The 55,848-nt window shown below is 63.9% G+C and carries 54 protein-coding genes and 1 pseudogene (2 of these 55 only partly in view); 31 read left to right on the forward strand and 24 right to left on the reverse strand.

Annotated elements, in window-relative coordinates; translation table 11 throughout:
• The 4 genes from LJY18_RS14505 to LJY18_RS14520 form a co-directional block, all read right to left on the reverse strand.
• Positions 1-1,122, reverse strand: the 5' portion of a protein-coding gene (locus tag LJY18_RS14505; RefSeq protein ID WP_238042530.1) for a DEAD/DEAH box helicase. It extends 855 nt beyond the left edge of the window; only the first 1,122 of its 1,977 coding nucleotides appear in the window; the start codon lies at positions 1,120-1,122; its stop codon lies beyond the left edge, outside the window.
• Between the two features lie 316 nt (positions 1,123-1,438).
• Positions 1,439-1,936 (reverse strand): hypothetical protein, encoded by a 498-nt coding sequence (locus LJY18_RS14510; protein WP_238042531.1) that lies wholly within the window; start codon positions 1,934-1,936, stop codon positions 1,439-1,441.
• Positions 1,937-2,081: 145 nt separating this feature from the next.
• The gene (locus LJY18_RS14515; protein WP_238042532.1) at positions 2,082-2,738 is read right to left on the reverse strand and encodes a DsbA family oxidoreductase; all 657 of its coding nucleotides are present in this window, start codon (positions 2,736-2,738) and stop codon (positions 2,082-2,084) included.
• A gap of 318 nt (positions 2,739-3,056) precedes the next feature.
• The gene (locus LJY18_RS14520; RefSeq protein WP_238042533.1) at positions 3,057-3,557 is read right to left on the reverse strand and encodes a lactoylglutathione lyase family protein; all 501 of its coding nucleotides are present in this window, start codon (positions 3,555-3,557) and stop codon (positions 3,057-3,059) included.
• A gap of 96 nt (positions 3,558-3,653) precedes the next feature.
• Between LJY18_RS14520 and LJY18_RS14525 the strand changes: the two genes are divergently transcribed.
• The 3 genes from LJY18_RS14525 (at position 3,654) to LJY18_RS14535 (ending at position 6,721) form a co-directional block, all read left to right on the forward strand.
• Entirely contained in the window at positions 3,654-4,529 is an 876-nt protein-coding gene (locus LJY18_RS14525; RefSeq protein WP_238042534.1) for a LysR family transcriptional regulator, read from the forward strand.
• A 394-nt stretch (positions 4,530-4,923) separates the two neighbouring features.
• Positions 4,924-6,012 carry an AmmeMemoRadiSam system radical SAM enzyme gene (gene amrS / locus LJY18_RS14530; protein ID WP_238042535.1) on the forward strand — a complete coding sequence of 363 codons (1,089 nt, stop codon included), beginning with the start codon at positions 4,924-4,926 and terminating at the stop codon, positions 6,010-6,012.
• 229 nt (positions 6,013-6,241) lie between these two features.
• Positions 6,242-6,721, forward strand: a complete 480-nt coding sequence (locus LJY18_RS14535; RefSeq protein WP_238042536.1) for a VOC family protein — start codon at positions 6,242-6,244, stop codon at positions 6,719-6,721.
• A gap of 95 nt (positions 6,722-6,816) precedes the next feature.
• Here the strand turns inward: LJY18_RS14535 and LJY18_RS14540 are convergent.
• Positions 6,817-7,144 (reverse strand): annotated as a pseudogene (locus LJY18_RS14540) (FKBP-type peptidyl-prolyl cis-trans isomerase).
• A 51-nt stretch (positions 7,145-7,195) separates the two neighbouring features.
• Positions 7,196-7,708 (reverse strand): MarR family winged helix-turn-helix transcriptional regulator, encoded by a 513-nt coding sequence (locus LJY18_RS14545; RefSeq protein WP_238042537.1) that lies wholly within the window; start codon positions 7,706-7,708, stop codon positions 7,196-7,198.
• A gap of 82 nt (positions 7,709-7,790) precedes the next feature.
• On the opposite strand from LJY18_RS14545, the gene LJY18_RS14550 reads away from it, so the two are divergent.
• Positions 7,791-8,756: an EamA family transporter gene (locus LJY18_RS14550; protein ID WP_238042538.1), complete on the forward strand. Its 966-nt coding sequence runs from the start codon at positions 7,791-7,793 to the stop codon at positions 8,754-8,756.
• A gap of 5 nt (positions 8,757-8,761) precedes the next feature.
• Complete coding sequence (locus tag LJY18_RS14555) at positions 8,762-9,778, forward strand: DUF4917 family protein (RefSeq protein WP_238042539.1); 1,017 nt, start codon at positions 8,762-8,764, stop codon at positions 9,776-9,778.
• 122 nt (positions 9,779-9,900) lie between these two features.
• On the opposite strand, the gene LJY18_RS14560 is transcribed toward LJY18_RS14555, so the two are convergent.
• On the reverse strand, positions 9,901-12,039 hold the full coding sequence (locus LJY18_RS14560; RefSeq protein WP_238042540.1) for a NosR/NirI family protein: 2,139 nt from the start codon (positions 12,037-12,039) through the stop codon (positions 9,901-9,903).
• A gap of 200 nt (positions 12,040-12,239) precedes the next feature.
• On the opposite strand from LJY18_RS14560, the gene LJY18_RS14565 reads away from it, so the two are divergent.
• Positions 12,240-12,452 (forward strand): DUF3079 domain-containing protein, encoded by a 213-nt coding sequence (locus tag LJY18_RS14565; protein ID WP_238042541.1) that lies wholly within the window; start codon positions 12,240-12,242, stop codon positions 12,450-12,452.
• 230 nt (positions 12,453-12,682) lie between these two features.
• Entirely contained in the window at positions 12,683-13,921 is a 1,239-nt protein-coding gene (locus LJY18_RS14570; RefSeq protein ID WP_238042542.1) for a TIGR03862 family flavoprotein, read from the forward strand.
• Positions 13,922-13,982: 61 nt separating this feature from the next.
• Here the strand turns inward: LJY18_RS14570 and LJY18_RS14575 are convergent, their stop codons facing one another.
• On the reverse strand, positions 13,983-15,320 hold the full coding sequence (locus LJY18_RS14575; protein ID WP_238042543.1) for a DEAD/DEAH box helicase: 1,338 nt from the start codon (positions 15,318-15,320) through the stop codon (positions 13,983-13,985).
• 167 nt (positions 15,321-15,487) lie between these two features.
• Between LJY18_RS14575 and LJY18_RS14580 the strand changes: the two genes are divergently transcribed.
• The 3 genes from LJY18_RS14580 to LJY18_RS14590 are packed head-to-tail and all read left to right on the forward strand — an operon-like array spanning position 15,488 to position 17,465.
• Positions 15,488-16,090 (forward strand): LemA family protein, encoded by a 603-nt coding sequence (locus LJY18_RS14580; RefSeq protein ID WP_238042544.1) that lies wholly within the window; start codon positions 15,488-15,490, stop codon positions 16,088-16,090.
• On the forward strand, positions 16,090-16,821 hold the full coding sequence (locus LJY18_RS14585; protein ID WP_442964494.1) for a TPM domain-containing protein: 732 nt from the start codon (positions 16,090-16,092) through the stop codon (positions 16,819-16,821). The genes LJY18_RS14580 and LJY18_RS14585 overlap by 1 nt, the downstream gene beginning before the upstream one ends.
• 26 nt (positions 16,822-16,847) lie before the next feature.
• Positions 16,848-17,465: a TPM domain-containing protein gene (locus LJY18_RS14590; protein WP_238042545.1), complete on the forward strand. Its 618-nt coding sequence runs from the start codon at positions 16,848-16,850 to the stop codon at positions 17,463-17,465.
• Between the two features lie 92 nt (positions 17,466-17,557).
• Here the strand turns inward: LJY18_RS14590 and LJY18_RS14595 are convergent, their stop codons facing one another.
• The 3 genes from LJY18_RS14595 to LJY18_RS14605 all read right to left on the reverse strand — a co-directional run bounded on the left by LJY18_RS14595 (position 17,558) and on the right by LJY18_RS14605 (position 20,104).
• Positions 17,558-18,886 carry a mechanosensitive ion channel family protein gene (locus LJY18_RS14595; RefSeq protein ID WP_238042546.1) on the reverse strand — a complete coding sequence of 443 codons (1,329 nt, stop codon included), beginning with the start codon at positions 18,884-18,886 and terminating at the stop codon, positions 17,558-17,560.
• 99 nt (positions 18,887-18,985) lie between these two features.
• Positions 18,986-19,603 carry a 3'-5' exonuclease gene (locus LJY18_RS14600; RefSeq protein WP_238042547.1) on the reverse strand — a complete coding sequence of 206 codons (618 nt, stop codon included), beginning with the start codon at positions 19,601-19,603 and terminating at the stop codon, positions 18,986-18,988.
• 21 nt (positions 19,604-19,624) lie between these two features.
• Positions 19,625-20,104: an NYN domain-containing protein gene (locus LJY18_RS14605; RefSeq protein ID WP_238042548.1), complete on the reverse strand. Its 480-nt coding sequence runs from the start codon at positions 20,102-20,104 to the stop codon at positions 19,625-19,627.
• Positions 20,105-20,256: 152 nt separating this feature from the next.
• Between LJY18_RS14605 and LJY18_RS14610 the strand changes: the two genes are divergently transcribed.
• The gene (locus tag LJY18_RS14610; RefSeq protein WP_238042549.1) at positions 20,257-20,916 is read left to right on the forward strand and encodes a YciC family protein; all 660 of its coding nucleotides are present in this window, start codon (positions 20,257-20,259) and stop codon (positions 20,914-20,916) included.
• Between the two features lie 266 nt (positions 20,917-21,182).
• Here LJY18_RS14610 and LJY18_RS14615 read toward each other — a convergent pair whose 3' ends face one another.
• The 3 genes from LJY18_RS14615 to hrpB all read right to left on the reverse strand — a co-directional run bounded on the left by LJY18_RS14615 (position 21,183) and on the right by hrpB (position 25,158).
• A complete protein-coding gene (locus LJY18_RS14615; protein WP_238042550.1) occupies positions 21,183-22,028 on the reverse strand; it encodes an SDR family oxidoreductase in 846 nt (281 codons plus the stop codon).
• A gap of 33 nt (positions 22,029-22,061) precedes the next feature.
• Positions 22,062-22,301: a CDGSH iron-sulfur domain-containing protein gene (locus tag LJY18_RS14620; protein ID WP_238042551.1), complete on the reverse strand. Its 240-nt coding sequence runs from the start codon at positions 22,299-22,301 to the stop codon at positions 22,062-22,064.
• Between the two features lie 295 nt (positions 22,302-22,596).
• Positions 22,597-25,158 carry an ATP-dependent helicase HrpB gene (hrpB, locus tag LJY18_RS14625; protein WP_238042552.1) on the reverse strand — a complete coding sequence of 854 codons (2,562 nt, stop codon included), beginning with the start codon at positions 25,156-25,158 and terminating at the stop codon, positions 22,597-22,599.
• Between the two features lie 140 nt (positions 25,159-25,298).
• Between hrpB and LJY18_RS14630 the strand changes: the two genes are divergently transcribed.
• From LJY18_RS14630 to LJY18_RS14645, 4 genes are all read left to right on the forward strand, one after another.
• Complete coding sequence (locus LJY18_RS14630; protein WP_238042553.1) at positions 25,299-25,718, forward strand: polyribonucleotide nucleotidyltransferase; 420 nt, start codon at positions 25,299-25,301, stop codon at positions 25,716-25,718.
• A gap of 107 nt (positions 25,719-25,825) precedes the next feature.
• Complete coding sequence (locus tag LJY18_RS14635) at positions 25,826-26,680, forward strand: cation diffusion facilitator family transporter (protein WP_238042695.1); 855 nt, start codon at positions 25,826-25,828, stop codon at positions 26,678-26,680.
• A 562-nt stretch (positions 26,681-27,242) separates the two neighbouring features.
• Complete coding sequence (locus LJY18_RS14640; protein ID WP_238042554.1) at positions 27,243-27,722, forward strand: Lrp/AsnC family transcriptional regulator; 480 nt, start codon at positions 27,243-27,245, stop codon at positions 27,720-27,722.
• A gap of 102 nt (positions 27,723-27,824) precedes the next feature.
• The gene (locus tag LJY18_RS14645) at positions 27,825-28,028 is read left to right on the forward strand and encodes a DUF2788 domain-containing protein (RefSeq protein ID WP_238042555.1); all 204 of its coding nucleotides are present in this window, start codon (positions 27,825-27,827) and stop codon (positions 28,026-28,028) included.
• A 160-nt stretch (positions 28,029-28,188) separates the two neighbouring features.
• Here LJY18_RS14645 and LJY18_RS14650 read toward each other — a convergent pair whose 3' ends face one another.
• Positions 28,189-28,755: a pseudouridine synthase gene (locus LJY18_RS14650; protein WP_238042696.1), complete on the reverse strand. Its 567-nt coding sequence runs from the start codon at positions 28,753-28,755 to the stop codon at positions 28,189-28,191.
• A 204-nt stretch (positions 28,756-28,959) separates the two neighbouring features.
• On the opposite strand from LJY18_RS14650, the gene ahr reads away from it, so the two are divergent.
• Positions 28,960-29,994, forward strand: a complete 1,035-nt coding sequence (gene ahr / locus LJY18_RS14655) for an NADPH-dependent aldehyde reductase Ahr (protein WP_238042556.1) — start codon at positions 28,960-28,962, stop codon at positions 29,992-29,994.
• A 66-nt stretch (positions 29,995-30,060) separates the two neighbouring features.
• Here the strand turns inward: ahr and amn are convergent, their stop codons facing one another.
• From amn to LJY18_RS14680, 5 genes are all read right to left on the reverse strand, one after another.
• Positions 30,061-31,536 (reverse strand): AMP nucleosidase, encoded by a 1,476-nt coding sequence (gene amn, locus LJY18_RS14660; protein WP_238042557.1) that lies wholly within the window; start codon positions 31,534-31,536, stop codon positions 30,061-30,063.
• 72 nt (positions 31,537-31,608) lie between these two features.
• Positions 31,609-31,935 carry a DUF3703 domain-containing protein gene (locus tag LJY18_RS14665; RefSeq protein ID WP_238042558.1) on the reverse strand — a complete coding sequence of 109 codons (327 nt, stop codon included), beginning with the start codon at positions 31,933-31,935 and terminating at the stop codon, positions 31,609-31,611.
• An 85-nt stretch (positions 31,936-32,020) separates the two neighbouring features.
• Positions 32,021-33,658 carry an acyl-CoA dehydrogenase family protein gene (locus LJY18_RS14670; RefSeq protein ID WP_238042559.1) on the reverse strand — a complete coding sequence of 546 codons (1,638 nt, stop codon included), beginning with the start codon at positions 33,656-33,658 and terminating at the stop codon, positions 32,021-32,023.
• A complete protein-coding gene (locus LJY18_RS14675; RefSeq protein ID WP_238042560.1) occupies positions 33,655-34,296 on the reverse strand; it encodes a TetR/AcrR family transcriptional regulator in 642 nt (213 codons plus the stop codon). The genes LJY18_RS14670 and LJY18_RS14675 overlap by 4 nt, the downstream gene beginning before the upstream one ends.
• A 196-nt stretch (positions 34,297-34,492) precedes the next feature.
• Positions 34,493-36,874: a hybrid sensor histidine kinase/response regulator gene (locus tag LJY18_RS14680; RefSeq protein ID WP_238042561.1), complete on the reverse strand. Its 2,382-nt coding sequence runs from the start codon at positions 36,872-36,874 to the stop codon at positions 34,493-34,495.
• Between the two features lie 347 nt (positions 36,875-37,221).
• On the opposite strand from LJY18_RS14680, the gene LJY18_RS14685 reads away from it, so the two are divergent.
• The 5 genes from LJY18_RS14685 to LJY18_RS14705 all read left to right on the forward strand — a co-directional run bounded on the left by LJY18_RS14685 (position 37,222) and on the right by LJY18_RS14705 (position 41,299).
• Positions 37,222-38,016, forward strand: a complete 795-nt coding sequence (locus LJY18_RS14685; protein WP_238042562.1) for a hydroxymethylpyrimidine/phosphomethylpyrimidine kinase — start codon at positions 37,222-37,224, stop codon at positions 38,014-38,016.
• Positions 38,017-38,029: 13 nt separating this feature from the next.
• Entirely contained in the window at positions 38,030-38,659 is a 630-nt protein-coding gene (gene thiE / locus LJY18_RS14690) for a thiamine phosphate synthase (protein WP_238042563.1), read from the forward strand.
• A 54-nt stretch (positions 38,660-38,713) separates the two neighbouring features.
• Positions 38,714-40,003: a glutamate-1-semialdehyde 2,1-aminomutase gene (gene hemL / locus LJY18_RS14695; RefSeq protein ID WP_238042564.1), complete on the forward strand. Its 1,290-nt coding sequence runs from the start codon at positions 38,714-38,716 to the stop codon at positions 40,001-40,003.
• On the forward strand, positions 40,003-40,659 hold the full coding sequence (locus LJY18_RS14700; RefSeq protein WP_238042565.1) for a hypothetical protein: 657 nt from the start codon (positions 40,003-40,005) through the stop codon (positions 40,657-40,659). Before hemL ends, LJY18_RS14700 begins: the two co-directional genes overlap by 1 nt.
• A 91-nt stretch (positions 40,660-40,750) precedes the next feature.
• Positions 40,751-41,299 carry a tetratricopeptide repeat protein gene (locus LJY18_RS14705; RefSeq protein WP_238042566.1) on the forward strand — a complete coding sequence of 183 codons (549 nt, stop codon included), beginning with the start codon at positions 40,751-40,753 and terminating at the stop codon, positions 41,297-41,299.
• 124 nt (positions 41,300-41,423) lie between these two features.
• Here the strand turns inward: LJY18_RS14705 and LJY18_RS14710 are convergent, their stop codons facing one another.
• Together LJY18_RS14710 and LJY18_RS14715 are read right to left on the reverse strand one after the other, a co-directional pair.
• On the reverse strand, positions 41,424-41,747 hold the full coding sequence (locus LJY18_RS14710) for a DUF1820 family protein (protein WP_238042567.1): 324 nt from the start codon (positions 41,745-41,747) through the stop codon (positions 41,424-41,426).
• Between the two features lie 135 nt (positions 41,748-41,882).
• Positions 41,883-42,464: a thioredoxin family protein gene (locus tag LJY18_RS14715; protein ID WP_238042568.1), complete on the reverse strand. Its 582-nt coding sequence runs from the start codon at positions 42,462-42,464 to the stop codon at positions 41,883-41,885.
• 236 nt (positions 42,465-42,700) lie between these two features.
• Here LJY18_RS14715 and miaB point away from each other — a divergent pair, with 236 nt between their 5' ends.
• From miaB to lnt, 5 genes are all read left to right on the forward strand, one after another.
• Positions 42,701-44,032: a tRNA (N6-isopentenyl adenosine(37)-C2)-methylthiotransferase MiaB gene (gene miaB, locus LJY18_RS14720; RefSeq protein ID WP_238042569.1), complete on the forward strand. Its 1,332-nt coding sequence runs from the start codon at positions 42,701-42,703 to the stop codon at positions 44,030-44,032.
• Between the two features lie 200 nt (positions 44,033-44,232).
• Entirely contained in the window at positions 44,233-45,237 is a 1,005-nt protein-coding gene (locus LJY18_RS14725; protein WP_238042570.1) for a PhoH family protein, read from the forward strand.
• On the forward strand, positions 45,230-45,688 hold the full coding sequence (gene ybeY / locus LJY18_RS14730; protein WP_238042571.1) for an rRNA maturation RNase YbeY: 459 nt from the start codon (positions 45,230-45,232) through the stop codon (positions 45,686-45,688). Before LJY18_RS14725 ends, ybeY begins: the two co-directional genes overlap by 8 nt.
• A 39-nt stretch (positions 45,689-45,727) precedes the next feature.
• Positions 45,728-46,567: an HlyC/CorC family transporter gene (locus tag LJY18_RS14735; protein WP_238042572.1), complete on the forward strand. Its 840-nt coding sequence runs from the start codon at positions 45,728-45,730 to the stop codon at positions 46,565-46,567.
• 142 nt (positions 46,568-46,709) lie between these two features.
• Complete coding sequence (gene lnt, locus LJY18_RS14740) at positions 46,710-48,230, forward strand: apolipoprotein N-acyltransferase (RefSeq protein ID WP_238042573.1); 1,521 nt, start codon at positions 46,710-46,712, stop codon at positions 48,228-48,230.
• A gap of 162 nt (positions 48,231-48,392) precedes the next feature.
• Here the strand turns inward: lnt and LJY18_RS14745 are convergent, their stop codons facing one another.
• On the reverse strand, positions 48,393-49,160 hold the full coding sequence (locus LJY18_RS14745) for a YdcF family protein (RefSeq protein ID WP_238042574.1): 768 nt from the start codon (positions 49,158-49,160) through the stop codon (positions 48,393-48,395).
• A 26-nt stretch (positions 49,161-49,186) separates the two neighbouring features.
• Positions 49,187-49,639, reverse strand: a complete 453-nt coding sequence (locus LJY18_RS14750; protein WP_238042575.1) for a hypothetical protein — start codon at positions 49,637-49,639, stop codon at positions 49,187-49,189.
• 200 nt (positions 49,640-49,839) lie between these two features.
• Between LJY18_RS14750 and leuS the strand changes: the two genes are divergently transcribed.
• The 5 genes from leuS to LJY18_RS14775 all read left to right on the forward strand — a co-directional run.
• On the forward strand, positions 49,840-52,446 hold the full coding sequence (leuS, locus tag LJY18_RS14755; RefSeq protein ID WP_238042576.1) for a leucine--tRNA ligase: 2,607 nt from the start codon (positions 49,840-49,842) through the stop codon (positions 52,444-52,446).
• A gap of 84 nt (positions 52,447-52,530) precedes the next feature.
• Positions 52,531-53,142: an LPS-assembly lipoprotein LptE gene (locus tag LJY18_RS14760; protein WP_238042577.1), complete on the forward strand. Its 612-nt coding sequence runs from the start codon at positions 52,531-52,533 to the stop codon at positions 53,140-53,142.
• 42 nt (positions 53,143-53,184) lie between these two features.
• A complete protein-coding gene (gene holA, locus LJY18_RS14765; protein WP_238042578.1) occupies positions 53,185-54,231 on the forward strand; it encodes a DNA polymerase III subunit delta in 1,047 nt (348 codons plus the stop codon).
• Positions 54,232-54,657: 426 nt separating this feature from the next.
• Positions 54,658-54,816, forward strand: a complete 159-nt coding sequence (gene arfA / locus LJY18_RS14770) for an alternative ribosome rescue factor ArfA (protein ID WP_079204644.1) — start codon at positions 54,658-54,660, stop codon at positions 54,814-54,816.
• A gap of 73 nt (positions 54,817-54,889) precedes the next feature.
• Positions 54,890-55,848, forward strand: the 5' portion of a protein-coding gene (locus LJY18_RS14775; protein WP_238042579.1) for a lytic murein transglycosylase. Its footprint extends 334 nt past the window's final position; the window shows 959 of its 1,293 coding nt (coding positions 1-959); the start codon lies at positions 54,890-54,892; its stop codon lies beyond the right edge, outside the window.

Here is a 55,848-nt window from a genome sequence, read left to right on the forward strand (position 1 = left end):
AGCGCCAGCCAGACGTTCGCCGAGCGCCTGGAAGGCGCCATCGAAGGTCATCAAGCCCTGCTCCTGCAGGCAGCCCGCGAAGGTCTTGCAGAACAACACCAGGGCCTCGACAAAACTGCGCTCGCGAGCGGAGCAGGACAGCGCCTGGATATCTATCTGCTCGGGGCGGATGCCGATGCTCTGGATAAAGCCGGCCTGCACATAGAAGGCCTCGAACAGCGGCAACGCGGTGAACTCCCCCGCCAGCTTGAAGCCATCCATCGGCGCCTTGGCCACCCGTGGCCGCTTGCCGTCGCCGCTGTCAGCCGGCGGTGCCGGCAACCCCAGCAGGCTGTGCACGCGCTCGCGAAACACCGGTTCCTCGGCGTAGCACTGCTGGTAGGCCTGCTTGAGCAGGCGCTGCTGGGCCGGACGCAGGCGCGCAGCCGTCAGCGGGTTATCCAGTTCACGGGGCGCGCCGGGCGCATCATCCAGCTGCTCGAACCAACGCGGATTGCTCAACGCCTGCTTGGCCAGCACGCCCATGGCCGAATGGAAGGTGCGCACGCACTGGCGGGCCTGGGCGGCGTCGAATGGGTACTGCCAGAAGCCCAGCACCCGGAGCAGCTGCGCGCGCAGCTCGGCGCAGGAGGCATTGGTGAAGGAAATCACGGTCAAGCGATCCGGCTCGATGCCCAGATGACAGAGCATGAACACCACCCGCAGCACCAGGGTGGTGGACTTGCCCGACCCCGCCCCGGCGAAGATGCGGGTGAGCGGATGGCGACCGAGGATCATCGCCCATTGCTCGTCCGAAGGCGCACTGATCACCCCTGCCGCTGCCGCCTGGGCGACCCGCTCGCGCATGGCCTCGACCTGCGCCGCATCGACCGCCAGCAACGCCGGCCCGTAAATAGCCGTGCTCGCCGGCGGGCCGGGTTTGCCACGCGGCCTGGCCGGCTTCTTCCCAGCGCCCGCCTTGCCCTTGCCCGTCGCCGCCCCGGCCTTCTTCGTCCGGGAACGCGGCTTCTTCTGTGACACCCCCGCCTCGCGCTCGGCGCGCAGATAGGCCGTGGTGCGCGGGAAATAACGCGCCAAGGCGCCGGAGAGAAGCAACTTGTAACGCCCGACAGCAGTCAGCATTCGACGATTACCACCCTGGGCATGATGTAGATGACTGAATGATAAGTGTTTTTCGCCGGGGACTGACAACCACTGGGACAACGGCGCGAACAAGAGGGGCCAGCCTGCCAGCGCGGCAAGGCGAATTTTATCGGAGGTTTTGGCGAGGCCGTCGAGGCTCAGGGGTGGCGCGACTGAGCGGCAGAGCAGGACCAGTCGCAGGCAGTTGCCCTCGACTGATGCGGGTCGGCTGGGGGCCTTGGTGATCGGCAGCTACCGACCACACGCGGGCCGTCCGCCCTATAAATCAATCCGCCCCCTTTCCTTCTCTGCCTGTTTAAGCGCGGGCGCCCGGGGTGCCGCGAGCGTTCTTCTTCTGCAGGATCATCGAGGCTTCGTTGTAGGCATTCTGGAAGGCGTCGCCGCCGATCCAGACCACTGCCGCGTCTTCGTCTTCATCGTGGAAGATCCCCCGATAGGTGATCAGCAGGCCCATCATGAAGTCGGTCGCCGCGTCTTCCGCTTCCTCAGCAACCACCAGCTCCAACACCGGGTATTGCAGGAACACCACGCACATCGCCAGCAGGCTGATGCCTTCGCCGACTTTCATCGCCTGGAACAGGTCGTCGAAATGCGCCGGGTCGAAACCGTTCTCTTCGATGTCTTTGAAGTCGAAGGTGCTCAGGTCGATTTCGACATCATCGAACGGCTCGTTGATCAGCGGATTGGCCAGCACCGGATGTACGACCTTGGCTTTGGAGGTGCCCGAGCGGCTCTGCTTGGCCTTGGCTTTGGCCCGCTGGGCGCGTTTTTTCTGTTTATCTGGAGAGGCCATGGAGGCGAGTTCCTTGTCCGGCGCAGCCATATTCATGGCCCGGGATAATCGTGCGCACATTGTATGCAGTCTTGGCCGGGTTCGTTGGCCAAAGGGATCAGATTTATTTTTCCTGATCAGTACAGGTCCAAGTTGCGCTGAATACTCAGTCTTCTGACGCAGCCAGTTGCTCCAGGATACGTGCGTAGTTCTCGAGCCCTTGCGCGCCGGTCACAAGGTGGCGGTGGTTGAAGATCACCGCTGGGACACCGCTGATACCTTTGCTTAACCAGGCTTTCTCAGCAGTACGCACCTCGCTGGCGAAGCGCTGATCCTCAAGAATGGCCAGCGCTTCTGCGCGTTCCAGCCCGATCTCAGCGGCCACATCGGCCAGTACGTTATTGTCCGACAGGTTCCTGCGATGGGTGAAGTGAGCGACAAAGAGGGCCTGTTTCAAGTCGTGCATGCGCGCTTGCGGATCAGCCCAATGCAGCAGCTGATGGACGTTGAATGTGTTGTGCATGCGCATGTCATCGGCAAAGCGGAAGTCGAACCCTACGTTTGCGCCGGCTTCTGTTATCCGCAGCCGGTTCTCTTGCGACTGCTCCTTTGAAGCCCCGTATTTCTCCGTCAGGTGCTCGCGCAGGTTCTGGCCCTCGGGCGGCATGTCGGGGTTCAGCTCAAACGGATGCCAATGCAGTTCATAGTCTGTGCCGCTGACTTCCAGCGCTTTTGCCAGTTGCCGGTAACCAATGACGCACCACGGGCAAACGACATCAGAAACGATGTCGATATGTAGTTTTTTTGAGTTGGCAGTGGTCATAGTCGCCCCTTGGCGTGCATGCAATGGGTTGCAGAATATCCCGTAGGATGGCGTTGAGCGCAGCCATACCCATCATCGGCAGCCAGGCCGAACAGAAATACAGCCAGTATTGAATGGCTGTTTCGGCTTAAGCCCGTAGTCAATAATGCGCGCCGGCCAAAGGGGACAAATTTATTTTTCCTGCATTAAACGCCCACTTTCGGCCAGGAGCGGCCATCCACAGGGCAATGACCGGCAGAGTCGATCGTGATCGTCCTACTCGAATCATTGTTAATGATCAGGTGGCGCAGAGCTCTCACGGCGCTATAGCTATCCCATTTACTGGTAAGCGCCGGCAGCGTAGGTAAGTTCGTAGCTGTGGCTATATATCTCCAGGATGTTGCCGAAGGGGTCTTCCATATAGACCATGCGGAACGGTTTCTCGCCGGGAAAGTACTCGCGTACCGGCATGCGCTGCTTGCCGCCGGCGGCGACGATCTTGGCCGCCAGGCCTTCGACGTCAGGGTCCTGTACGCAGAAGTGGAATATGCCGGTCTTCCAGTATTCGAAGTTGTTTTCCGGTTTTACCGCATTGCGGAATTGAAAGACTTCCACGCCAATGCGGTCGCCGGTGGACATGTGAGCGATTCGAAACGAGCCCCAGCCTGCGCCAAATACGTCGGTACACATGACACCGATGGCTGAGTCGTCCTCGCTGATGGTGGTCGCCGGCATGATCAGGTACCACCCCATAACCTCGGTGTAGAACTTCACGGCGGCGTCGAGATCGGTGACCGACAGGCCTATGTGGGAAAAGCTGCGTGGGTAGACGGAAGACATGACCAATACCTCGTGTTGAGTTGATAGTGGTCAGTCTAGAAGTGCCAGTCCATAATAAAAATAACGACAATGTTATAGTTTCAATAAGAGCTACTTATGCTTAATCCGCAATGGCTACGTACTTTTACGACCCTCGCCGAGCAGGGCAATTTCACGCGTAGCGCCGAGCGATTGGACTTGACCCAAGCGGCGGTGAGTCAGCATGTGCAGCGACTGGAGGAGCGTTTAGGCCCGCTTTTGATACGTCGCCCGCGCCAGCTCGAACTCACACCTGCCGGGCGTTCTTTGCTCGAATACTGCGCAGAGGTCAATGCAGCCGACCAACGCTTGCAGCGGCGTCTGTCAGAGCGCGACGCGGAGCGCGGTGAGATAGGGTTGATCTGCCCTGGCAGCATAGGTTTGGCCCTCTACCCACTGCTGCTGGAGTTACAGCATGCCCACCCAGGCCTGAGCATTCGACAGCGTTTCGCGCCGGATCGTGAAGTACTCGATGCCGTGCTGGACAACCGCTTTGAACTTGGACTGGTGACGCTCAAACCGGACGATCCGCGTTTGAGTGTGAGTCGTTTCGCAGAGGAACCACTGGAACTGGTAGTACCGGCCGGTGAGAGCGTTAAGTGCTGGGCTGATCTTGAACGCCTTGGTTTCATTGATCACCCAGATGGCCAGGCCATGGCCGGTCGACTGCTTAGTCGCTATTACCCCGGCGCGCCTGGGGTATGCAGCCTCCCTAGCCATGGTTTCACCAACCAAATCAGTCTGATCCTTGAACCTGTGGCTCGCGGCTTAGGGTTTACCGTATTACCGCGCTATGCACGCTTGGCTTTTTCACAGTCTGAATCCATTGAGGTCATTGAAGGAGAGCGACCGGTTGTAGATACCCTTTGGCTTTTGCATCGCGCTGAATGGCCACTATCTGCCCGAGCTGATTTGTTTATCCGGCGAGTTAAGGCGCATTTTTTGGTCCGCTGACCGGTAGTGCAAGGCCCCAAAAAGCAATCAAACATTACTAATAGCTTTAAGAGTGGTTCTGCTCACTGTTATTGGCTGTGTCTGCTTTTGGCCGATTTCTGCCGGTTCCCACCGGCAGCTTTGGGTCGAGTGCCGTCGGTCATCGGAGACCATACCTTGCCCCAAAAACGGCGCCTCACACGCCACAATATCCAGGCCGGATCCTGCACGGGCCCGCCAGCAATGGCATAGTGAAAGCATGCCGGCGTGCCCGCTCCGCCATCCTGCCGCCAGTGCGGGAGCGCCCGCCCTGACCGGCAGGCTTGTTCGCGCAGCCGGAGCGCGCCTGCCCACTGCTGGCATACCGCTAACCGTCTGACGCGCGACACCGTCGGCACGCGGTAGGAGGCATACGATGAATGACCTGTCCGCACATCACCCGGGGCGCTGGTGGCACAGCTTGACCGATGGCCGAATCCAGTGCGACCTCTGCCCTCGTGACTGCAAGCTGCGCGACGGGCAGCGTGGCGCCTGCTTCGTGCGCATGCGCGAAGGCAAGCAGGTGGTGCTGACCACCTACGGCCGCTCTTCCGGCTTCTGCATCGACCCCATCGAGAAGAAGCCGCTCAACCACTTCCTCCCCGGATCGGCGGTGCTGTCCTTCGGTACTGCAGGCTGCAATCTCGCCTGCAAATTTTGCCAGAACTGGGATATCAGCAAATCGCGGGACATGGATCGCCTGATGGATCAGGCCAGCCCGCAGCAGATTGCCCTGGCGGCGGAGAGCTCGGGCTGTGCCAGCGTGGCCTTCACCTACAATGACCCGGTGATTTTCGCCGAATACGCCATCGATACGGCCATCGCTTGCCGTGCGCGCGGCATTCGGACGGTGGCGGTGACCTCCGGCTACATACACGCCGAGCCGCGCCGCGAATTCTTCGCGGTGATGGACGCGGCGAATGTCGACCTCAAGGCCTTCACCGATGACTTCTATTTCAAACTCACCGGCGCGCATCTGCAGCCGGTGCTGGATTCCTTGGTCTACCTGCATCACGAGACCGGCGTCTGGACGGAAATCACCACCCTGCTGATTCCGGACTACAACGATTCGAATTGGGAGATCGAGGCCCTGTGCGCCTGGGTACTCAAGGAGCTGGGGCCGGATGTGCCGCTGCACTTCACCGCCTTCCACCCCGACTTCAAGATGCTCGAAACCCCGCGCACCCCGCCCGCAACGCTCAGGCGCGCCCGGCAGATAGCCCTGGCGCAGGGGCTGCACTATGTCTACACGGGCAATGTGCACGATGCCGAGGGCGGCACGACCTTCTGTCCAGGCTGCGGCGCGCCTTTGATCGAGCGGGACTGGCACCGCATCCTCCACTACCGGGTGACTGCCGAGGGGCGCTGTCCGCAGTGCCTCACCACCATCGCCGGGCGCTTCGACCAGCATGCCGGCGACTTCGGCCAGCGCCGGATTCCGCTGCGGCTGAACCCTAACCCCTGAGCAGATGAGCGTCCTATCGATGGGTGGCAGCGACGCTGCGCCGTAGACAGTTCGGCGAACGCTATTGGCCAGTTGCTGCCCCTGACAATCGTCCTTCCCGGATCTGTCCCCGTCGTGGCCACCGTGAAAGCGCGCCCCCCCAGGGTACGCAAGTTGCCGAAACCTAGTCCGGCTACCAGCGCTGCTAAAATTCACGTATCAGTCCCAATCGCAATCTTGGAAAAGCAAGATGATCAGCAAGAGCCTGGTCTGTCTCTGGTACGACGGCGCTGCGCTGGACGCTGCGAAGTTCTATGCCGATACCTTCCCGGACAGCGCTGTAGGATCTGTCCATCGCGCGCCTGGCGACTATCCGGCGGGCAGGCAGGGCGATGTCTTGATGGTCGAGTTCAGGGTGGCGGGCATCCCTTGTCTCGGGTTGAACGGTGGCCCGGCGTTCAAGCACAACGAGACATTCTCGTTCCAGATTGCGACCGACGACCAATCCGAAACGGACCGCTTGTGGAACGCGATTGTCGGAAACGACGGCGAGGAAAGTGCATGCGGCTGGTGCAAGGACAAATGGGGGGTGTCGTGGCAGATCACACCCCGCGCTCTGACTGCCGCGATAACCGGCCCTGATCGAGCGGCGGCCAAGCGCGCGTTCGACGCCATGCTGGAAATGACCAAGATCGACATCGCGGCGATCGAGGCGGCGCTGAAGCGTTAACCCTAATTTGCTACCCATTGGGCCAAGATGGGAAAGGGGACAGCTTTATTTTCTCTGCGCCAATGATCGCTCCCGGCCGAATTCAGCCCCACTAATCAATCATCCTGCGTCAGCACTTTCAGCAGCTCGATCTCGGAGATCAGGTTGGAGTGTGGCGTGATATGGGCACCGAACTGGCGTTTGCCATAACCCAGGCACGAAGGCACGAACAGTTTGCGCTTGCCGCAGAGCTTCATGCCCATCAAGCCCTGGGCCCCCAGCCCTTGATCACCCGGCAAGTGCCGATTACCCACTGGAAGGCTTTGCCGCGAGCACCGGAGGAGTCTAACTTGCGGCCATCTTCGAGAAATCCGTTGTACGGGGTGGTGATCAGTACTTGTCGTCACCCTGCTGAATCTCTTCGATCACTAATTCGTTGCACACCCCCACCTCGTCTGGTCGCCTGGCCTGCTCGCAGCCGGATTTGCAGGGAAATCACTCGGCAGCCGGTTCCAGAACCGCCAGCAGTTCGGATAGGCGCGCATCCAGTTGCGCCAGCTCTGTGGCGGCAATCGGAGCCAGCAGCCGCGCCTCATTAGCAACATGAGCGGTCACCGCGCGGTCGATCAGCTCCAGTCCGGCCGGGGTCAGCTGCACCAGCATACTGCGAGCATCGCTGGGGTTTGCCAGGCGGCTGACCAGGCCAGATGCCTCAAGCTGCTGCAACTGCCGGGTCATGGTGCCGGAGGTAACCATCAGGGTCGAGAACAGGGTAGTCGGGGCCAGACGAAAGGGCTCGCCGGAACGGCGCAAGGTGGCCAGCACATCGAATTCCCAGAGGGTCAGACCAAAGCTTCTGAACAGCTTGTCCAGCTCGCGTCGCAGCAGCGCCGAGCAGCGCCCAAGCCTGCCGATCACACCCATCGGGCTGACATCCAGATCAGGTCGCTCACGGTGCCATTGCTGAAGAATTCCATCGACCGCATCCATCTGGCGCTGGATTGCCATTGGCTCACCTCTAAAAATTTATCTTGAACTCAAGACAAGTTGTTATTAGCCTCGCATTTTATCTTGAATGCGAGACAAATGCATGGACCGCTCCCTCTCACGCACCACTTGGCTGAATGTGCTGATCACCGCCTTGGCACCAGCCATCTGGGGCTCGACCTATATTGTCACCACTGAAATTCTGCCACCTGACCGGCCCTTTATCGCCGCGCTGCTGCGCGCCCTGCCGGCCGGCCTGTTGTTAGTGTTGTACAGCCGCTATTGGCCCAAGCGCAGCGAATGGTCGCGCTTGCTGGTGCTGGCGGGGTTGAATATCGGCTTCTTCCAGGCGCTGCTGTTTGTCGCCGCGTACCGTTTGCCAGGCGGGCTGGCGGCGGTGGTCGGGGCCATTCAACCGCTGCTGGTAATGGGCCTGGCGTGGTCGATGGATCGCCAGCGGCCGGCGTCTCTGGCAGTCGCCGCCAGCGTGTTCGGAATCGCCGGGATGGCCACCCTGCTGCTAGCGCCGGGGGCCAGTTGGGACCCGATTGGCATTGCCGCCGCCTTTGTCGGCACTGCCTGCATGGCCAGCGGCACCTACCTGACGCGGCGCTGGCGACCGACTGTGCCGCTGCTGGCCTTTACCGGCTGGCAGTTGCTGATTGGCGGTTTGTTGCTGCTGCCGGTGGCCTGGATGATCGACCCGCCGCTGCCGCAGCTAAGCCCTGTGCAGTGGCTGGGCTACGCCTACCTGTCGCTGTTCGGCGCACTGCTGGCCTATGTGCTGTGGTTTCGCGGCATAGCCCGTCTGGCACCGGTGGCGGTGTCCTCACTGGGGTTGCTCAGCCCGCTGGTAGCGGTGCTGCTGGGCTGGGCATTGTTGGGGCAGAGCATCACCGGTGTAGCGCTGCTGGGCCTGGTTGCGGTGCTGGGCAGCATCCTGGCGGTGCAATGGGCCGCGGCGCCAGCCCAGTCGAACAGCGCAGCAACCGCGCAGGCCACGCCGGCAGTTGCTGCGCCCCATGTTAAAGTCGCGCCTTGTGCAATTTTGGCCCAAGGCGACACATAACGATTATGGAACTCCCGGCATTTACTGGCGAACTGGAAGACTGGAGCACCCTGAACAGCAGCATCGGTTTTCCCGAGCTGCTGATCGGCAACGGTGCGAGCCGGGCGGTATGGAGCAAGTTCGCCTACTTCTCACTGTTCGAGGAAGCCCAGACCACCCGCAACCGTCCCCTTAGCGCGACCGAGCTCAGTGTGTTCCGGGCCCTGGATACCAGCAACTTCGAGCAGGTGCTCAGCGCCCTGAAGAACAGCATCCGGGTCAATGCCGCGCTGACCATCAACTCGTCGTCGCCGCGCCATCGCTACTTCGCCATCAAGGAAGCACTGATCCACGCCGTGCGCTCGGTGCATATCCCCTGGAGCCTGATGCACGCCAGCGGCCTGGAGCGGATCAACCGCGTGCTCGGCCAATACCAGACGGTCTATTCCGGCAATTACGACCTGCTCAACTACTGGGCCATCATGCAGACCCCGCAGGCGTTTGAAGACCTGTTCCGCGGCGCGGACTCGACCTTCGCCCCCGACAACTGCCAGCGCCAGGGCAAGGCCACGCGCATGCTCTACCTGCACGGAGGCATGCACCTGGTGAAAAACATCGATGGCAGCACACGCATCCTCAACTCGTCGGAAAGCACCCTGCTGGCCAGTTTCGCCATCAACCGGCTGGGCGATATCCCGCTGTTCGTCAACGAAGGCAGCAGCGCGGACAAGCTCAAGGCCATCCGCAGTTCCGACTACCTGTCGTTCTGCTACAGCCAACTGGCGCAACCCAAGGACAGGTTGTGCATCTTCGGTCACAGCCTGGCGGCGCAGGATCAGCACCTGATCCAGGCCTTGCAGCAGGCCGGGCTGCAGACCCTGGCCATCTCGATCTACCCGCACAACCCGCTGTTTATCGCCCAGCAGAAGCAGCACTACACCAGCCTGTTCGCCGAGCAGCAGGTTGAACTGCGCTTCTTCGATGCGCTAAGCCACCCGTTGGGTGATCCCGAGCTGCGCATCGCCGCCCCGCCAGCGCCCTAACGACTGCTGTCTGACCGCCCCTACCGGGCTCAACCCAGCCGGCGCACGGCGCTGGCTGAGGTCACCATCGGGACACCCCTTGGCCGCTCCTGGGTCAAGACCCGCAGCCCAGCCGCCCTGCCCTAGCCGACCCGTTCCGGCTGCCAGTCGCTGACGATGATCCCTGCTCGGCCTTGCTGCCTGCCGGCTCTTGCCGCCTGCTTGCGCGCGCTGATGCTGGCCACGCATTGGTCGTCGTTGTTGAGGATCACGATGCATTCCAGGCACTGGATGCACTCGTCGTAGTCGATGCGGCCATCACGCTCGATGGCGCCGATTTCGCAGTGGTTCTTGCAGTGCTGGCAGGGCTGGCCACAGGCGTCGATGCGCTTGAGCCAGGCGAACAGGTGGAACTTGCCGAGCAGGGCCAGGCCGGCGCCGAGCGGGCAGACGTAACGGCAATAGAACTTGTGCACGAACAGACCCAGGCCGAGCAGGATCACGGCGTAGAGCACGAACGGCCAGCTGCGCACGAAGAACAGGGTGATGGAGGTCTTGAAGGGTTCCACTTCGGCCAGGCGTTCGGCCAGGCTCAGGGAGTAGAAGGCCGCGAACAGCAGGCCGAGCAAGATCACATATTTGAGCTTTTGCAGGCGCTGGTGGCGGCGCTCGGATATTTTCCACTGCCTGATGCGCAGGCGCTTGGCCACCCAGCCGAGCATTTCCTGCAGGGCGCCGAAGGGGCAGAGCCAGCCGCAGAACAGGCCGCGGCCCCAGATGAACAGGCTGACGAAGGTGAAGCTCCAGAGGATGAAGATCAGCGGGTCCATCAGGAACACGCGGATATCGAAGTCGTGCCCCAGGGTCAGCAGCAGGGTGAAGATGTTCACCACCGACAGCTGGCCCTGGGCGAAGATCCCGATAAACCCCAGGGTGAACAGCAGGAAACCGCCACGGAACAGGTGAAAGCCGCGGCTGTGTGCGCTGATGCGCTGCTGGAAGATGAACACGCCGCTCAGCAGGATCAGCGAGCCCACCAGCACTGCGATCTGCCACCCGCGCTGCTGCCACATGCGCAGCCAGATGGGCGTCGGCTCGGCCTGGACGACAGCCTGCTGAATGTCGAACAGGCGCTGGTCGAGCTGGAACGCTCGGCTGAAGTGGCTGTTGCTCTGCACCAGATGATTGCGCCGCAGGCCGACGTTCAGTTGCAGGGCGGCGGGCTGCGCCGGGTTGAAAGCGGCGTGGGTCTTGATGCGGAAGATATGCGCGTCGACCTCCTGCAGCGGCGTGGCGAGCGTCGCCAGCACCTCGCCATTGTTGAAGTTCATGTCGTACAACTCGATGGCCTGGCCGTGTTGCATCAGTACCAGGCGGCCGGTTGCGGTGGCCGGGGTGAAATCGGCCGGGACATGCCGATACAGGCCGCTGGAGATGACCAGCAGCGCCTGTTCGCCGGGCAGCAATTGCTCGTTGAGCTGCTGCCAGCCGGCCTCGCCGAGCAGGTTGCGGCCAATGCTCGGGGCGTTGAGGTAGGCGAAATGCAGCTCGCTGAAGGGCGCCCTGTCGTCCTCCTGCTCGAACTCGGAGTAATCGCTCAACGCATGCCCCAGCGCCGCTTCGACCTCCTCGCGGCCCAGCGTCCAGCGCTGCACGTAGGCGCTGTCCAGCAGACGCTGCCAGTCCATCGGCGCATAGAGATCGCGTTTCGCCGTGGCCAGCGGCCCGCTGGCAAAGCCTTCGAGCAGTTGCCGGGCAACGCTCATGGCGGCCTGCAGTACGGTTTCATTGAGGATCACCACCGACACCGTGGCCTTGCTGACGCCGTCGAACTGGGTGGTCGACTCGCCGTCCGCGCTATCCGAGCGGCGTCCGCCGACGATGATCGGCCGGCTGATGGGCTGCTGCCGGTACTGCTCGACGAAGTCCAGCAGCGGCTGCATCCCCAGGCCATAGAGAAACACCGGCTCGTGGTGTTCGAGCACCCGCACCCCGGCCAGTACGCCCCGCAGATCCATGCCGATGAGCAGGCGGATGGGCTTGCCGGAGAAGCCCTGGAGGTTCGAGTAGTCGCTGGATTCGAAGGCGTAGCCGAGCAGTTCGTCGAGCTGGTAGACGCTGTAGACCGGCGGGGCCTCCTGCTTGGGCTCGATCCGCGTGGCCTTCGGGAACAGCTGCTGGATCTCCTCTTGCAGCGCCTCGGCGGCCAGCGGCTGGCTGAACAGCGCGCACACCAGCACCAGCACCCGCAGGCAGGCAAAGCGGCTGAAGCAGGATGGCATGGCGCGCCTCGTCGGTAGTGTCCCTGCAGCCATGCTATCCGGCGTGCAGCCGAGCACCATGCGACTTGCCGGCAGGTCAGGCGCTACTTCAGTCGTAGAAATGGCCAGGTCGCGACGCTTGGGCTTCTTGCGCCTGATCAAGCGTTTATTGGCCCGAGCGGAGTAGCCTTGGAACGACTGCCGCGCTAGACGGAGCAAACATGGCCAAGAAATTTCCGTTACAGCCCCCCCACCCCGAGCGCATCTGCTGGGGTTGCGACCGCTATTGCCCGGCCAGCTCGCTGGATTGCGGCAACGGTTCCGAGCGCACCATGCACCCGGCCGAGATGCTCGGCGAGGACTGGTACCTGTTCGGCGACTGGGGCATCGAGCCGCCAAACGAGGTCAAGCAGCCGAAAGATGAAGCGCTCTGAGCAGTCAGCGCAGCGACAACCCGCCAGCCGTTGTACCGCAGCGGTGAAACCAATGGTGCACTGCCTGCGGTGAGTGACACCCTAAGGAGTGTGGGTTGCTGAAGCGGCCCAATGATTGCCATCGGCAGTGCATCTCGCCGCTCGACGATTTGCGTCGGCCTGCGGCAAGCCGAAAACGCCGGCCCTCGGGTAGAATGCCCCCTTCCCCGCCACGACCAATGCCCCCGCCCATGACTGATTCGGCCCAGCACCCCGCCTCTAGCGTCGCCATCATCGGCGGCGGCCCCGCCGGCTTGATGGCCGCCGAAGTGCTGGCGCGGGCCGGGGTCAGGGTCGAGCTGTTCGATGCCATGCCCTCGGTCGGGCGCAAGTTCCTGCTGGCCGGGGTGGGCGGGATGAATATCACCCACTCCGAAGCCAAGGAGCCATTCCTCTCGCGCTACGCCGAGCGCCGCGCGGACATCGCCCGGCTGCTCGCCGAGTTCGATGCCGAGGCCCTGTGCAGCTGGATTCATGGCCTGGGAATCGACACCTTCGTCGGCACGTCCGGGCGGGTGTTTCCCACCGACATGAAGGCCGCGCCGCTGCTGCGTGCCTGGCTCAAGCGCCTGCGCGAACTGGGGGTGCAGATGCATACCCGCCATCGCTGGCTGGGCTGGCACCCTGACGGCGCCCTGCGCATCGCCGCGCCTGCCGGCGAAACCACGGTGCAGGCCGACGCGACCCTGCTGGCCCTCGGTGGCGGCAGCTGGGCGCGACTGGGTTCCGACGGCGCCTGGGTGCCACTGCTGCAGGCGCGCGGGGTCGAGATCAGGCCGCTGCAGGCGAGCAACTGCGGTTTCGAGGTGGCGGGCTGGAGCCCGTTGCTGCGCGACAAGTTCGCCGGCGCGCCGCTGAAGAACGTCAGCTTGCGCCTGGACGACGAAACGCCGCGCCCGGGCGAGTTCGTCCTCACCGCAGGCGGCGTCGAAGGCAGCCTGGTGTATGCCCTGTCGGCACGCATCCGTGAGCGCATCAACAGCCAGGGCACGGCCACGGTCTATCTCGACCTGCTGCCGCAGCGGCCGCTGGCCACGCTGCAAATGGCATTGGCCAAGCCACGCGGCTCGCACTCGATGGCCAAGCACCTGCACCGCCAGGTCGGCATCGACGGGGTCAAGGCTGCGCTGTTGCGCGAGCTGGCGCCGACCGACTGCTTCGCCGACCCGGCCCGCTTGGCCGCCGCGCTCAAGGCGCTGCCACTGACCCTGGTCAGGCCACGGCCACTGGACGAGGCGATCAGCACGGCCGGCGGCGTGGCCTTCGAGGCGCTGGACCCGCGGTTGATGCTCAAGCAACTGCCCGGGGTGTTCTGCGCCGGCGAGATGCTCGACTGGGAAGCGCCGACCGGCGGCTACCTGCTCACCGCCTGCTTCGCCAGCGGCCGGGCGGCGGGGTTGGGCATGCTGGAGTGGTTACAAAGCAAATGATAGCCGACGGACCGTAGGACGGTCCGGGCCGTAGGGCGGGACGGCGCGTTCCTCGTCGGCCCTAGGCTTTTCTGCCGCCCTTGGCCGGCTTGCCGCCGAAGCTCGGCACCTTGCGCACGGCCTTGACCGCAGGCGCGGCAGACTCGTCGCTTTCCAGCCAGCGGCCAAGGCTGGCGGATTTGCCGCCGCCGACCACTTTGGGTTTTTTCGGCTTCTTGGCTTTCTTCACCACCTGGCCGCCGGGCAGGGTCTGCGGCACGCGGTGGTCGGGAATGAAACCCGGCTCGTCGATGCGTTGCAGTACCTGCTGGGTCAGGGTCTCGATGGCCGCCAGCAGCTCCACCTCGTCGGCGCAGACCAGCGACACCGCTTGGCCCGTGGCGCCGGCACGACCGGTGCGGCCGATGCGGTGCACGTAGTCTTCGGCGACGGTCGGCAGGTCGAAGTTGACCACCAGCGGCATGTCGTCGATATCCAGGCCGCGGGCCGCCACGTCGGTGGCCACCAGCACCTTGACCTCGCCATCCTTGAAGCGTTGCAGGGCGCGCTGGCGGGTGGCCTGCGGCTTGTCGCCGTGAATCGCATCGGCGCTGATGCCATGGCGCTGCAATTCCCCTTCCAGCTCATCGACGCCCTTGCGGGTCTTGACGAACACCAGCGCCTGACTCCAGCGTTTGCTCTGGTACAGGTGCAGGAACAGCTCGCTCTTGCGCTTCTTGTCCACCGGCGTCAGCCACTGCTTGACCGACTTGGCCGCAGCGTTGCGCGGGCTGACCGAGATGCTCAGCGGCTCGTGCAGCATCTCGCTGGCCATGTCACGAATGGCTTCGGAGAAGGTTGCGGAAAACAGCAGGGTCTGGCGTTTTTTCGGCAGCGCGGCGAATACGTCCTGCAGCTCGCGGGCAAAACCCAGGTCGAGCATGCGGTCGGCTTCATCCAGCACCAGCACCTGCAGCTGGTTGAACTTCACCGCGTTCTGCCGGTAGAGGTCGAGCAGGCGCCCGGGGGTGGCGACCAGTACGTCGAGCCCCCTGCGCAGCTTCATCATCTGCGGGTTGATGCTGACCCCGCCGTACACCGCGTAGCTACGCAGCGGCAGGTCCTGGCCGTAGGTCAGAAAGCTCTGCTGCACCTGCTCGGCCAGCTCGCGAGTCGGCACCAGCACCAGGGCGCGCACCGAGTTGCTGGCCACCTGCGGCCCTTCCATCATCAGGCGCTGCAATAGCGGCAGGGCGAAGCCGGCGGTTTTGCCGGTGCCGGTCTGCGCCGCAGCCATCAGGTCGAGGCCCTTGAGGATCGGCGGAATGGCCTGGGCCTGCACCGGGGTGGGGGTGGCATAGCCGAGGCCGTCGAGGGTGCGTAGCAGGGGATCGATCAGGCCGAGGGAAGCGAAGGTCATGAGGGCAACCGGAACGTGGGACACGAATGTGCGAATGCGCGCAGTTTACCCTGCCCGGGAGCGGCGATCGCGTTTCTGTTGCACGGGTCGCGATTGGCATATGGGCCGGGGGACAGGTAGGGTGAAGCTCTATTTATGACCGAAACGGAAATCAACGGACCATGCAGATGACATCGAGATACGGATTCAGCGGGCGAGTGGCCGCCTTGTTGGTCATGGCCACGCTGCTCAGCGGCTGCGGCATCAACAACATTCCCACCTACGACGAACAGGTCAAGGCCGCCTGGTCCCAGGTGGAGAACCAATACCAGCGACGTGCCGACCTGGTCCCCAACCTGGTGGAAACCGTCAAGGGCTTCGCCAAGCAGGAGCAGGACACGCTGGTCGCGGTGACCGAGGCGCGCGCCAAGGCCACCTCCATCCAGGTGGATGCCAGCACCCTGGACAACCCGGAAAAAATGCGCCAGTTCCAGCAGGCCCAGGAACAACTGACTGGCGCCTTGAGCCGGTTGATGGCGGTCTCGGAGCGCTACCCGGACCTGAAGTCCAACCAGAACTTCCTGGCGTTGCAGTCCCAGCTGGAAGGCACGGAAAACCGCATCGCGGTGGCCCGGCGCGACTTCATCACCTCGGTCGAGCGCTACAACACCGAGATCCGCACCTTTCCCGGGCGCATCTGGCATAGCCTGATGTACAGCGACATGCCGCTGCGCGAGAACTTCGAGGCGACCACACCGGACGCGGAAAAAGCCCCGGAAGTGAAATTCTGATGGCAGTCACGCTACGCCTGCCGCTGCTCTTGCTGCTGTGCGCCTGTGCCTGGATGGCCCAGGCGCAGGAACCCGAGTTTCCGCCACTCAGCGGACGGGTGGTCGATCAGGCCGAGCTGCTCGATGCGCCAACCGAAGCGCGCCTGAGCCAACTGCTGGCGGCGCATGAGAAAGCCAGCGGCGAGCAAGTGGTGGTGGTCACCCTGCCAAACCTGCAAGGCGTTGCCATCGAGGACTTCGGCTATCAGCTGGGCCGGCACTGGGGCATCGGCCAGAAGGGCGAGGACAACGGCGCATTGCTGCTGGTCGCCCGCGACGAACGCAAGCTGCGCATCGAGGTCGGTTACGGCCTCGAAGGCCGCCTGACCGATGCGCAATCCTCGGTGATCATCAATCAGATCATCACCCCGGCCTTCAAGGCCGGTGATTACGCCAAGGGCATCAGCGACGGCGTGGCGGCGATCATCCAGGTGCTCGGCGGCGAGCCACTCGCCGCCAGCCCGCAACAGGAGGATAAAAAGGCCAAGGCGATCCCCTTCTTCGTCTTGCTGCTGCTCGTCATCGGCATGCTCGGTGGCGGACGCGGTGGCCGGCGTGGCCTGCTGCTCGGCGGGCTGTTGGCCGCCGGCATGGCCAGTGGCGGTTCGCGCGGCGGTTTCGGTGGCGGCGGTGGCGGATTTGGCGGTGGCGGCGGTGGTTTCGGTGGCGGCGGCGCTTCCGGCGGCTGGTAATTCAACTCAACGAGTAGACAGACCCAATGGCTTTACTGAATGAAAGCGAACAGCGCCAGGTCGCCGAGGCGATCAACGCGGTCGAGCGCGAGACCGATGCCGAACTGATCACTGTGCTGGCGGCCCAGGCGGACGACTACACCTACATCCCGCTGCTCTGGGCCAGCCTCGTGGCACTGCTGCTGCCCGGCGCGCTGAATTACTTTTTCGCCTGGCTGAGTGCCCAGGAGCTGCTGCTGGTGCAGTGGCTGACCTTCGCCGGGGTGAGCCTGCTGCTGCGCATCCCCGCGCTGACCACCCGCCTGATCCCCCGGGCGGTGCGCCACTGGAGGGCCTCCAACCTGGCGCGCCGGCAGTTTCTCGAGCACAACCTGCACCACACGACCGGGGCGACCGGCATGCTGATCTTCGTTTCGGAGGCCGAACACTATGTGGAGATTCTGGTCGACCGCGGCATTTCCAGCCGGCTGCCCGACGCCACCTGGCAGGCCATAGTCGCGGACTTCACCCAGCGGGTGAAACAGGGCCAGACCCTGGAAGGTTTTCTCGGCTGCATCCAGGCCTGCGGCGAGCAGCTCAAGCAGCACGTGCCGGCCACCCACGAACGCAACGAACTGCCCAACCACCTGGTGATCCTACCCTGACAATTTCAGGCAATCGAAGCGCTGCTGCCGGATCGAAGGCTAAAAGGGCCAGCAGCGTTATCTACACCACTCCCCTTGTTAACAGCGGCTGTTCAATCGCCCTGCTTACGGTTGATTGAAAAGTCTTTGTTCACCACCCGGATTTCTCGCTGCGGGAAGGGTATTTCATAACCATGTTCTTGTAGCGCTTCCAGAATCATCAACAGCAGGTCACCGCCCACACGGTTCTTACCGTCGTCGATGCCTTCCATCCAGAACTCGACGAACATGTTGATGCCGGAATCGCCAAAGCTGTCTATTTCACAATCGGGACGTTCCTCGAACGGCACGGCGTCGCCGCTGAACACCTGCGGATGGCTGGCAACTACCGCCTTGATAATCTCGACCAGCTTCCTGATGTCGGAATGATAGGCGACCGAGAAATCAACCCGATAACGTTGACTCTTGTCCTTGTGCGTCCAGTTGGTAAATATTTCGGCGATGAACTTTTCGTTCGGCACCACAATGTCTTTGCCATCGAATGTTTCCAGCGTGGTAGAGCGCATATTCAACTCGCGCACAATACCGGTGCGCCCGTCATCGAGCTCGACATAGTCGCCAATCGACACGGAGCGGTCCAACAGGATGATAATCCCGGATATGAAGTTGGACGCAATTGCCTGCAGCCCCAAGCCAATACCGACACCAATCGCCCCGCCAAACACCGCGAGCGTGGTCAGGTTGATGCCCATGACCTGCAAGATCAACAGGGAGATCAGGAAGAATATCGCCACCTCGAAAAGTTTCGCGGCCACTTCACGGGTGCGTATATCGAGGCTTTCCTGATGGGCGATGAATGTTCGCCCGGTTTTGCTGCTGATGCGCCCGAGCCAGAACAGCAGCGAACCGAAAATGGCCACGCGGGCGATACCGTAGACTGAAATCTCAATATTGCCGATGTTGACCGATATGGACTCGAGTATTGCGACCAAGTCACTGAGGATACCGAGCAGGTGCAGAAACAACAGCGGCATGCCCAGCCATTTGAATACCTCGGCCGCCAGCCGGTTCTGCACAAAGTTACGGATGACCGAATAAAACAGCAGCAATATGGCAACGGTCAGCGCTGACTGCACCAGCCAGCCCTGATGCAACACACTCTCACTCACTTCAACGGATATTCGCAACATCAAGATCGCGAGTACCGGAAAAATCAAACTGCCTACCTTGCCAATGAATTTACGCACGGGATGGGCCGCCGCCTCTTCCCGACTTACATCGAGGAAGGGGGCATATTTCCTGATGCGATTAGCCAGGCCCCAGGCCACCAGGTAGATCGCGAGAATAATGCCAACTTGCGTATAGATTTCCGGCTGGGAAAATGCCGCGCGGGCTGTATCAACAATGCTGTTAACCAGTTGAATGAGCTCGTCTATTATCATGTTGGCAACCCTGTATTCGACCTAATAGACGAGCCAGTCCCTCGACGTGTTGCTGTCGGGTTCCGGCTCAAGCGACCAGCGAACTACCAAACAGCCTAGTTACCCCTCACGCAAGCGTTGCAGTGTCTGCATCATCTTGGCCGCGGGGACCTTCTGTAGGCTGCACAGCAACGCATGGGAAACCCCGGCGATGCCATGCCGCTCGCGCAATAACGCGGCCATGAAGCAGGTCAGGTTGGCCGCCATTTCCGCATCGGCCAGCGCGCGGTGCGCCTGGCCGGTGTCCGGCAGTTGCGCCCAGCGATTCAGGGTACCGAGTTTGTGGTTGGGCGCCTGCGGCAACAGGCGGCGCGCCAGCAGCAACGAGCAGGCGAACGGCTGCACCCGCGTGCGCCGGATCAGCGCCAGCTCGGCATCCCAGAATTTCTGGTCGAAGGAGGCGTTATGCGCCAGCAAGGGAATGTCGCCGACGAAATCGGCCACCTCGTTCATCACCTGCGCCGCCGGCGGGGCGTTACGCAGCATGGCGTTGCTGATCCCGGTGAGCTGTTCGATGAAGGGCGGCACCCAGGCGCCGCTGTTCATCAGGCTCTGGTAACGCGCAACTATCTGCCCGCCTTCGACGATGACCACACCTATCTCGGTGGCGCGGGCCTGCTGCGCCGGCGACATGCCGGTGGTTTCAAAATCGAGGACGGCTATTGGAGCTTCGAGCATTTATCAGGTTCTCAACGACTATCAATTTCGCAACAACAGCGCACCTTCGATCGGCACATAACGACTGGCCGCACGGACCAGCGATTGCGCCGTCAGCCCCGGCACGCCGTAGGCCACGGCCTCGACCCCGTAACTGCTGCGGATCTTCTCCAGCAGCAGGTCGAAATCGCCATCGCCGGACGCCAGCACCACCTCGTCGACCCGCGGCGCGACGTCCATGATGTCGATGGTGATGCCCACATCCCAGTCGCCCTTGGCCGAGCCGTCGCTGCGCTGGATATAGGGCTTGAGCTTCACGGTAAAGCCGAGGTTGCGCAGGATCTGCTGGAACTGCTGCTGCTTGGCGTCGCCACGGTCGATGGCATAGGCATAGGCCTCGACGATCTCCCCGTGCTGACTGATGTCGGCCCAGAGCGCGGCATAGTCGAAGTGGCAGCCATAGGCCTGGCGCACGGTGTAATAGAGGTTCTGTACATCGGCGAATACGGCGATTTTCTTCACCAGCAATCCTCTTGGGGGTAACAAACGCCGCCCAGTATGCCAGATACGCCGGGCACGCTTGCCCGCATGCGCAACCTGGGCGCGCTGAATTTGGAGCGCATGGCGCGATCGGCTAGAGTGGCGCCCTGTTCACTCGACCGCGATCCCTGCCCATGAATGCGTTTGACGTCCTGCGCGATGCCTGGTTTTTCTTCAGCCACAACCTGCTGGCGATCGCCCGCCTGTGCTTGCCCCTGGTGGTACTCGAAGCTGTAGTGCAGCAGGTCGTCAGCGCTCAGCCCGGGAACCAAGCGGCGGTTTACAGCATCCTGGTGGGCCTGCTGTTCTATCCGCTGTACACCGCGGCGCTGATCCTGTTCCTCGATGCGCGCAGCCGGGGCGAAGCGCCAGCCAGCCGCGACCTGCTCGCCGCCAGCCTGCGCCTGTGGCCGAGCTTTGCCCTGCTGGCGGGCCTGAGCACCCTGGCGATCATGCTCGGCGCCTCGCTGTTCGTCCTGCCGGGCCTGTGGTTGATGATCAAGCTGGCATTCGCCGAGTACCTGCTGGTGCTGCGCGGGCTGAGCCCGGTACAGGCCCTGCATGAGAGTTTCGAGATAACCAGCGGCTATTTCTGGCCGATTCTGACCTGCGTGCTGTGCGTCATGCTGCCGCTGTGGTTGCTTGCCTGGGCCAGCCAGCCGGCCGAGGGCGCGCAACCGGATGTGCTGTTCAGCCTGCTGTTCGACAGCGCCAACGGCTTTCTGCAATTGTTCGCCACCGTGGTGCTGTTTCGCCTGTTCATGCTGCGCGCTACGTTGCCGTCAGTGGAATGAATCTGGGCGGCGCAGCGCAGATGGGGTTCGGCCCGCGATACCGACGGGCACACCAGCGCAGTGAGGTAGCGCAGGCCGGAACCGGCCTATGAACGGGACATCGAGCAGGCCTGAGCCCCTCACCTACTGCAGCCGCCTCCAGCCGCCCCCCGAATCTGCAGCAACCCGCGAGCCGCAGGCTGTCACTCGCCGCAGGCAGTCCACCGATGGTTCACTGGGACGACACACATTCGCCACCTCACGGTGGTCATGGTCACCCCCGCGATTCAACCACGGCGCGAGGGTTGCGGCTTCATGCCGGACAGGCGCGGCAGCAGCACCTGCTCGAACAGGCGCGGGAAGAATCGCGCCAGGATGCGCGCGCGCCAGTCGACGTTGGACAGGATCAACAAGCGCTTGCGCTTGAGCGCCGCCAGGTAGATGGCTTCGGCGACATCCTGCGGCGAGGCGACCTTACCCATTGCCAGCGGTGGCTGCGGGGCCACCGAACCGTCGCCGACCAGGGCGTTCTTGCGCAGGTCGGTGGCGGTAAAGCCGGGGCACACCAGCATCACGCTGACCCCGCTGTCCTTCAGTTCGTAGCGCAGGGTCTCGAACAGGCCATGCAGGGCATGCTTGCTGGCGTTGTAGGCGCTGCGATACAGCAACGGGGAGAACCCGGACAACGAACTGAGCACGATGATCTGCCCAGCGCGGGCAGTCAGGCTGGGTAGCGCCGCCTTGGTGCAATGCAGGGCGCCGAAGTAGTTGACCGCCATGACCCGCTGGAACACCGCGAGCTCGGTGTCGGCGAAGCTGCTGCGATGGGTAATCCCGGCATTGTTGACCAACACGTCGATCCCGCCAAAACGTTCGACGGCCAGGGCCACGGCACGCTGCACCGCCTCGGCATCGGCGACATCGCAGACCAGTCCCAGTGCCTCGGCGTTGTGATGATCGGCCAGGTGTTGCACCAGGCTGTCCAGCGCCGGCTGCTGCAGATCCAGGATCACCAGGCGCGCGCCGGCCTGGGCCAGGCGCACGGCCAGGGCGCGGCCGATACCGGCGCAGCCACCGGTGATCAACACCACCTTGCGATCGAATACTTTATTGGCGAAGACCTTGCGGTACATGGTTTGCCCCCCGGCTGTGCTTGGCTGCTGGTACTACAGCTTGTTATGACTACCGTCGCAACAGGGCGGCCTCTGGGTATGCTTGCAACCGCAAAAGTACAGGGTGTCACCCTGTTCGGCATGGTATTTCAGCGGCGTGATGCCCGTGCCTTTATGGCTGCCGTCGCAAAACGGCTGGCTAGCGCTGCGCCCGCACCGACACCAGAAATAGTCCTTTCCGGCCTGCACCTCAACGGCAAAGGGACCTCGTTGGGCAATCAGCGGCTCGGTCATGCTCACTCCTCACTTCAGCATACGAATCCACACCAGCAAAGTCGGCGGCACAGAGCCTCAGCCACCGGCGGCATGCCAGCCTCCTAGTTTTTTCAGCATAGTCCAGGCACTCCTTGCGCTGGCCTGGAATGCGGCAGCGGCAGCGCGGCGCCGTCTGGACATGGCCGGACGGCCCGATCGTCTCGCGCCACGCACCTGGCGCCGAAGCCCTGTGCGATGCGCTGGCCCGCACCTACGAGCACTTGCAGGCAACCGGTGAGCATCTGCGGTTGCCCTAGGCGCTGGTCTCTGCCCGTTACTTGCGTGGTTTGGCCCGTGCGGTGGGTTCGGCGATCAGCGGGTCGTCCGGCCAGTAGTGTTTGGGATAGCGGCCCTTGAGGTCCTTCTTCACCTCGCTGTAGGTGCTGCGCCAGAAGTTGCCCAGGTCCTGGGTCACCTGCACCGGACGCCGCGCCGGCGAGAGCAAATGCAGCTTGACCACTTGCCGCCCGCCGGCGATGCGTGGCGTCTCGGCCAGGCCGAACAGCTCCTGCAGACGCACCGCCAGCACCGGCGGCTGCTCGCTGTAATCCAGGCCGATGCGCGAGCCAGACGGCACCTGCAGGCTGCGCGGCGCCAGTTCGTCGAGGCGTTGCGGCAGCGGCCAGGGCAGCAGGTTCTTCAGCAAGCCGGGCAAATCCAGATTGGCGAAATGGCTGAGGCGCTTGACCTTGCCCAGATAGGGTTGCAACCAGTCTTCCAGGCTGGCGAGCAGCGCCGCATCGCTGACATCCGGCCACTCGCTGGCACCCTTAGCGGCCAGGTCCAGCGTGCGCAGCAAGGCCACCCGCGCCTGCCACTGGCGCAGCTCCGGGGTCCAGGGCAGCAGCGTCAGGCCCTTGCGCCGCACCAGGCCGAGCAGGGCGCGGCTGCGCGCGGTGTCATCCAGGCCGGTCAAGGGCTCGCGTTCGAGCACCAATTCGCCGACCTTGCGCTGGCGTTCGGCACGCAGCACGCCTTCACGCTCGTCCCAGTCCAGCTCCTCGTGCACGCTGACCTGTTCGGCCAGCACCGTCTCGAACAACTGCGGATCGAGGTCGGCGGCCAGGTAGATGCGTTCCTCGCGCTGGCCCTGGCGGCTGCCGAGATCGGCCAGCACCAGCCATTCATACTTCATCAGCGCATCGACCTCGGCAAACAGCGCCGCACGGCCATTGGCCAGCCGGTACTCGCCGCCCCCTGCCCGGCGCTGCCGGGCGACCCGGTCCGGGTAGGCGAACGCCAACAAGGCGCCGAGCCAGCGCGGATGTTCGGGATCGCTTACCGGGGAGGTCACGGCCGTGCGCTTGAGATAGCCGTGAAACTGCCGGGCCAACTGCCGCGCCCGCTGCACCCCGCCTTGGCCGGCACTCCGGTGGCTGCCACGCGCGGTCTTGCTCGCGCCGCCGAGCAGGGCCAGGCGGCTGTGCAAGTCCGCACCCGCGCCGCCTTGGCCGCCGCGCACAATATCGCGCTCGCCGAGCAAGGCGGCGAGGTCGCAGGCCAGCGCACCCAGGCCCAACGCCTGACCGCGCAGCAGCAGGTGGGCGATGCGCGGGTGCGCCGGCAATTCGGCCATGGCCTGGCCATGGCGCGTCAGTACCCCGCGCTCATCCAGCGCGCCCAGGCGGGTCAGCAGGTCCAGGGCCTGGGCATAAGCGGCGGCCGGTGGCGGATCGAGCCAGGCCAGTTCCGCCGGAGTCACGCCCCAGCGCGCCAACTGCAGGGCCAGGCCGGCCAGATCGGCCTGGAGGATTTCCGCCGCGGCATAGGCCGCGAGTTGCTCGTGCTGGTGCTGCGACCACAGGCGGTAACAGCTTCCCGGCTGCAGGCGCCCGGCTCGGCCGGCGCGCTGGGTGGCGCTGGCACGGGAAACCCGCTGGGTATCCAGGCGCGTCATGCCGCTGCCCGGATCGAAGCGCGGCACCCGCGCCAGGCCGGCGTCCACCACCACGCGCACGCCGTCGATGGTCAGGCTGGTCTCGGCGATATTGGTCGCCAAGACCACCTTGCGCGTGCCGGCGGGCGCCGGCTCGATGGCCGCGCGCTGGGCACTGAGGTCGAGTTCGCCATGCAGCGGACACAGGAGGATCTCGCTGCGCCCGGCCAAGGCCTCGGCCAACTGGTCATTGACCCGGCGGATCTCCGCCTGCCCGGGGAGAAAGACCAATAGGCTGCCCGGCTCGTCGGCCAGCGCCTGCAACACCGTCTGCACCACCCTGGGTTCGAGCCACTCGCCGGGCTGATAAGGCGCACCCCAGCGCAGTTCTACCGGGAACATACGCCCCTCGCTGCGCAGCACCGGCGCATCGTCGAGCAGCGCGGCCAGTTTTTCGCCTTCAAGGGTTGCCGACATCAGCAGCACCTTGAGCGCCGGCTCGGCGGAATCCTCGCCGCGCAACATGCTGCGACCGTTAAGGCACAGGGCCAGGGCCAGGTCGGCATCCAGGCTGCGCTCGTGGAATTCGTCGAAGATCACCAAACCGACCCCCTCCAGCGCCGGGTCGTCCTGCAGACGGCGGGCAAGGATGCCCTCGGTGACCACCTCGATGCGGGTGCGCGGGCCGACCTTGCTGTCCAGGCGGATGCGGTAGCCGACGGTCTCGCCAACCGCCTCGCCCAGCTGGCTGGCCAGGCGTTCGGCGGCGGCACGCGCGGCCAGGCGGCGCGGTTCGAGCATGATGATGCGTTGCCCGGCCAGCCAGGGTTCGTCGAGCAGGGCCAGCGGCACGCGGGTGGTCTTGCCGGCGCCGGGCGGGGCCTCCAGCACGGCCTCATGGCGGCTCGCCAGGGCTTGGCGCAGCGCAGGTAACAGGACGTCGATAGGCAAGGAATTCATGAAGGCTCCAATCTGGCCGGCGATTATAGCGGCGAACCAGCAGCGGACTCTGCCGGTCTTAGCCTGGTCATATCAATGCGCCGCAGTTTTGCCCCAGCCGGCTTGCTATAGTTGCGCCACTTACTATCCGGAGGTATTCGATGCGCACCCCATACCGCGTTATCGGCGGCACTCTCGCCGTCACCCTGCTCACCCAGTTGAGCGCCTGCGGTACCCTGTTCTTCCCCGATCGGCGCGGCCAGATCGAAGGCCGGATCGACCCGGTGGTGGCAGCGCTGAATGCCGTCGGCATCCTGTTTTACGTGATCCCCGGTCTGATCGCCTTCGGCATCGACTTCGCCACCGGCGCCATCTACCTGCCGAACGGGCAACATGCCCAAGTCGACCCGCAAGAGCTGAACAAGGCGGTGGATGCCGACGGCAAGATCGATAACGCCCGGCTCAAAGCCCTGATCGAGCAGCATACCGGCCACAGCCTGCCGCTCGACAACCCGCGCCTGATCCGCAGCAGCGCCAGCGCCGAGCAACTGGCGGCCTATGGTCTGCGGCCTGCGGCTTAAGCGCCTGCCATCCAGCCCACCCAACCACACCCTGGCCTAGCTCGCTAAGCCAGGCCTGACACCGAGAGCAAGTTTTTGTGACCATACCACTGCAGCATGCCCGCCTGATGCGGCAGGCTACCGTTGCCGCGCTGGCCGTGGCCTTGACCCTGGCACTGGCCAAGGCCTTCGCCTGGTGGCTAAGCGGCTCGGTCAGCCTGTTGGCCGGCCTCACCGATTCGCTGCTGGATGGCGCCGCCTCGCTGCTCAACCTGATCGCCGTGCACTACGCCTTGCGACCGGCGGACGAAGACCACCGCTACGGACACGGCAAGGCCGAGGCCCTGGCCGGATTGGGCCAGGCGCTGTTTATCGGCATCAGTGCGGTCGTGGTCGGCATGCATGGCGTGGATCGCCTGCTCAATCCGCAACCACTCGGCGCAGCGACCCTGGGCGTGGTAGTGATGCTGCTGTCGCTGGCACTGACCGCCGCCCTGCTGCTGTTCCAGAACCATGTGGTGCGCGAAACCGGCTCCACCGCGATCCGCGCGGACTCGCTGCATTACCGCTCCGACTTGCTGCTCAACACCAGCATCCTGCTCGCCCTGCTGCTGGCCAGCTTCGGCTGGCCGCAACTGGATGCGCTGTTCGGTATCGGCATTGCCTTCTACATCCTCTGGAGCGCCGTGAGCATCGCCCGCGAAGCCGCGGCCGTGCTGATGGACAAGGAGCTGGCACCGGAGCTCAGCGAGCGCATGCACCTGCTGGCCTGCGGCATACCCGGCGTGCTCGGCGTGCATGACCTGCGCACGCGCATGTCTGGCACGCGCTGGTTCGTCCAGCTGCATGTGGAGTTGTCCGGCGAACTGAGCCTGCTGCAGGCCCATGAACTGTGCGAGCAAGTGGAATACGCAATTCGCGCCGAATTCTCCCGTGCCGAAGTGCTGGTGCATGCCGACCCACTCACTCCGGCCACCCCTTGATGCCTGCTACGGTGCGGCAAGCATCCGCCTGTGGTCGGGGTCTGGGTTGATGCCCCGGGTCGCGACAGCGCGCAGGCTGGGCCAGGTGCGCCGCGCGCCCTGAGCCACCACAAGCGACCAATGGCTGCAGCGCAATGTTGGGTTGCGCGGCGCGCGTCAGAGTGCGGTTCGGCTCGAATGCAACGTGCCGCCAACCCACCCGACAAAAGCTGCGCTACACGACATGGGAATCGCGTGCAGAAAAAAGGGAGACCTTGCGGTCTCCCTTTTTTCTTGCCTGAGGCAAGTGTCCGCTACTGGCAATTCTGTTGCCGCTTTCGTCGCCCGCCTGGTTGGGCAGTGCGGACCCGGGTGCCGTGACGGCCTGGTAAGGCCGGCGGCGCCGGTTCGCCTGATTGGGCGAGCCGGGTGGACGTGTCGTCCGGGCCGTGAAACTGAGGTAAAGATTACCGATACCGGCGCAGTTAAAGATTGCGAATATTGCTGATTAACGTGCCACTTGCGCAATTTTTAACTAACAGCGCATGATTCATCGCAACCAATAGATGAAAGAGCGTCAAACATGACCAGACTCGATCGCTACGACCTGAATATCCTCACCGAACTGCAGCGCGACGCCACCCTGTCCAATCAGGACCTGGCCGAGCGCATCGGCCTGTCGCCTTCACCCTGCTCGCGGCGGGTCAAGCAACTGGAGGACGACGGCTACATCCTCGGCCAGGTCGCCCTGCTGGACCGCAAGAAGCTCGGCCTGACCCTCACCGCCTATATCCTGATCGGCATGGACAAACACACTCCCGAGCGTTTCGAGCACTTCCAGGACATGATCCGCCAATGCCCGGAGGTGCTGGAGTGCAGCCTGGTCACGGGCATGGATGCCGACTACCAGCTCAAGGTGGTGGTGCCGGACATGGACCATTACCAACAATTCCTCCTCGGCACCCTGACCCGCATCGAGGGCGTCTCCAGCGTGCGCTCGAGTTTCGTCCTGCAACAGATCCTTTCCAGCACCCAGTTGCCACTGCAACACCTGCGCAGCTGAGCGGCGCTTACCGACGGTCGCTGACAGCCTCATGTACTGACGTATAATCGCCGGCGTTTTGCCCTGCCCTGGGCAGCCCGATGTCAGCCAATTGAGGTCACGATGGATCCGCAAGTGTTCGAAGAATTGATGATGACCGTACTGGTCGGTGGCCTGGTGCTGTTCATGGCGTTCATCGTCTGGGACCTGGCGAAGAAGTCCAAGGCCGGACGTTTCGGCAGCATGATCCTGTTCCTCGCCCTGGGCCTGGGCGTGCTCGGCTTCCTGATCAAGACCGTGGTTATTGCCAGCCTGGAAGGCGTCTGAGCCGTAGTTGAAAAAACCCGCGCCGATATGGCCCACCACCTTGAGCAATCCGCGCCGTCGGATGCCACTCGCCGCAGGCAGTGCACCGTGGATGACCGACGCGGCATAAAAGCTGACGGGTTGTCGCTGCGCCCCTGAGCGGCCGGCGTTTGGACTCGCCTTACAACCGCGCCTCGACCTCCTTCCACTCGCCAGGCTGCAGGCCATCCAGGCTCCACGGGCCGATGCGCACGCGCACCAGTCGCAGGGTCGGCAAGCCCACCGCCGCAGTCATGCGCCTGACCTGGCGGTTGCGCCCCTCGCGAATCACCAACTCCAGCCAGGCAGTCGGCACGCTCTTGCGGAAACGCACCGGCGGATCGCGCGGCCACAACTGCGGTTCATCCAGCAAGCGCGCCTCGGCCGGCAGGGTCGGCCCGTCGTTCAGCTCGACGCCATCACACAGGCGCTGGAGCTGTTCGGCCGTCGGCTCGCCTTCCACTTGCACCCAATAGGTTTTCGCCAGCTTGTGCCTGGGATCGGCAATCCGCGCCTGCAGGCCACCGTCATTGGTCAGCAGCAGCAAGCCCTCGCTGTCGCGATCCAGTCGCCCGGCCGGATAGACCCCGGGCACCGCGACGAAGTCCTTGAGGGTGGCGCGACCCTGCTCGTCGTTGAACTGGGTCAGGACATCGAAGGGCTTGTTCAGCAGCAGCAAGCGCGGCTCGGCCGGCGGCGCCTTGGCCACCCGGCGGATGACGGGTTTGCCGGCGGCACGCGAGGGCGCGGCAGAACGGGGCGGGCGTGACATGCGGGCTCCGGGAGCAGAAAACGGGGTGACCAGTGTAACCGAGGCCACCCTTCGACCATCACTCCGGCTTATGGGGGATTCCTTCGGGCGCGCGGGCGACTATGCTGGCTAGGTTCTGTTATCCGCACAGAGGGAATCCGCATGAGCTCGTCCGACTCCGTACTCGACACCTTCACCGGCTGGGCCGCCAAGGCGCCAGGAGCGCCGCTCGAACCGCACAGCTACGACCCCGGCCCACTGGGGGCTGAAGAAGTCGAAGTGGCGGTGGAATATTGCGGCATCTGCCATTCCGACCAATCAATGATCGACAACGAATGGGGCAATGCGCGCTACCCCTTTATCCCCGGCCATGAAGTGGTCGGCACCGTGGTCCGCCTGGGCGAACAAGCCCGCGGCCTCAAGCTCGGCCAGCGAGTCGGCATCGGCTGGTACAAGGGCAGCTGCATGCATTGCAGCTCGTGCATGGAAGGCTCGCATCAACTCTGTGGCACAGTGAAACCGACTATTGTCGGCAGCAACGGCGGTTTTGCCGACCGCCTGCGCAGCCACTGGGCCTGGGCCGTGCCGCTGCCGGATGGCCTTGATCCGTCACTGGTCGGCCCGCTGTTCTGCGCCGGCTCCACGGTGTTCAGCCCACTACTGGATTTCGATGTAAAACCCACCGACAAGGTCGGCGTGGTCGGCATCGGCGGCCTCGGTCATTTAGCCCTGGGCTTTCTCAACGCCTGGGGCTGTGAAGTCACCGCCTTCACCTCGTCGCTGAACAAGCAGGAAGAAGCCAAGCGCTTGGGCGCGCACAAAGTAGTCGCCTCGACCGACAGCACGGCACTGAAAGCAATTGCCGGCAGTCTGGACTTCCTCCTGGTCACCGCCAGCGCGGATCTGGATTGGAACGCCATGATCGGCACCCTGCGCGGCAAAGGTCGCCTGCACTTTGTCGGCATAGTGCCGAGCGCGATCCCAGTGCATGTGTTCAACCTGATCCCGAAGCAGAAGAGCCTGTCCGGTTCGCCCGTTGGCTCGCCGGCAAACATGGCCAAAATGCTCGAGTTCTGCGCCCGCCATCAGATCCTGCCGCAGGTCGAACACTTCCCGATGAGCAAGGTCAACGACGCCATCGACCACCTGCGCGCAGGCAAGGCACGCTACCGGGTGGTGCTGGACGCCAGCAAGTAAGTAACCCCTGAATGAAAAAGCCCGAGGCTCGCACCTCGGGCTTTTTCATTCAGGCGACCTTGGCTGTTAGCGGAACGGAGGCTCGTCGAAGCTGCGCAGCTTGCGCGAATGCAGCGAGTTGAGCTGACTGCGCAGCAGGTCGAGGGCGGCGATGCCGATGTGCAGGTGCTGGGTCACAGCCCGCTCGTAGAAGGCGCCCGCAGCACCAGGCAATTTGATCTCGCTGTGTAGCGGCTTGTCCGAGACGCACAGCAGGGTGCCGTAGGGCACCCGCAGGCGATAGCCTTGCGCGGCGATAGTGCCGCTTTCCATGTCCACCGCCACGGCGCGCGACAGGTTGATCAGCGGCCGCTCCTGGGCCCAACGCAACTCCCAGTTGCGATCATCGTAAGTCAGCACGGTGCCGGTACGCAGGCGCCGCTTGAGCGCATCGCCATGCTCGCCGGTGACTTGCGCGGCAGCCTCTTGCAAGGCCATCTGCACTTCGGCCAGGGCCGGCAGGGGAATGTTGGGCGGCAGCACCCGATCGAGAATGCCATCGCGGCGCATGTAGGCGTGGGCCAGCACGTAATCGCCGATAGTCTGCGATTGGCGCAGGCCACCGCAGTGACCGATCATCAGCCAGCAGTGCGGGCGTAGCACGGCCAGATGGTCGGTGATGTTTTTCGCGTTGGACGGCCCCACGCCGATGTTGACCAAGGTAATGCCGTCGCCCGGGCCGGCACCCTGCAGGTGGTAGGCCGGCATCTGATAGCGGTGCCAGAGCACGGTTTCGATGATCGCCTGCATCTCGCCTTCGGCCATGCCGCGCTCGATCACCACGTTGCCCGGCAACACCATGCGCATGAAACGCGACTCATCGCGCAGCATATCCAGGCCATGGCGAATGAACTGGTCGACGTAGCGGTGATAGTTGGTCAACAAAATCCACGGTTGCACATGGCGCCAGTCGCTGCCGGTGTAATGCACCAAACGCCGCAGGGAAAAATCGACTCGCGCCGCATCGAATAGCGCCAGCGGCAATTGCTCCGCGCTCTCCCAGTCGTACAGGCCATCGGCGGTGCCGTCGGTGGCGGCGGACAGGTCGGTGCTGGGGAAGACCCGCGCCAGTTCGGCGGCGGTCACCCCCGACCCAGCCAGCTCATCGCCATGCTCGACCACATAGGGATAGGGAATATTCTGCTGACTGATACCCACTTCGACACACACGGTAAAGTCATGCATCAGCGGCTGCAGTTGCTCCAGCAAGTAGCTGCGGAACGCCTCGGGGTGAGTAACGGTGATGCTGTAGGTGCCCGGCACCTGGACCTTGGCATAGGCACGCACTGTCGCGGGCACCTCGCCTTGGCACAGGTAGGTCAGGCGCAGTTCAGGGTAGTGGAACTGGCGCAACTGCTCGGCGTCCGGCTTGATACCTTCCTTGACATAGAGCTTAAGCGCCCGGCTCAGGGCGCGGGTGGCCTGCTGATGCAGGGCGGCCAGGCGATCCACGGCCTCTTCGGCAGTAGTGGCGACGACGAAGTCTTCTGAACTGAGGGTCACGGCAGCTATTCCTGGCTGAATACACGCCCCTATCTTGCCTTGATCGCCGCGCCTTGGCATAGCGCGGCGTGGCTACTCCAGCAGTCGCCGGAGATCCTCCGGCAACGGCTGCGCCGTCAAGGGCCCGACCCGTCTGGTGCCGGGATTGCCGAGCGGATACCAGCCCAGCAACGAACCCAGACTCCCCGGCACACGCAGTAACTGGGCGGCCAGCTCCGCCCAGTCACCCTGCCGCCAGGCCCAGGCCAGCAGCCACAGGTGACTGCGCAGGTGATCGACGAACAGCGGCTGGCCAAGAATATGGGCGCGCTCCAGATGGCGCAACTCGGCCTGCGGATCGACGCCGCGCTGCGCGCGAGCCTGGCGGTATTCATGCTGGAAGGCTTGTTTGCGAGTCATCTCACTCACTCCAATTGCAAGGGGCCCCCAGTCTGCAACCGAGGGGCGGCCTGCAGGTCAAGCGCGGCCTGCCAAGAACGACAACTCAAACCCGCTGCGGCGTGCTGCGCGCCACCAGGGCGGCGACGTCGATGCCGCGTGGCAGGGTGCCGTAGACCCGTCCACCGTCGCCCAGGCGGCTGGCGCTAAAGGCGTCGCTGACCGCCGCGTTGCCGGCCTCCAGCAGCAGCTTGGCCTGCAGGGCCAGGGCCACGTCTTCGGTGAGTTGACGGGCGCGGTACTGGATGTCGGCGGTATCACGGAAATCCGCCTGGAGTTTGTCGATATGCCGTTTCAGCCGGGCATCGCCATGGCCATCGCCCAGCTCGGCGAACAGTGCATCGAGCACCCCTGGCTCCTTCGACAGTGCGCGCAGCACGTCCAGGCACTGCACGTTGCCGGAGCCTTCCCAGGTCGAATTGACCGGCGCCTCGCGGTACAGGCGCGGCAGGATGCTGTCCTCGACATAGCCGGCGCCGCCCATGCATTCGGCGGCCTCGTTGATCATGGCCGGCGCGCGCTTGCAGATCCAGTACTTGCCGACCGCGGTGACCAGGCGGGAGAACTTGTCTTCCTGCTGGTCCAGGGCCTTGCCCATGCGCAGGGTCAGGGCCAGGGCGGCTTCGCTTTCCAGGGCCAGGTCGGCCAGGACGTTCTGCATCAGCGGCTGCTCACTGAGCACACGGCCGCCAACCTGACGGTAGGCGCAGTGATGGGCGGCCTGGGTCAGGGCCTGACGCATCAGGGCGCTGGAGCCGATCATGCAATCGAAGCGGGTCAGCGCGACCATTTCGATGATGGTTGGCACACCGCGCCCCTCCTCCCCGACCATCCAGGCCAGGGCGCCGCGGTACTCGACTTCGCTGGAAGCATTCGACCAGTTGCCCAGCTTGTTCTTCAGGCGCTGGATATACAGCTCGTTGCGCGTGCCGTCCGGGCGGTGGCGCGGCAGCAGGAAGCAAGTCAGGCCCTTGTCGGTATAGGCCAGGGTCAGGAAGGCGTCGCACATGGGCGCCGAGCAGAACCACTTGTGGCCGACCAGTTCGTAGGCCTGGCCGGGCCCGCCAGCGCCGACCGGATAGGCGCGGGTGGTGTTGGCGCGCACGTCGGTGCCGCCCTGCTTCTCGGTCATGGCCATGCCGATGGTGGCGCCGGTTTTCTGCTCGATCGGCAGGTTGCGCGGGTCGTACTGAGTCGAGAGGATCTTCGGCAGCCAGATTTCGGCGATATCCGGCTGCAGCTTCAATGCCGGCACGCTGGCGTAGGTCATGGTCAGCGGACATCCACTGCCGGCTTCGGCCTGGCTGTGCAGGTAGCTCATGGCCGCGCGGGCGACCTGGACGCCGGGACGCGGGTCGGTCCAGGGCAGCGAGGGGATGCCGTGTTCGATGGCCGCACTCATCAGCTGGTGATAGGCCGGGTGGAACTCGACCAGATCGATGCGCTGGCCATAGCGGTCGTGACTCTTGAACACCGGCTTGTTCTCGTTGGCGAGGAAGCCGGCGGCCATCAACTCGCCACCGGCCAGGGCGCCATAGGCGTCGATCCGCGCCTCGGCCCAGCCGCCACCGAAGCGCTTGTTCCATTCCTGCAAGGGCAGGTCGGCGCGGTACAGGTTGATCCCGTCCAGCGGTGGCACCTGGTTGAACACCTCATGGGTTTCGGCTTGCAGATTCAGGTTCATGACAATGAGTCCTCGGCGCCGACGGCGCGCAGACAGAAGGTGACCAGGTTCTGGCTGACTTCGACCAGTTCCAGGCTGGGATGGCCCGCGTCTCGGGCAGCGCGGGCAGGCGGTGACAAGGGACCGACCAGGACTTCGGCAATCGCGCCGACCAGGCAGGCGGCAACCAGGCCGACGTGCTGGACGCGAAACATGCCGCAGGCAACGCCTTCCTCCAGCAGCTCGCCGAACAACTCGGCATAGGCCTCGCGGTAAAGCAGGCGCTGCTCGTCGATCTGCGGCTCGACCGGTTCGGCGATCAAGGCAAAGGCCAGACGGCGGCTGTGCCAGGCCCGTGCAGCGAACTGCTGCAGGCCGGCGGCCAGGCGCTCGGCTGGGTGGCCCGGGGCTCGCAGGGTCTGGCGCAGCGCATCGACCTCGCCCTGGCTGGCGATAGCGAAGACTTCGGCGGCCAATTCGCCCTTGTTGTGAAAATGACGGTACAGGCTGCCGGTGGCGATCCCCACGTCTTCGGCCAGCGCCTGCATGGTCAGGGCGGCGAAACCACCCTCGACGACACGGGCCAGGGCACGGGTAAGAATCTGCTCGCGCAGCGCTTGGTCACGGTCAATACGCAGGGCACTGGTCCGATAAGCCATGATCTGAACCCATATTCATTAATTGGTCTCAGTGAATCATGCTTCAGAGTTTGCGCAAAGGGGCATTTCGGCCAAGAGACAGGGTGAAAGCCGGGCAGCCCAGGAGCCACCTCGAAACCGCTTGCGCCTTGTCGTCCGGCTTCGACTAATCAGCCTCCAGTCGGCGATCCACGCCAATCCGGCCTATTCCTGCGGATCAGCCGGCGGAGCACAACACCCAGTCGCGCAACAGGCCGCGCAGCGCCTCGAATTTCACCGGCTTGGCCAGATAGTCATTCATTCCGGCCGCCAGACAGCGCTCGCGGTCGCCGCTGTGACTGTGGGCGGTGATCGCCAGCACCGGCAGCTCCAGGCAACCGGGCAAAGCACGCAGCGCCCGGCAGGTGGCGAAACCGTCCATCACCGGCATCTGGCAATCCATGAGCACCGCATCGACCGATTCGCCCCGCAGCACCGCAAGGGCTTCGGCGCCATTATCGGCGGTGCGCACGCGGTAACCGAGCTTGAGCAACATGCCGCGGGTCACCAGCTGGTTGATCACATTGTCCTCGACGATCAGCACCGTGCACTGCTCAGGATGGCGCAGCGCCTGGGTGCCGGCGCGGCGCACGGGGACGGGCCTTGCCGCAGACGGCAGCGGCAAGGCCAGCGGCACCTGCAACTGGAAGCGGCTGCCCTGGCCGGGCTTCGACTCATGACTGAGGCTACCGCCGAGCAGGTCGACCAACTGCCGGCAGATTGCCAGGCCGATACCCAGGCCACCGTATTCGCGAGTCATGGAGCCGTCCAACTGCTGGAAGCGCTGATACAGCGACGCGTCCTGAGGCGCAGTGAAGCCCACGCCCGAGTCGATCACCTCGAGGCTCAGCGGCAGACTATCGGGCGCCGTGCCAGCGCGCCTGACCCGCAGGCGAACCTCCCCCTGGGCGGTGAACTTGACGGCGTTGTCGAGCAGATAGCCGAGGCACTGCGCCAACTTGCCGACATCGCCCTCGAGGGTATCGGGCAGGCTTTCGTCCAGTTCCAGGACAAACCGAAGGCCCTTGTCCTCGGCATGCCGCGCATACTGCGCACGCACCCCGTCGAGCATCCCGCGCAGGCTGAATGGCTCGCGCCGCGGATAAAGCTTGCCGGCCTGCAACTCGCTGAGAGCCAGGATGTCGTTGACCATGCGCATCATGTCTCGCGCCGAACTGGCGGCGGTCTTCTGGTACTGCGCCAGCTCGGCGTCCAGACTGACCGTTTGCATCAATTCCAGCGAGCCGATCACCCCGTTCATCGGCGTACGCAACTCGTGGGTGACGGTGGCGAGGAATTCGTCCTTCAGCTGATTACTGTGGGCCAGTTCCTGGTTCAGCGTCTCCAGCTTGCGCCCGCTATCCTGGAGAATCCGCGCGCGCTCCTCCTTCATCGCGTTGATCCGGTCGGCCAGGGCCAGTGACAGCAGGCCAACCTCCAGCGCCGAACCGATCTGGCTGGCGTACATGGTCAGGAACATATTGGGCAGGTAGCCGAGCACCATCAGGCTGTTGATTGCGCCGCCGAGCAGAAAAGTGGTCCAGGCGATGATGAAGTAACGCGCCACGCGCATGCCACGCAGCCAGGCGATGATCCCGGCGGCGAAGACCACCACGGTGAACAGCAGTGCCAGGTAGGTGGCCAGGCGCAGCGACAGCGCATAGCTGACAGTCAGCGCCAGGAGCATCACCGCGGCCCCGCTGGCCATCAATAGCAGCAGCGTGCGGTCGACCCAGGGGCTGTGTTCGGCGGTATGCAGAAAGCTGCGCGCGAACTGGCAGCCAAACAGCGCTGCCGACCCGATCATGAAGGGTGTTGAAGCATTCGCCCACCAGGGGTTGTCGGGCCAGAAATACTCGATGCCGGCGCCGTTGACCGATACCTGATAGAGGCCGAACGAGGCGATATAGAGGATGTAATAGAGGTAGCTGGCATCCCTGACACTGAGATAGATGAACAGGTTGTAGATCAGCATCACCAGCAACACGCCATAGATGATGCCGAGCACATAGATGCGCGCGGGCTGCTCTTCCAGGTAGGCATTGGGTGCCCACAGACTCAGCGGCGCCTGGATCGAACCCTGGCTTTGCAGGCGCAGATAGACGCGCCGCGGCTGGTTCGGCTGCAGGCTGAGCTCGAACAGGTAGTTGTGGTGCTTGATCTGCCGGCTGGCGAATGGCAGTGAGTCACCGGTGCGCTGGGCCAGCTGAAACTTGCCCTGGGCATCCGCCAGATACAGGTCCAGCTGATCCAGCGGCGGATAGGCCAGTTCCAGCAACCACAGCGTGGATCCGTCCGGCCGCTGCGGTCGATACTCCAGATCCAGGCGCAGCCAGAATACCGAACGCGAATAGCCGGCATTCAGTACCTGTTGATCATTCTGGCGAAAACTCGCCTGCAGTGCCGGCGAGGTGACCTCGTCGATAGTCGCGTCGCCGCGTACATCCTCGAACACCTGCATGGCCTGGCCAAGTGGCAGTTCGCGGGTATGTTCATCGAACACCACGGCAGAGGCGTATAGCGGCCAGACTGCGAACAGAAGAATCAGGAGGTAGCGCATGCGGACCCACGAAGGCGAAATCGGGGCATGTCGGGGTGCGCCGGAGAGCCCTCCTCTCCTGACTGACGCCGCCTCGCCTACCCGGTTACCCGGTTACCCGGTTATTTGAGTGGCCGTCACTCTAGCACAGGCATTACGGGGGGAAACGGCGGTTGGCGCAAACATCCCGGGCAGGCCATGCAGGCGTTTGAATCAGCGCTACAAGCCAGGCAGGCAGCACTCATGCACCGGCTGGCTAAAACTGCCGACACGATCAGGATTCCCCGCTGCAATCGCGACTGCCTGGCTTGTGCGCAGCGTATGCTCCGCGGTTCAATCGGGGCCATTTAATGCTAAGCTCGCGCACCATGAAAACGCCTACTTCCCGCCCCGTAGTGCTCTGCTTATCCGGCCACGACCCCAGTGGTGGTGCCGGCCTGCAAGCCGATATCGAAGCCCTGCTCGCGCAAGGCTGCCACGCCGCCCCGACAGTCACCGCACTGACCGTGCAGGATACGGTCAATGTCTCCGCCTTCCGTGTCCTCGATCGCGAGTGGGTGCTGGCCCAGGCCAATGCGGTGATCGCCGACCTGCCGATAGAGGCCGTCAAGCTGGGCATGCTCGGCTCGGTGGAAATGGTCGAGACGGTGCTGCAGATCATGCACAAGCTGCCGGGCATTCCGCTGGTCTGCGACCCGGTCTTGCGCGCTGGCGGCGGTGGCGCCCTAGGCAAGGATGAAGTCGGCTATGCCATGCGCGAGCAGCTGTTTGCCGTAGCGACCATCGCCACGCCGAACCTGCCGGAAGCGCGCATCCTCGCCGAACTGCCGGACGGCACGCCCGATCAGTGCGCGGAAAAGCTGCTGCCCTATATCCAGCACCTGCTGATCACCGGCGGCCACGGCGACGAGCACCAGGTGCACAATCGCCTGTATGGCCGAGACGGCAGCCGTCACACCTTTACCTGTCAGCGCCTGCCGGGCAGCTACCACGGCTCCGGCTGCACCCTGGCCAGCGCCCTGGCCGGCCGCCTGGCACTCGGCCAGGAGCTGGTCAGCGCCGTGCAGTTCGCCCTCGATTACACCTGGCGCACCCTGCGCGATGCCGAACAACCCGGCCACGGCCAGTTCATCCCGCGCCGCCTGCCCCTGGATTTCTGCTGATGGAGAGCCTCCGATGAAACTGCGTGGCCTGTATGCCATCACCGACAGCCAACTGCTGGCTGGCGGCAAGCTGCTGCCTTACGCCGAGGCGGCGCTGAAAGGCGGCGCCACGCTGCTGCAATACCGCGACAAGTCCAGCGACGAGGCACGTCGCCTGCGCCAGGCCGAAGCCCTGCGCGAGCTGTGCCGTCGCTACGGCGCGGGACTGATCATCAACGACGACGCCGAACTGGCCGCACGCCTCGGCGTCGGCCTGCACCTGGGCCAGACCGACGGTTCGCTGTCCGCCGCCCGCGCCCTGCTCGGACGCCAGGCGATCATCGGCGGCACCTGCCATGCACAGCTAGGACTGGCCGAAGCCGCCGCCAGGGAGGGGGCCAGCTATGTCGCCTTCGGTCGCTTCTTTGATTCCAACACCAAGCCCGGCGCCCCCAGCGCCACGGTCGAGCTGCTGGATGAGGCGAAAAGTCGCATCAGCCTGCCAATCGTCGCCATCGGCGGCGTGACCCTGGACAATGCCCCCCAGCTGATCGCCCGTGGCGCCAGCATGGTGGCGGTGATCCACGCACTATTCGCCGCCGACTCGACCGCCGAAGTCGAACGCCGTGCCCGCGCCTTCAGCGCCCTGTTCGCCACCGATTAACTGATTTGCGGGGCGGCCCGACTCGCCCCGATTCGATATTTGAGAGGCCCTGCCATGTCCCGCTCCGAAATCCTCTTCGCCCACGCCCAGAAGCACATCCCCGGCGGCGTCAACTCGCCGGTGCGCGCCTTCAAGAGCGTCGGCGGCACGCCACTGTTCTTCAAGCACGCAGCCGGCGCCTATGTCACGGACGAGGATGACAAGCGCTACGTGGACTACGTCGGCTCCTGGGGTCCGATGATCCTCGGCCACAGCCACCCGGACGTGCTCGATGCCGTGCGCCGCCAGCTGGAACACGGCCTGTCCTACGGCGCGCCAACCGCCATGGAAACCGAGATGGCCGACCTGGTCTGCGCCATGGTGCCGTCCATGGAGATGGTGCGCATGGTCAGTTCCGGTACCGAAGCGACCATGAGTGCGATCCGCCTGGCCCGCGGCTTCACCGGCCGCGACAGCATCATCAAGTTCGAAGGCTGCTACCACGGGCATTCCGACAGTTTGTTGGTTAAAGCCGGCTCGGGTCTCTTGACCCAGGGCGTGCCAAGCTCCGCCGGGGTGCCGGCGGCCTTCGCCCAACACACCCTGACCCTGCCGTTCAACAACCTGGCCGCGGTCGAGCAGATGCTCGCCGAAGTCGGCCAGGAGGTGGCGTGCATCATCGTCGAGCCGGTGGCCGGCAACATGAATTGCGTACCGCCGGCACCGGGCTTTCTCCAGGGCCTGCGCGAACAGTGCGACAAGCATGGCGTGGTGCTGATCTTCGACGAGGTGATGACCGGCTTTCGCGTTGCCCTCGGCGGTGCCCAGGCGCATTACGGCGTCACCCCGGACCTGACCACCTTCGGCAAGATCATCGGTGGCGGCATGCCGGTCGGCTGTTTCGGCGGCAAGCGCGCCATCATGGAATGCATCGCCCCGCTTGGCCCGGTCTACCAGGCCGGCACCCTGTCCGGTAACCCGCTGGCCATGGCCGCCGGCCTGACCACCCTGAAGCTGATCAGTCGCGCGGGCTTCCATACCGATCTGAGCGACTACACCGCGTGCATGCTGCAAGGCCTGCAGGATCGCGCCGATGCCGCCGGCATCCCCTTCGTCACCACTCAGGCCGGCGGCATGTTCGGCCTGTACTTCAGCGGTGCCGACGCCATCGTCACCTTCGACGACGTCATGAGCAGCGACGCCGAGCGCTTCAAGCGCTTCTTCCACCTGATGCTGGACGGCGGCGTCTACCTGGCCCCGAGCGCATTCGAAGCCGGCTTCACCTCGATCGCCCACGGCCAGACGGAGCTGCAGATCACCCTCGACGCGGCCGAGCGCGCCTTCGCCGAGCTGAAAAAAGCCTGATGCAGTACAGCACCGCCCTGTCCGGCGCCCTCCTGGCGCTGGCCTGCCTGGCCTGTGCCGTCGCCATCGGCAAGGCACGCAAGGGTTACGGCGAAGCCGATCAACCGGCGCTGTTCTGCGCCCTGCTCGGCTTTCTCCTGGCGGCCGCTGCCGCCAGCGTTGGCGTCATGCGCTTCGCCGTCGCCCCAGACTGGCAGGCTGCGCACCTGTGGCTGAGCCAGACCAGCAGCTTTCTCGGCCAGCCGCTGTTGGGCGTGGCCGCGCTGACTCTAGGCCGCGGCTGGGCCTGGAGCCGGCCGAACTGGGGCCGCGTGGTGCTGGGGCTGTGCGCTTTCTTCGAGCTGTTCCGGCAAATGAACCTGCTTGAGCACTACCAGCTGCTGCTCAACCTGGCGACCCTGCTGCTGATTCTCTATGCCGGCGCCATCCAGTGGCCGCGCCGCACGCCGGCAGGCGCGGCGACGGCAGTTGTCGGCCTGTTCTTGCTGGCCACACTGGCGGTCGGCAGCGATGGCTTTATCGGTCCGCTGCGCCGCTTCGACCTGCTGCAAGCCATGCTGATACCGGCCTACCCGCTGCTGGCCTGGCTGCTACTGACCCTGCCGGGCCATGCAGAGGATTGCACCAATCGAGAAAAGCCCGTAAAGACTTTGTAAGAAGGCCACTGCTTATTTCATAATGCCAACGCCGACGCACCTTGTCGGCCGGGCTCGACCCCGCACCGCTTCCTGAGGTATACGGATTTCCATGAACTGCACCGGCCGCACCCTATCTCTGGGCTGCCTGCTGCTTCTTCTGCCGCTGCTCGCATTCGCGGGCGGCAACACCCTGCTGATCCCCGCAACCGGCAGTTGCTCGCTGGATACTGCGCCCGAAGACCTGCCCGACGCGCTGGCCGCCTGCCAGCAAGCGGCGCAGAACGGCGACCCGCAAGCCGAATATGAACTGGGCGAATTCTTTTACGATGGCACGCGTGCGCCGCGCGACCTGGCGCAAGCGCTCAGCTGGTTCGAGCAGGCCTCGCTGCAAGGTCATGCCCAGGCGCAATACCGCCTGGGCATGATGTTCTTCCGCGGCGAGGGCGTACCGGCGAACAACGTGCAAGCCTATATAGTGCTGAAGATGGCCGCCGTAAATGGCTCGGACGAAGCCATGGACAGTGCAGACCTGGTCTCGGCGCGCATGCAGCGCGAGGAACTGGAGATTGCCGGCCAGGTACTTGGCGAAATATTCCGCAACTACCTGCTCGAACTACAGGCCGCCGACGGCCAATCGCCGTTCGCACCTCTGCCATAGCTGGGCCTGACTCGCAAGATGGGCCAAGCCGCACAGGCTGAGCCCGATACACCCATCATCAATCAGCATGGGTATCGCTTCGCTCAAGCCATCCCGCCCGACTACACCAGGCTCGCTTGCAGCCTTATTTATCCGGCATCGGCATGGGGAACGGCATGACGTTGCCACCGCCCTTGGCCTCGCTGATTTTCGGCGTGCCCAGGCGCTCGACCTCATCGATACGGATGATCGCGTGCATGGGCAAGAAGCTGCGCACCACGCCGTCGAACTGGGCCTTGAGCTTCTCTTCGCTGGGATCGACCACCACCTGGGTGCGCTCACCGAAGACGAATTCCTCCACCTCCAGGAAGCCCCACAGATCGCTCTGAAAGATCTGCTTGGCATACATTTCGTACACCTGACCCTGGTTGAGGAAAATCACCTTATAGATGGGATCGCGCTTGCTCATGGATGGAAGTCTAGACTGGAGGGGAAATAAGAGGGCGCAAATCATAGCATAAGACTGAGGATTGCAAGTCCGCTTTGACTCGCCCCAGCCCTATCCACAGCGTATGCAGGACAGGGCACCCATACCCTCCGGCACTCAGCCGTGACCGGCGCTTTCCGAGTCCGCCTTCCACTTGATACTGCAGCCGATACTGGGCACCTGGGGGATATCCACGGGCCGTCCGGTGAGGTGCCGCTCCAGGGCTTGTCGCAGATCTTTTCCGCTAACCGGAATGTTGCTGCCCGGGCGCGAGTCGTCGAACCGGCCGCGATAGATGCAGTGCAGATTCTCGTCGAACAGAAAGAGATCGGGAGTGCAGGCCGCACCGTAGGCCTTCGCCACCTGCTGCGTTTCATCGTAGAGGTAGTGGAACGGATAGTTTTTGTCGCGGGCCTTTTGCGCCAGCATGCGCGGACCGTCTTCCGGATAACTCTGCGCATCGTTGGCCGAAATGGCCACCACCCCGAGCCCTTGCGGCATGTATTCCCTGGCCAGATCGAGCAGTGCATCCTCCACGTGCTTGACGAAGGGGCAGTGATTGCAGATAAACATCACCAGGGTAGCCTTTTCGCCCTGCACGGCGGAGAGAGACACCGGCTCCAGGCTGAGCGGGTCAGGCAACGTGAAATCCGGGGCCGAAGTACCCAGGGGCATCATGGTCGAGGGAGTTAATGCCATTGCGCCATCCTCCATTAACGAATACTGACTTCACCACCGGACCGGCGACAATCCGTTGCGCAGCAATGCCGTGAGCAGCACATCGGCCCGACACCCACTCTTTAAAGGATAGGCTGATCTGCGGCTGACGGGCTCATCTCAAGCTTTTTCATCGAGCCTTCCAGCGCCCAACGCTTTTCTCGGCCCTACCGTCGCCCTATAATGTGCGGTTCTTCGAATCACCCTTTTGAGCGCGCATGACCAAGAAGCTTTATATCGAAACCCACGGCTGCCAGATGAACGAGTACGACAGCTCGCGCATGGTCGACCTGCTGGGCGAACATCAAGCCCTGGAAGTCACCGCACGCGCTGAAGATGCCGACGTGATCCTGCTCAACACCTGCTCCATTCGCGAAAGAGCTCAGGACAAGGTGTTCTCCCAGCTTGGCCGCTGGCGCGAACTGAAGCTGGCCAATCCGGAACTGGTGATCGGCGTCGGCGGCTGCGTGGCCAGCCAGGAAGGGGCGGCAATCCGCGACCGTGCGCCCTATGTCGACGTCGTCTTCGGCCCGCAGACCCTGCACCGCCTGCCGGAAATGATCGCCGCCGCGCGCAGCACCAAGCTGCCGCAGGTGGACATTTCCTTCCCCGAGATCGAAAAATTCGACCGCCTGCCCGAACCACGGGTCGACGGACCCAGCGCCTATGTCTCGGTGATGGAAGGCTGCAGCAAGTACTGCACCTTCTGCGTGGTGCCCTATACCCGTGGTGAGGAAGTCAGCCGCCCACTGGCCGACGTGCTCGCCGAAGTGCTGCACCTGGCCGAAAACGGCGTGCGCGAAGTCACCCTGCTCGGCCAGAACGTCAACGGCTACCGCGGAGACACCCCGGAGGGCCAGCTCGCCGATTTCGCCGAACTGCTCTATGCCGTGGCCGCCATCGACGGCATCGACCGCATTCGCTACACCACCAGCCACCCACTGGAATTCTCCGATGCGCTGATCCAGGCCCATACCGAGATCCCCGAACTGGTGAAATACCTGCACCTGCCGGTGCAGTCCGGCTCCGACCGCATCCTCGCGGCCATGAAGCGCAACCACACCGCGCTCGAGTACAAATCGCGCATCCGCAAGCTGCGCGCCGCGGTGCCGGACATCCTGATCAGCACGGACTTCATCATCGGCTTCCCCGGCGAAACCGAGAAAGACTTCGAGCAGACCATGAAACTGATCGAGGACGTCGGTTTCGACTTCTCCTACTCCTTCGTCTACAGCGCACGCCCCGGCACCCCGGCGGCGGATCTGGCCGACGACACCCCGGAAGAGTTGAAAAAGCAGCGCCTGGCAATCCTGCAACAGCGCATCAGCCAGCAAGGCGCCGAAAACAGCCGGCGCATGGTCGGCACGGTGCAGCGCATCCTGGTCAGCGACTACTCAAGGAAGGACCCCGGCATGCTCCAGGGCCGTACCGAGAGCAACCGGGTGGTCAACTTTCGCACCGACAACCCACGCCTGATCGGCCAGTTCGTCGACGTACATATCGACGACGCGCTGCCTAACTCGTTGCGCGGCAGCCTGCTTGGTGAGTGAGCGCCGGGAGCCTCTGGCGCCACGCCCTGAGCCATCACGCGAGCGCACTATTGGCCTCGGGCCTGTGGCGCGCACGACACACCCTTTCCAGGCCAACCTCAGGCGATGCTAAAGTCGCAGCAGTCCGCGCTTTCCCGCGCGCACTGCTAGCGGTATTCTTCGCCTCACTACCCCAGCCGACTGGCGGCCATCAAACGACCTTGAACGCACCCATAGAACCACATCGTTTCATCCTCGAACCCTTTGAAGCTCGCCGCTTTGCCAGCCTCTGCGGGCAATTCGATGAGCATCTGCGCCTGATCGAACAGCGCATGGACATCGAGATCCGCAACCGCGGCAACCAGTTCGAGCTGATCGGCGCGCCGGAGCAGACCGCTTCCGCCGAACAACTGCTGCGCCGCCTCTACCGTGAAACCAAAAGCACGGAGCTGTCACCGGACATGGTGCACCTGTTCCTGCAGGAATCCGGTGTCGAGGGACTGGCCAACCCCACCGCCGAGCCCAGCATCGCCCTGCGCACCCGCAAAGGCATGGTGCGTCCGCGCGGGGCCAACCAGCAGCGCTACGTTAAAGCCATTCTCGAGCACGACATCAACTTTGGCATCGGTCCGGCCGGTACCGGCAAGACCTACCTGGCGGTGGCCTGCGCCGTGGACGCCCTGGAGCGCGAGCAGATCCGGCGCATCCTGCTGGTGCGCCCGGCAGTCGAAGCCGGCGAGAAGCTCGGCTTCCTGCCCGGCGACCTGTCGCAGAAGATCGACCCCTACCTGCGTCCGCTGTATGACGCGCTCTACGAGATGCTCGGCTTCGAGCAGGTGGCCAAGCTGATCGAGAAACAGGTGATCGAGGTCGCGCCACTGGCCTATATGCGCGGGCGCACCCTGAACAACAGCTTCATCATCCTCGACGAGAGCCAGAACACCACCTTGGAACAGATGAAGATGTTCCTCACTCGCATCGGCTTCGGCTCCACCGCGATAATCACCGGCGACATCACCCAGGTCGACCTGCCGCGCGGCACCAAGAGCGGCCTGACCCATGTGATTGACGTGCTGCGCGACGTGCCGGGCATCAGCTTCACCCATTTCAAGCCCAAGGACGTGGTGCGCCACCCCCTGGTCCAGCGCATCGTCGAAGCCTACGAGCGTTACGAAAACCGGGTACATGGCAAGTTGATCGATGAGCAGGACAACGGCCATGCTTGAGCTGGATCTGCAGATCGCCACCCAGGCCAACGGATTACCCAGCGAGGCGCAGTTTCGCGCCTGGTGCGATATAGCCCTGCGCCAGCGCACGGCCGACTCCGAACTGACCATCCGCCTGGTCGATGAAGCCGAAGGCCTCGAACTCAATCACACCTATCGCCAGCGCGACTACGCCACCAACGTCCTGTCCTTTCCTGCCGATGTACCGGACGGCATGCTGGATATTCCCTTGCTCGGCGACCTGGTGATCTGCGTGCCGGTGGTCGAGCGCGAGGCGCTCGAGCAAGAAAAAGCCCCGGAGGCGCACTGGGCGCACCTGGTGATCCATGGCTGCCTGCACCTGCTCGGCTACGACCACATCGACGATGCCGAAGCCGAGGAAATGGAAGCGCTAGAACGCACACTGCTCGCCGAGCTGGGTCATCCCGACCCGTATGCCGACGACAAATAGCAACTTATTGCCCATCAGCAAGGATCCCGAGTAACCCCCATGAGCGAAGACCGATCGAGCAACGAGCCAAAGTCCTGGTTGAACAAACTGACCCAGGCTTTTGCTCATGAGCCGAAAAACCGCCAGGAACTGCTGGAAGTACTGCGCGAAGCACACCAGAACAAGCTGCTCGACAGCGAAGCGCTGGCCATAGTCGAAGGCGCCATCCAGGTCGCCGACCTGCAAGTTCGCGACATCATGGTCCCGCGCTCGCAGATGATCAGCATCAAAGCCAACCAGACGCCCAAAGAATTCCTGCCCTCGATCATCGACGCCGCTCACTCGCGCTATCCGGTAGTGGGCGAGAGTCTCGACGACGTGATCGGCATCCTGCTGGCCAAGGACCTGTTGCCGCTGGTGCTGCTGGATCAGCAGCCGAGCTTCAACATCAAGGACGTGCTGCGCCCGGCGACCTTTGTCCCCGAGTCCAAGCGCCTCAACGTGCTGCTGCGCGAGTTCCGCGCCAACCACAACCACATGGCCGTGGTGATCGACGAATACGGCGGTGTGGCCGGCCTGGTGACCATCGAAGACGTACTCGAGCAGATCGTCGGTGACATCGAGGACGAGCACGATGTCGAGGAAGACAGCTACGTCAAACCGCTGCCCAGTGGCGATTTCCTGGTCAAGGCGCTGACCCCGATCGACAGCTTCAACGAATCCTTCGACACTCAGTTCTCCGACGACGAGTTCGACACTGTCGGCGGCCTGGTGATGAGCGCCTTCGGCCACCTGCCCAAGCGCAACGAAGTGACCGAAATCGGCGAGTTCCGCTTCCGCGTACTCAACGCCGACAGCCGCCGCATCCACCTGCTGCGCCTGACCCCGCTGGTGCGCTGAAGCGCGGCCTGATCGCGGAGATAAGGGACAAGGCGCGGGGAACAGGCTGCCTCAGACCCATTCCCTTACTCCCGACAAACCTTCCCCCCTTCCGCATTCCCCTCTACCCTTGCGCCACCCCCAATCCAAGGACCTGCATTCAATGCACTGGATAACTCGCTCCGGCTGGCCGGGCAACCTGATCGCCCTGGCGGCTGGCGCCATCACCACCCTGGCGCTGGCGCCGTTCGACCTGTGGCCGCTGGCACTGCTCTCGATTGCCCTGTTTTATCTCGGCCTGCGCGACCTGCACCCACGCCAGGCGGCATGGCGCGGCTGGTACTACGGCTTCGGCCTGTTCGCCGCCGGCACCAGCTGGGTCTACGTCAGCATCCACGACTACGGCGCCGCCTCGCCGGCCCTGGCGGCCTTCCTCACCCTCGGCTTCGTCGCCGGCCTGGGCCTGCTGCTGGCCCTGGCCGCCTGGCTGTGGGCACGCTGGCTGCGCCGCAGCGAGGCGCCACTGGCCGACGCCCTGGCCTTCGCTGCCCTCTGGCTGGCCCAGGAAGCCTTTCGCAGCTGGTTCCTCACCGGCTTCCCCTGGCTCTATGCCGGCTACAGCCAACTCGATGGCCCATTGGCCGGGCTCGCCCCCGTCGGCGGCGTATGGCTGCTGTCCTTCGTCCTCGCCTTGAGCGCGGCGCTGCTGGTCAACCTGGCACAACTGCGTGCGCGCAAGGTCTTTCTCGTCAGCGGCATACTGCTGCTGACCGCTCCCTGGATCGCCGGCCTCGCCCTCAAGGGTCACGCCTGGACCACCCCGGCCGGCGAACCACTCAAGGTCGCGGCCATGCAAGGCAATATCGAGCAGAACCTGAAATGGGACCCCGCCCAACTCAACGCCCAGCTGGCGCTGTACCGCGACCTGAGCTTCGGCGCCCAACCGACTGACCTGATCATCTGGCCGGAAACCGCGGTACCGGTGCTCAAGGAGCAGGCGGCCGGTTACCTCAGCGCCATGGGTCGCTTCGCCAGCGAGCGCCAGGCCGCACTGATCACCGGCGTACCCATTCGCCAGGCCAACGAGCGTGGGCAGCCGCGCTACTACAACGCAGTCAGCGTGGTAGGCCAGGGCGATGGTGACTACCTCAAGCAGAAACTGGTGCCCTTCGGCGAGTACGTCCCCCTGCAGGAGGTGCTGCGCGGACTGATCGCCTTCTTCAACCTGCCGATGTCAGACTTCGCCCGCGGCTCGCCCGACCAGCCGCTGCTCCAGGCCAAGGACTACAAGATCGCGACCTTCATCTGCTACGAAGTGGTCTACCCGGAGTTTGCCGCCGGGCTCGCCGCACAGAGCGAACTGCTGCTGACGGTGAGCAACGACGCCTGGTTCGGCAGCTCGATCGGCCCGCTGCAGCACGTGCAGATGGCCCAGATGCGCGCCCTCGAAGCCGGGCGCTGGATGATCCGCGCGACCAACAACGGCCTGACCGCGCTGATCGATCCCTTCGGCCGGATCACCGAACAACTGCCGCAGTTCGAACAAGGCGTGCTCTATGGCGAGGTGGTGCCCATGGACGGACTGACGCCTTACCTGTATTGGCGCGGCTGGCCGCTGCTGGTCCTCTGCAGCCTGCTGTTCGCCTGGGCGTTACTGGCGGGACGCATGGCCAGAACGCTGTAACTGCGGATTGGCTACTCGGCCAGCGCAGGCAGGCAGGCAGCACATTCGGCGACCTGCCCTGGTAACCAGAACTGCAATTGGACGATGAGAATAGACCCGGTGCGATGACGGCCTGTTCATCCAGCCTGAGCTGGCGCAGACCGCGAGCCTGCGATCTGCAGCTTAGGGCTGGCCGTAAACCAGGGGATAGAGCAGCAGCCCCAGTGCCTCGTTGAGCAGCAGGCTGCTCTGCCAGAGCGCCTTGCTTTCCGGTAGCCAACCACCTGCCGGGCGGCCGTTGGCAACGCCGAGAAAGCCAACCGGCGCGCTCAGGACCTGAAACCCCGCCTGCTCGAAACACCAGCGCGCCCTGGGCATGTGCCAGGCCTGAGTGACCAGCAGCACACGCCTGACCCCGTCCTGATGCAGCAACTCGGCGCTGCGGGCCGCATTTTCCCACGTCGTGCGACTCGCCTCCTCCTGCCAACGCACCGGCACGCCGTAATCACGTGCCAGCACCTCAGTCATCAGGGCGGCCTCGCTGGGTGGCTGGCCATAATGCAGCCCCCCACTGATCGCCAGCGGCACGCCCGAGGCCTTGGCCAAGCGCGCGGCATAGCGCAGGCGCTCCAGCGCCATCGGACTGGGCTGATCATCACCCCAGGCCGGATCGCCCTGTTCGCGTCCAGCACCGAGCACGACAATCGCATCCACCTGCTGCGCCAGACCGACCCAGCGCGCCTCGGCCAGCGCCGGTTCACTCTCCAGCAAACGCGCCGACCACTCCACCGCCACGGGAAGGCTCAGCACCCACAGCCCCCCGAGCGCCAGGCCGAAACAGGCGGCGGCCATACGCGGAAACCGCTTGCGTAACCACCAGGCGACAAGCAACGCGAGCAGCAATACACCCGGTGGAAGCAACAATTGTTTGAACAGGTAACGAATAGGCATCGGACACCTCCCGGGCGTCCGGTAGCCTAACGTTGATCGCTCGCCCGGAACAGCTGCGAGCCGCACGAAGAGCAGGCTTGTACGCCCCGCCCTGGCCGCCAGCTGACAACCGCACCGCATAGCGCACAACACAGCTGTACTCGCCGCTTGACCAGCGGCTTGATCTTGCCAAGGGGCTTACCCGCCGCTCTCAACGTGGCACGGTTGGTCTTGGCGGCGCGCGCGGGCCAGCGCTCTATCACCGCCAACTCCTCGGCCGCCGCATGCCAGCCCCGCAACCAATTCAGGTCATGATCCATATAGGCACGAATCAACTCCAACTCGGCAGAGGTCAGGTCACGCAGTTCCAATTCCTCCGGAGCCTTGGGAGACAGGCGAGCCATATTGTCGGCTTCATCCAGCGCCACTGACAGGCGCTGCAACAACCGCTCATAAAGCCCCCCGGCCCCTGACGCCTCTGCCCGTCGCAACTCGCCCATCCACTCACCTCATGCCGGACTCAATCGCCCAGCTCATATTTAAAGCTTAGCGGTAGGCCTTGAACCAGCCCAGCGTCGCGACAAACGGCGATGCGTCGCCTTGCGCCGGCCTTGCGGTGCAATCAGGGTTTCCCTCAGTTGCGGGGGGTCATGTATGCTACGGCGTTTTCCGCAAGCCCCTATTTTTAGCGCCGGTAGCCATGCACGAACAGTATCAGCCACGCGAAATCGAAGCCGCTGCGCAGTCCCACTGGGACTCGCAAAAATCCTTTGTAGTGAGCGAACAGCCAGGCAAGGAAACCTTCTATTGCCTGTCGATGTTCCCCTACCCCAGCGGCAAGTTGCACATGGGCCACGTGCGCAACTACACCATTGGCGACGTGATTGCCCGCTACCAGCGCATGCTCGGCAAGAACGTGCTGCAGCCGATGGGCTGGGACGCGTTCGGCATGCCGGCGGAAAACGCCGCGATGAAGAACAAGGTCGCGCCTGCCAAGTGGACCTACGAAAACATCCAGTACATGAAGACCCAGCTGAAAAGCCTGGGACTGGCCGTCGACTGGTCGCGCGAAGTGACCACCTGCAAGCCGGACTACTACCGCTGGGAACAATGGCTGTTCACCCGCCTGTTCGAGAAAGGCGTGATCTACCGCAAGAACGGCACCGTCAACTGGGATCCGGTGGACCAGACCGTACTGGCCAACGAGCAGGTCATCGACGGCCGCGGCTGGCGCTCCGGCGCGGTCATCGAAAAACGCGAAATCCCCATGTACTACTTCAAGATCACCGCCTATGCGGAAGAACTCTTGAGCAGTCTGGACGACCTGGATGGCTGGCCGGAACAGGTCAAGACCATGCAGCGCAACTGGATCGGCAAATCGCGCGGCATGGAAGTCAGCTTTCCCTATGACGTCGCCAGCATCGGCGAGAGCGGCGCACTGAAAGTCTTCACCACCCGCCCCGACACCCTGATGGGCGCGACCTACGTCGCGGTGGCCGCCGAACACCACCTGGCGACGCTTGCCGCGCAGAACAACGCGCAATTGCAAGCCTTTATCCACGAGTGCAAAAGTGGCAGCGTGGCCGAAGCCGACATCGCTACCCAGGAAAAGAAAGGCCTGCCCACCGGGCTGTTCGTCGAGCATCCGCTCACCGGCGAAAAGCTGCCGGTATGGGTCGCCAACTATGTGCTGATCCATTACGGCGACGGCGCGGTCATGGCCGTTCCAGCCCACGACGAACGCGATTTCGAGTTCGCCCACAAGTACGACCTGCCAATCAAGCCGGTGATCCGCACCAGTGCCGGCGACGAAACCCCGGCGCCCTGGCAGGACGCCTATGGCGAGCACGGCAGCCTGATCAACTCCGGCGTCTTCAACGACCTGGATTTCCCGGGAGCCTTCGACGCCATCGAAGTCACCCTGCAGAAGAAAAACCTCGGTCAATCGCGCACCCAGTTCCGCCTGCGCGACTGGGGCATCAGCCGCCAGCGCTACTGGGGCTGCCCGATCCCGATCATCCACTGCGACGTCTGTGGCGACGTGCCAGTGCCGGAAGACCAGCTGCCAGTCGTGCTGCCGGAAGACGTGGTACCGGACGGTGCCGGCTCGCCGCTGGCGCGCATGCCGGAGTTCTACAGCTGCACGTGCCCGAAATGCGGCGCGCCGGCCAAGCGCGAAACCGACACCATGGACACCTTCGTCGAGTCGTCTTGGTACTACGCTCGCTACGCCTCACCGCACTACACGGGCGGCATGGTCGATCCCGCCGCAGCCAACCACTGGCTGCCGGTGGATCAGTACATCGGCGGTATCGAACACGCGATTCTGCACCTGCTGTACGCGCGCTTCTTCCACAAATTGATGCGCGACGAAGGTCTGGTCAGCTCCAACGAACCGTTCAAGAACCTGCTGACCCAGGGCATGGTGGTCGCCGAGACCTACTACCGCACCTTGGATAACGGCGGCAAGGACTGGTTCAACCCGACTGACGTGGAACTGGTACGTGACGCAAAGGCCAAGGTCATCAGCGCCAAGCTGAAAGCCGATGGCTTGCCGGTGGAAATCGGTGGCACCGAGAAGATGTCCAAGTCGAAGAACAACGGCGTCGATCCGCAGTCGATGATTGATGCCTACGGCGCCGACACCTGCCGCCTGTTCATGATGTTCGCCTCGCCGCCCGACATGAGCTGCGAATGGTCTGACTCCGGTGTCGAAGGTGCCAACCGCTTCCTGCGCCGGGTCTGGCGCCTGGCGCAGAACCACGTCAGCCAGAGCCTGCCGGGCGCACTGGATAAGACCGTATTGAGCGATAGCCAGAAAGAGGTGCGCCGCGCCATTCACCTGGCCATCAAGCAGGCCAGCACCGATGTTGGCCAATTCCACAAATTCAACACCGCCATCGCCCAGGTGATGACCCTGATGAACGTGCTGGAAAAGGCCGCCCAAGAGACCGCCCAGGATCGCGCCCTGCTCCAGGAAGGTCTGGAAAGCGTGGCCCTGCTGCTGGCCCCGATCACCCCGCACATCAGCCACCAACTGTGGCTGGAACTCGGCCATCAGGGCGCGATCATCGACGCCCAGTGGCCGGCAGTGGATGAGTCGGCGCTGGTACAGGACAGCCTGCAGCTGGTGATCCAGGTCAACGGCAAGTTGCGCGGTCATATCGAGATGCCCGCTTCGGCTACCCGCGAGGAAGTCGAAGCAGCGGCGCGGGCCAACGAAAACGTAGTGCGCTTCACCGAAGGCCTGAGCATCCGCAAAGTGATTGTGGTGCCGGGCAAGCTGGTCAACATAGTCGCCAACTAAGCCAACTAATATAGTCGCCAACCGACAAAGCTCGATGCGCTCGCAAGGCGGCGCATCGAGAGGTTCGCCAAGGGGATAGCAAAGATGATGAAACGGAATCTGTTGGTAATCGGCCTCGCTGCACTGCTCGGCGCCTGCGGCTTCCAGCTGCGCGGCACCGGTGATGTCGAATTCGCCCTCAAGGAACTCGATGTCAGCGCGCGCAACGCCTATGGCGATACGCTCAAGCAGGTGACTGAGGTACTACAAGACAACGGCGTGCGCGTTCACTCCGGCGCCCCCTATCGCCTGGTGCTGAGCAACGAGCAGGAAAACCAGCGCACCGCCAGCTACACCAGCTCTGCTCGGACTGCCGAATACGAACTGACCATGACCCTCGATTACGAGATTCGTGGCGCACAGGACCTGCTGCTGACCAGCAATCAGCTGGAAGCGCAGAACTTCTACGCGCAGGACAGCAACAACCTGGTCGGCTCCGATCAGGAAGCCACCCAACTGCGCAGCGAAATGCGCCGCGAGTTGGTGCAGCAACTGGTCCAGCGCCTGCAACAGGTCACCCCGGCCCAGCTCGACCAACTGCAGCAGACCGCCGAAGCCAAGGCCAAAGTCGAAGCCGATGCCCTGGAAGCCGCACGCCAGCGTGAAGCCGCACAACCGCAGCAGTCGCCCGTGCAACTGCCGACGCACAGCCAGTAGACCTGCCGGGGTCGCCGCCGCGGCCCCGCCGGTGAACGCCTGATGAAACTCAACCCCGCACAACTCGGCAAGCACCTCCAGGGCAACCTGGCGGCGGTGTATGTGGTCAGTGGCGACGAACCGCTGCTGTGCCAGGAAGCCTGCGACGCGATTCGTGCCGCCACCCGTGAGCAGGCCTTCAGCGAACGCCAGGTTTTCAACGCCGACGCCAGCTTCGATTGGGGCAACCTGCTGCAGGCCGGCGCCAGCATGTCGCTGTTCGCCGACAAGCGCCTGCTGGAACTGCGCCTGCCCTCCGGCAAACCCGGCGACAAAGGCGCAGCAGCGCTGCTCGAATACCTGTCGCGGCCGCCGGAAGACACCGTGCTGCTGATCAGCCTGCCGAAGCTCGATGGCAGCGCGCAGAAAACCAAGTGGGCCAAGGCCCTGATCGACGGCCCGCAGTGCCAGTTCATCCAGATCTGGCCGGTCGATGCCCACCAACTGCCGCAATGGATTCGCCAACGCCTGGCCCAGGCCGGCCTCAGCGCCAGCCAGGAAGCGGTGGAAATGATCGCCGTGCGGGTGGAAGGCAATCTGCTGGCCGCCGCCCAGGAAATCGAGAAACTCAAGCTGCTCGCCGAAGGCGGACAGATCGAGGTCAGCACGGTGCAGGCGGCAGTTGCCGACAGTGCCCGCTTCGACGTATTCGGCCTGATCGATGCGGCGCTCAACGGCGAAGCCGTGCATGCCTTGCGCATCCTCGAAGGACTGCGCGGTGAAGGCGTCGAGCCACCGGTGATTCTCTGGGCGCTGGCCCGCGAAATCCGCCTGCTCGCCACCATCGCCCAGCAATACGGCCAGGGCATGCCACTGGACAAAGCCTTCAGCTCGGCGCGCCCACCGGTCTGGGACAAACGCCGACCGCTGGTCAGCAAAGCCCTGCAACGTCTTTCCGCCGCACGCTGGGCCTCGCTTCTGCAGGATGCCCAGCGCATCGACGCGCAGATCAAGGGTCAAGCCGCAGGCGATCCCTGGAGCGGCTTGCGCATGCTGAGCCTGAGCCTGTGCGGCCAACGCCTGAACCTGCCCAGCGACCCCGGCCTGTAACCCCCGAACCGCCAATAGCTTCCAGGGAAATGGGCGATAAGCCCCACCTGCGGACATCCCATACCTCACGGCGCCAAGCCCCATGCTTCAAGCACCTCCGGCGCCCGGCTGCCAGCGGCTGGGCCAGCGAGTCCACTTACCCATGGACTCAAGCCTGCCCAGAACCTTGCAGGAGGCCGATCCGCCTTCGAAAATGTCTCCGAGTAGGCCTTAGCTCTTCCCATCCAAATGGGACGAATGCCCCTCAGGGCAGCCCGATGATACGGTCGCCGCGCGGGACACAGCGAGGTCGGGCCTCCCCCTGATAAAACTCAAGCTAGCCAAGGTGAACCAACCACCCCGCACAGGCCACCAGCTGGACATTTTTTAACCAACGGATCATTATTCACGCACCCGCAGGTCGTGGGCAGCCAATGAGGACCCAGCATGGCCAAAAACCGCAAACAGCGCCCGAACAAGGCCAAATCCCTGATTGCCCAGCCGTTGTTCCGCTGTCGTCAGGAAAAACCCGGTAAAGGCAAAGGCAGTTACCGCCGCGAAGCCTCCCAGCAAAACTGGGAGGCTTCAGTCCTTCTGGCAGCCTGAAACCCAGCTGTAGCCCGCCTGACGGCTCAACCGTGATAAGGTAGCGGCCTGCAAAAAACGCCTTGAGACCACCATGCCCAACCTGCTACTTCGCAGCCTGAGCCACATCGCCTCGGCCTGCCTCTTTCTGCTCCTGACAGCCTGTAGCGAAGCGCCCGCGCAATCGCTGGCCACTGCAGCCAACAGCCCGAGCAGTATCTCGAACAAGCAGCCTGAACCGGCGGCGGCCGCCGTAAAACTCAGCTTCAGCGACTGGCGCGTCCTACTGCGCAGCGATGCGATTGCCGCCGGCATCGACCCGGCGCTGTTCGATCGCGCCTTCGCCGGCGTCAGCCCCAACCCCGACGTACTGGTCGCCGACAGCAGCCAACCGGAATTTACCCGTCCGGTATGGGAGTACCTGGATGGTGCGGTCTCCCCCCAGCGCCTTGCCCGTGGCAAAAACCTGTTGCTGCAACACGGCAACACGCTCGCCCGCATCGAAGCACGCTACGGCGTGGACCGGCAAACCCTGGTGGCGATCTGGGGCCTGGAGAGTAACTTCGGCAGCAATATCGGCAATCACAATGTGATCCGCTCGCTCGCCACCCTGGCCTACGAAGGCCGTCGCCAGGTGTTCTGGCGCAGCCAACTGCTTGCCGTGCTGCAGATCCTTCAGCATGGCGACATTACCCCGGAACGCCTTGTCGGCTCATGGGCCGGCGCCATGGGCCAGACCCAGTTCATGCCCACCACCTACAACGAACATGCCGTGGACTTTGACGGCGATGGACGCCGCGACCTCTGGAGTTCCTCGGCTGACGCCCTGGCCTCGGCAGCCCACTACCTGCAGGCTTCGGGCTGGCAGAAAGGCCAGCCCTGGGGGTATGAGGCGCGCCTGCCGCAGGCCTTCGACTACAGCCTGGCCGATCCGGAAGTACGCCGCACCCTGGCCGAGTGGACCGCTCTGGGCGTTGAACCGCTCGGTTCGCCAGCCCAGCACCTGGCAACCGAAACCATGGCGACCCTGCTGCTGCCGGCCGGTCATCGCGG

Origin of the sequence: Pseudomonas sp. MMS21 TM103 (assembly GCF_022132145.1) — a bacterium.
Lineage (GTDB): Bacteria > Pseudomonadota > Gammaproteobacteria > Pseudomonadales > Pseudomonadaceae > Aquipseudomonas.

Bases quoted from the DNA above. Each gene is read 5' to 3' on its own strand.
- LJY18_RS14620 (WP_238042551.1), bottom strand. From the start codon at position 22,301: ATGACCGAGCCGCTGATTGCCCAACGAGGTCCCTTTGCCGTTGAGGTG.
- LJY18_RS14635 (WP_238042695.1), top strand. From the start codon at position 25,826: ATGCGGCAGGCTACCGTTGCCGCGCTGGCCGTGGCCTTGACCCTGGCA.
- ahr (WP_238042556.1), top strand. From the start codon at position 28,960: ATGAGCTCGTCCGACTCCGTACTCGACACCTTCACCGGCTGGGCCGCC.
- LJY18_RS14700 (WP_238042565.1), top strand. From the start codon at position 40,003: ATGCAGTACAGCACCGCCCTGTCCGGCGCCCTCCTGGCGCTGGCCTGC.
- LJY18_RS14750 (WP_238042575.1), bottom strand. From the start codon at position 49,639: ATGGGCGAGTTGCGACGGGCAGAGGCGTCAGGGGCCGGGGGGCTTTAT.
- LJY18_RS14645 (WP_238042555.1), top strand. From the start codon at position 27,825: ATGGATCCGCAAGTGTTCGAAGAATTGATGATGACCGTACTGGTCGGT.
- LJY18_RS14745 (WP_238042574.1), bottom strand. From the start codon at position 49,160: ATGCCTATTCGTTACCTGTTCAAACAATTGTTGCTTCCACCGGGTGTA.
- LJY18_RS14590 (WP_238042545.1), top strand. From the start codon at position 16,848: ATGGCTTTACTGAATGAAAGCGAACAGCGCCAGGTCGCCGAGGCGATC.
- holA (WP_238042578.1), top strand. From the start codon at position 53,185: ATGAAACTCAACCCCGCACAACTCGGCAAGCACCTCCAGGGCAACCTG.
- LJY18_RS14710 (WP_238042567.1), bottom strand. From the start codon at position 41,747: ATGAGCAAGCGCGATCCCATCTATAAGGTGATTTTCCTCAACCAGGGT.
- hrpB (WP_238042552.1), bottom strand. From the start codon at position 25,158: ATGAATTCCTTGCCTATCGACGTCCTGTTACCTGCGCTGCGCCAAGCC.
- lnt (WP_238042573.1), top strand. From the start codon at position 46,710: ATGCACTGGATAACTCGCTCCGGCTGGCCGGGCAACCTGATCGCCCTG.
- LJY18_RS14555 (WP_238042539.1), top strand. From the start codon at position 8,762: ATGGAACTCCCGGCATTTACTGGCGAACTGGAAGACTGGAGCACCCTG.
- leuS (WP_238042576.1), top strand. From the start codon at position 49,840: ATGCACGAACAGTATCAGCCACGCGAAATCGAAGCCGCTGCGCAGTCC.
- LJY18_RS14510 (WP_238042531.1), bottom strand. From the start codon at position 1,936: ATGGCCTCTCCAGATAAACAGAAAAAACGCGCCCAGCGGGCCAAAGCC.
- LJY18_RS14760 (WP_238042577.1), top strand. From the start codon at position 52,531: ATGATGAAACGGAATCTGTTGGTAATCGGCCTCGCTGCACTGCTCGGC.
- LJY18_RS14600 (WP_238042547.1), bottom strand. From the start codon at position 19,603: ATGCTCGAAGCTCCAATAGCCGTCCTCGATTTTGAAACCACCGGCATG.
- LJY18_RS14680 (WP_238042561.1), bottom strand. From the start codon at position 36,874: ATGCGCTACCTCCTGATTCTTCTGTTCGCAGTCTGGCCGCTATACGCC.
- LJY18_RS14630 (WP_238042553.1), top strand. From the start codon at position 25,299: ATGCGCACCCCATACCGCGTTATCGGCGGCACTCTCGCCGTCACCCTG.
- amrS (WP_238042535.1), top strand. From the start codon at position 4,924: ATGAATGACCTGTCCGCACATCACCCGGGGCGCTGGTGGCACAGCTTG.
- LJY18_RS14615 (WP_238042550.1), bottom strand. From the start codon at position 22,028: ATGTACCGCAAGGTCTTCGCCAATAAAGTATTCGATCGCAAGGTGGTG.
- LJY18_RS14545 (WP_238042537.1), bottom strand. From the start codon at position 7,708: ATGGCAATCCAGCGCCAGATGGATGCGGTCGATGGAATTCTTCAGCAA.
- LJY18_RS14735 (WP_238042572.1), top strand. From the start codon at position 45,728: ATGAGCGAAGACCGATCGAGCAACGAGCCAAAGTCCTGGTTGAACAAA.
- LJY18_RS14585 (WP_442964494.1), top strand. From the start codon at position 16,090: ATGGCAGTCACGCTACGCCTGCCGCTGCTCTTGCTGCTGTGCGCCTGT.
- LJY18_RS14570 (WP_238042542.1), top strand. From the start codon at position 12,683: ATGACTGATTCGGCCCAGCACCCCGCCTCTAGCGTCGCCATCATCGGC.
- LJY18_RS14595 (WP_238042546.1), bottom strand. From the start codon at position 18,886: ATGATAATAGACGAGCTCATTCAACTGGTTAACAGCATTGTTGATACA.
- LJY18_RS14550 (WP_238042538.1), top strand. From the start codon at position 7,791: ATGGACCGCTCCCTCTCACGCACCACTTGGCTGAATGTGCTGATCACC.
- LJY18_RS14525 (WP_238042534.1), top strand. From the start codon at position 3,654: ATGCTTAATCCGCAATGGCTACGTACTTTTACGACCCTCGCCGAGCAG.
- LJY18_RS14670 (WP_238042559.1), bottom strand. From the start codon at position 33,658: ATGAACCTGAATCTGCAAGCCGAAACCCATGAGGTGTTCAACCAGGTG.
- LJY18_RS14685 (WP_238042562.1), top strand. From the start codon at position 37,222: ATGAAAACGCCTACTTCCCGCCCCGTAGTGCTCTGCTTATCCGGCCAC.
- LJY18_RS14665 (WP_238042558.1), bottom strand. From the start codon at position 31,935: ATGACTCGCAAACAAGCCTTCCAGCATGAATACCGCCAGGCTCGCGCG.
- LJY18_RS14715 (WP_238042568.1), bottom strand. From the start codon at position 42,464: ATGGCATTAACTCCCTCGACCATGATGCCCCTGGGTACTTCGGCCCCG.
- LJY18_RS14640 (WP_238042554.1), top strand. From the start codon at position 27,243: ATGACCAGACTCGATCGCTACGACCTGAATATCCTCACCGAACTGCAG.
- arfA (WP_079204644.1), top strand. From the start codon at position 54,658: ATGGCCAAAAACCGCAAACAGCGCCCGAACAAGGCCAAATCCCTGATT.
- LJY18_RS14520 (WP_238042533.1), bottom strand. From the start codon at position 3,557: ATGTCTTCCGTCTACCCACGCAGCTTTTCCCACATAGGCCTGTCGGTC.
- LJY18_RS14675 (WP_238042560.1), bottom strand. From the start codon at position 34,296: ATGGCTTATCGGACCAGTGCCCTGCGTATTGACCGTGACCAAGCGCTG.
- LJY18_RS14705 (WP_238042566.1), top strand. From the start codon at position 40,751: ATGAACTGCACCGGCCGCACCCTATCTCTGGGCTGCCTGCTGCTTCTT.
- LJY18_RS14535 (WP_238042536.1), top strand. From the start codon at position 6,242: ATGATCAGCAAGAGCCTGGTCTGTCTCTGGTACGACGGCGCTGCGCTG.
- miaB (WP_238042569.1), top strand. From the start codon at position 42,701: ATGACCAAGAAGCTTTATATCGAAACCCACGGCTGCCAGATGAACGAG.
- hemL (WP_238042564.1), top strand. From the start codon at position 38,714: ATGTCCCGCTCCGAAATCCTCTTCGCCCACGCCCAGAAGCACATCCCC.
- LJY18_RS14515 (WP_238042532.1), bottom strand. From the start codon at position 2,738: ATGACCACTGCCAACTCAAAAAAACTACATATCGACATCGTTTCTGAT.
- thiE (WP_238042563.1), top strand. From the start codon at position 38,030: ATGAAACTGCGTGGCCTGTATGCCATCACCGACAGCCAACTGCTGGCT.
- LJY18_RS14565 (WP_238042541.1), top strand. From the start codon at position 12,240: ATGGCCAAGAAATTTCCGTTACAGCCCCCCCACCCCGAGCGCATCTGC.
- LJY18_RS14580 (WP_238042544.1), top strand. From the start codon at position 15,488: ATGACATCGAGATACGGATTCAGCGGGCGAGTGGCCGCCTTGTTGGTC.
- LJY18_RS14560 (WP_238042540.1), bottom strand. From the start codon at position 12,039: ATGCCATCCTGCTTCAGCCGCTTTGCCTGCCTGCGGGTGCTGGTGCTG.
- LJY18_RS14610 (WP_238042549.1), top strand. From the start codon at position 20,257: ATGAATGCGTTTGACGTCCTGCGCGATGCCTGGTTTTTCTTCAGCCAC.
- ybeY (WP_238042571.1), top strand. From the start codon at position 45,230: ATGCTTGAGCTGGATCTGCAGATCGCCACCCAGGCCAACGGATTACCC.
- LJY18_RS14575 (WP_238042543.1), bottom strand. From the start codon at position 15,320: ATGACCTTCGCTTCCCTCGGCCTGATCGATCCCCTGCTACGCACCCTC.